Origin of the sequence: Flavobacterium algoritolerans (assembly GCF_030010385.1) — a bacterium.
GTDB lineage: Bacteria > Bacteroidota > Bacteroidia > Flavobacteriales > Flavobacteriaceae > Flavobacterium > Flavobacterium algoritolerans.
Genome location: NZ_JASCRZ010000003.1, coordinates 57,672 through 115,342 on the forward strand (window position 1 = coordinate 57,672; position 57,671 = coordinate 115,342).

Consider the following 57,671-nt stretch of genomic DNA (forward strand, 5'->3'; position numbering starts at 1 on the left):
TTTCCGAAGCCAGTTTTAATCAACTATCTTCTGAAGCTATCATTTTAAATGCTGATTTAATAGAATATATTACCGCACCAAATAATTTATTGATACCCATTCCGCTTGGTTCCTCTTTATCTTTTATACATCATAATGAGATAAATATTTCGAATTTTGATTTTGAAGGAACTAAAACCAGTGGAGAAAAAAGCAAAGAGAGCTTAATAAATACTGCTTTTATGTATTTGAATGCTCCTTACCTTTGGGGAGGAAAAACTCCTTTTGGTATTGATTGCTCGGGTTTTACCCAAATGGTATACAAACTCAACGGATACAAATTATTGCGAGATGCCTCTCAACAATCAACACAAGGAGAAGCATTAAGTTTTATCGAAGAAAGCGAACCTGGAGACTTAGCATTTTTTGATAATGAAGAAGGCAACATTATTCATGTAGGAATTATAATGGCCGATAATTACATCATTCACGCCAGTGGAAAAGTACGAATTGATCGCATAGATCATTTAGGAATATTTAATGCTGAGACAAATAAGCATACTCACAAATTAAGAGTCATCAAAAAAATAGTATAAAAAAAAAGCCTGTCTAAAATTAGACAGGCTTTTTTATTTGAAAAATTATTTTACATTTTAGCTTTTAACGCTTTGTATTCTGCAGTCATTTCTAATGCACTGTAAACACCTAAAAGAGTTTTAGAAACATCTGTATTTTTAGGATCTAGTTCAACCGCTTTTTCAAGATAAGGAATTGTTCCTTTAAAAAGCTCTTCTCTTTTCTTTTTCAATTCATCATAACGCTTCATATCCTTAGTAGACGTTCCAAGCTTGTTCATTTCGTCAATGATCGCTTTCTCATTTTCTAATTTCAAAGCAGCCAAATTAATATACCCATTAATATATTTTGGGTTAATTTCTATAACTCTCTTGTAATATTTTTCAGCATCTGCAACATTTTTAGCATTTGCACTTAATACTCCCAAGTTAAAAATCAAATCAGCATCATTTGGATTTTTTTCCAATACTTCAGCGATTAATTTTTTGTACATATCGAAATCTTTTGTTTCCAAATAAAGATTAGCTTCTGTTAAAGTCAATGAAGTATCTTCAGGGTTTGCTATTCTCGCTTCAGAGATTGCTTTTTTAGCTTCTTCAGTTTTACCTTTTTCAACTAAAATCAAAGCCATGTTTTTATATATCTCACCTCTTTTTGAAGGAATAACTTCAGTTCTTGGCTTTTCATGCGTTCCTAACTTCACCATTCTGTCTCTTTCTTGAAGTGTCGTAAAAAAGTCTTCTTGACTAGTTAATTTGTTAACTGCAAAATAGCTGGTTCCTTTTCCTGAATAATTTAAATTTTTCAAATCATCATACAACTTAAGCGCTGCATCATAATCTTTAGCGTTTACATACGTAGAAGCTGCGTAATATAAATTGATGGTGTCTTTTTTATCTAACAAATAAGCGTCATATAATTTTTTAGCACTATCAGCATGCTTATCCACTTTTGAATCAGCAATTGCACCGTTAATCAATTTGAATTTAATATCAGTAATTGAAGCTGCAGCTTGAGTTGAAAATTTTACTTTCCCAGAAGTTTTCTCAGCAGCAATTAAATCTTGGTATGCTTTTGCTGCAAGCGAAAGATTGGTATTAGTATCAACATTCTTGTTGGCTAAATCTAATAAAGAATTCCCTTTTACAAAGAAAAATTGTGCTTTTTCAGCATCTGGAGCATTCACTACTAAATATTCAGCTTCATTCAAGATCGTTACTGCTTCTTGAGACTTACCAGCTTTCAACGCTTTTTCTGCGGCTTTAATTTGATCTTTTTGAGCAAAAGTAGCTACTGATATCAATAATGCTGATGCTAGTAATACATATTTACTTTTCATAATATTCTATTTTTGTTTAATAATTATTCTTGGTTTTCTAATTTTTATTTATGCTTCGTCATCTTCGTCGTCACCTTCAGCCTCGTCTTCAACTTCTTCTTCTTCAGAATCGTCTTCGTCGTCATCCTCTTCCGTACCTTCGTCTTCAAGAACTTCTAAAACTGGTTTAACTCTTTCAATGGCTTCCGTTTCGATAACATTACCTTCTTCATCTACTACCACTTCAGCCACATCGTCTTTCATAACTTTTGTAACTGCGGCAATCGAATCGTTTCCTTTGATGTTAATCAACTTCACTCCTTGCGTAGCACGTCCCATAACTCTCAAATCTTCAACAGCCATTCTGATAGTCAATCCTGATTTGTTGATAATCATTAAATCATCAGCATCAGTAACGGCGTTTATCGAAATCAGTTTTCCTGTTTTCTCAGTAATATTTAAAGTTTTAACTCCTTTACCACCACGGTTTGTGATTCTATACTCATCTAGGCTTGAACGTTTTCCATAACCATTTTCAGCAACAACTAGAATTTCGCTGTTCATGTCATTTACAGTAACCATGCCAATTACTTCGTCAGTATCATCTTTAAGCGTTATTCCACGAACTCCAGAAGCTGTTCTTCCCATAGGACGGGTTTTTGTTTCTTCGAAACGAACTAATTTACCGGATTTCACAGCCAAAATAATTTGACTTTCTCCGTTAGTTAATTTCGCTTCCAATAATTCATCGCCTTCTTTAATAGTAATTGCAGCAACACCATTAACTCTAGGTTTAGAATATTTCTCTAAAGATGTTTTCTTAACCTGACCTTTTTTGGTTACCATAATAAGGTTATGGCTATTGATATAATCCTTGTCTTTTAAATCTTGAGTACAGATAAACGCTTTTACTTTATCGTCGCTTTCAATATTTACCAAGTTTTGGATTGCTCTACCTTTAGCTGTTTTACTACCTTCCGGTATTTCATAAACACGCATCCAGAAACATTTTCCTTTTTGGGTAAAGAACATCATGTATTGGTGATTTGTTGCCACAAACATGTGCTCTAAGAAATCTTGATCTCTTGTTCCAGCACTTTTTTGTCCAACTCCTCCTCTATTCTGAGTTTTGTATTCCGTAAGATTAGTACGTTTAATGTAACCTGCATGAGAAATTGTAATTACTACATTTTCATCGGCAATTAAATCCTCAATACTTACATCACCACCTGAATATTCAATTACAGAACGACGCTCATCTCCGTATTTATCACGAATTTCCGTTAGTTCCTCTTTAATCAAAGCAATTCTTAAGTTTACATCCGCTAATAAAGCTTTCAAATGCTCGATTAACTTCATGATTTCTTCGTATTCAGTTCTTAATTTATCTTGCTCAAGACCAGTTAATTGTCGCAAACGCATTTCTACAATGGCACGAGATTGAATATCTGATAAATTGAACCTTTCGATTAATTTCTCTCTTGCTTCTTCCGTACTTTTTGAAGCTTTGATTAAAGCAATCACTTCATCAATATTATCCGAAGCGATAATCAGCCCTTCTAATATATGCGCTCTTGCTTCCGCTTTTTTCAATTCAAATTGCGTTCTACGAATCACTACATCATGACGGTGTTCGATAAAATAATGAATCAAATCTTTCAGATTCAACATTTGTGGACGTCCTTTTACAATTGCGATATTGTTTACACTAAAAGAAGATTGTAACTGCGTAAATTTATAAAGTGTATTTAAAACTACGTTTGGTGTCGCATCACGTTTTAAAATATAAACGATACGCATCCCATTTCTATCTGACTCATCACGGATATTCGCAATTCCATCAATTTTTTTATCATTAACCAAATCAGCCGTACGTTTGATCATATCAGCTTTATTGACTTGATAAGGTATTTCGGTAACGATAATACATTCTCTGCCATCCACTTCTTCAAAACCAACTTTAGCACGCATTACAATACGTCCTCTACCGGTTTTGAATGCTTCACGAACGCCTTCATATCCATATATTATACCTCCGGTAGGAAAATCCGGGGCTTTAATATGATTCATCAACTCATCAACTTCAATATCATTATTATCCATGAAAGCCAACGTACCGTTGATTACCTCAGTTAAGTTGTGAGGTGGCATATTAGTAGCCATACCTACTGCGATTCCTGTTGCCCCATTAATTAATAAGGTAGGAACACGAGTTGGCATAACTGTTGGTTCTTCTAATGTATCATCAAAATTTAATTTAAAATCAACTGTTTCTTTATCGATATCTGCCAAAATTTCTTCCGAAATCTTCCGCATTCTAGCCTCCGTATAACGCATAGCTGCAGGACTATCGCCATCTACAGAACCAAAGTTACCTTGGCCATCAATCAATAAATAACGCATACTCCATTCTTGTGCCATACGAACCATCGCATCATAAACAGATGTATCTCCGTGTGGGTGGTATTTTCCAAGAACTTCCCCGACAATTCTTGCTGATTTTTTATGGGCAGATCTGGAGTTAACTCCTAAATCATGCATTCCAAATAATACTCTTCGATGTACTGGTTTCAAGCCATCTCTAACATCTGGAAGCGCTCTTGATACAATTACTGACATCGAATAATCGATGTAAGCTGATTTCATTTCATCTTCTATGTTAATAGGAATTAACTTTTCTCCTTCAGACATAAGTTGTTATATTAAAAAATTATATTAGTTTCAAAACGTGCCAATATACGCCTTTTTGAAATTTTTAGACCTATTTCACACTAGTTATTTCAATGATTTATTAACAAATTTTACTGCCGTTTTAGTTAATAAATTAAGTGAATTTTAACTTTAATATTATTTTTATTTTTGTCTATTAGCTGACACCACTTCTTATAGGAATGGTTTTTGTTTTTCAATTACTAATTCACTAAATTTACGATATCAAATATATATTATGGATGATAATTTTTCACCAAGAGTAAAAGACGTTATTACTTACAGCAAAGAAGAAGCTTTGCGACTAGGTCATGACTTTATAGGAACTGAGCACTTAATGCTGGGTATCTTAAGAGACGGTAACGGAAAAGCAATTCAAATATTGAACAACCTATCTGTTGATTTGGACCACTTACGCAGAAAAGTAGAGATCTTAAGTCCTGCAAGTCCAAGCCTGGAAGTAAATGTTGAAAAGAAAAACTTACACTTGACACGCCAAGCAGAACGCGCATTGAAAACCACTTTTCTTGAAGCAAAAGTTTTTCAAAGCTCGTCTATCAGCACAGCACATTTATTGTTGTGTATTTTAAGAAATGAAAACGATCCAACAACCAAGCTATTGAATAAATTAAAAATTGATTATGACATAGCTAAAGAACAATATCTAAACATGACTCCAAACGAAGAAGATTTTATAGAAAATTTGCCACGAAACGAATCATATAATGACGATTCAGGACAAGATGACAGTCTAAAAGAAGGAACTTTCAACAATCCAGCCAATAAATCAAATAAAAAATCTAAAACACCAGTTTTAGATAATTTTGGAAGGGATTTAACTGAAATGGCCGAAGAAGGAAAACTAGATCCTGTTGTGGGACGTGAAAAAGAAATCGAACGTGTTTCGCAAATTTTGAGCCGTCGTAAAAAGAACAATCCATTGCTTATAGGAGAACCTGGAGTGGGGAAATCAGCTATTGCCGAAGGTTTAGCGTTGCGAATTATTCAGAAAAAAGTATCGCGTACTTTATTCAATAAACGTGTCGTTACTTTAGATTTAGCTAGTCTTGTTGCAGGTACAAAATACCGCGGACAGTTTGAAGAGCGCATGAAAGCAGTGATGAATGAGTTAGAAAAAAATGACGATATCATTCTTTTCATAGATGAAATTCACACTATTGTAGGTGCTGGTGGCGCAACTGGTTCACTGGATGCTTCTAATATGTTCAAACCAGCATTAGCTCGTGGAGAGATTCAATGTATTGGTGCAACAACATTAGACGAATACAGACAATATATAGAAAAAGACGGCGCATTAGAAAGACGTTTTCAAAAGATAATTGTGGAACCTACATCAGTTTCTGAAACAATTACCATTTTGAATAACATCAAAAACAAATACGAAGACCATCATAATGTTACCTACACACAAGAAGCAATCGAGGCGTGTGTAAAACTAACAGATAGATATATGTCTGAACGTTTTTTACCGGACAAAGCCATTGATGCATTAGATGAAGCAGGTTCTAGAGTTCACATTACCAATATTGAAGTTCCAAAACAAATTTTAGACTTGGAACGTCAATTAGAAGATGTACGTGAATTGAAGAATGTTGTAGTTAAAAAACAAAAATACGAAGAGGCTGCTAAACTTCGTGATGACGAAAAACGTATCGAAAAAGACTTAGCTATTGCCCAAGAACAATGGGAAGAAGATGCTAAGAATAACCGAATTGAAGTTACTGAAGACAATGTGGCTGATGTAGTTTCTATGATGAGTGGAATACCTGTTAACCGTATTGCACAGACTGAAAGTAACAAACTAGCTAAACTTCCAGAACTAATTGAAGGTAAGGTAATTGGACAAAGAGAAGCAGTAATGAAAATTGCTCGTTCCATCCAAAGAAATCGTGCCGGATTAAAAGATCCGAATCGTCCAATTGGTTCTTTTATTTTCTTAGGGCAAACTGGCGTAGGTAAAACCCAATTAGCCAAAGTATTGGCTAAAGAATTATTCGATTCTGAAGATGCGTTGATTCGTATTGACATGAGTGAATACATGGAAAAATTTGCAATCTCCCGTTTAGTTGGAGCGCCTCCGGGATATGTAGGATACGAAGAAGGTGGTCAATTGACAGAGAAAGTAAGGAGAAAACCATATTGTGTTGTATTATTGGATGAGATAGAAAAAGCGCATCCTGATGTTTTCAATATGTTATTGCAAGTTTTAGATGATGGTTATTTGACAGACAGTTTAGGTCGAAAAATTGATTTCAAGAACACTATAATTATCATGACTTCCAATGTTGGAGCCAGACAATTAAAAGATTTTGGACAAGGTGTTGGTTTTGGAACTGCTGCCAAAGTGGCTCAGGCTGACGATAATTCAAAAAGCATCATCGAAAATGCATTGAAAAAAACTTTTGCTCCTGAATTCCTTAATAGAATTGACGATGTAATTGTTTTCAATGCTTTAGAAAAACATGATATCGATTTAATTATCGAAATCGAATTGAAAAAATTATTTGCTCGTGTTGCTGAATTAGGATATCAATTGAATCTTTCTGACAGAGCAAAAGCATTTATAGCAGAGAAAGGTTTTGATAAACAATTTGGCGCTAGACCATTAAAAAGAGCCATTCAAAAGTATGTTGAAGATGCCCTTGCAGAAGAAATCATCACTTCGAAAATTACTTCAGGAGATGAGATTTTTATGGATATTGAAGATGGCTCACAAGAGTTAACAGTGCAAATTCATAAAGCTGGGGAACCTACAAATCCTTAAATTTAGCGAACAATTATAGCAAAATAAACCCGTTACGTTTTTATAACATAACGGGTTTATTCTTTACAGTAAACATACTTTTTTTGAAAACAAATATTTACATTTGGTCTTTATAAAAAAGGTTAAACAAAATTAATTTATGTCAGATAACAAAGTTATTTTAGGTAGTGAAGAATGGTGTTCTTTTCCAGAATTAGGAATTCCTACTATTAAAGCCCGAGTAGATTCGGGAGCGAAAACATCCGCTTTACATGCTATAAACATTGCTCCATTTATCAAAAATGAAAGCAACTGGGTAAAATTTGACATCAACCCGATACAAAATAATCTAAAAACGGTGATTCATTGTGAAGCACCATTGATCGATAAACGCATCGTTAAAAGTTCCAGTGGTTTTAGAGAACAACGCTATGTTATTCAAACAAATCTTCAAATAGGGAGTTCAAAATGGCCTATTGAAATGACATTGACCAATAGGGATTCAATGGGATTCCGAATGCTTTTAGGTAGAGAAGCCATGAGCGGAAGAGTTCTTGTTGATCCGGAACAGAAATATCTTTTGGGACAACCTACTTCTGACATCTTAAAAGAATTATATAAAAATTCTGAGAAAGCGAGCTCTGGTTTACGCATAGGACTTTTAGCCAGTAATCCTGAATTGTACAGCAACAAGCGTATTATGGAAGCAGGAGAAATGCGTGGTCACGAAATGCACTTTCTGAATATCAAGGAATGTTACATGAAACTGGATGCAAAAACACCTGAAATTCATTATCGTGGTGGTAAAATATTAAATCAATTTGATGCTATTATACCTAGAATCAGACCAAGCATTACTTTTTACGGTTGCGCTTTGACCAGACAATTTGAAGCCTTAAAAGTATATTGCTTAAATTCATCTAACGCCATTACGCAATCGCGTGACAAATTATATTCTTTGCAATTACTGTTGAATCACGGTGTAGAAATTCCTACTACTGGTTTTGCAAATTCTCCATTGGATACCGATGATTTGATAAAAATGGTCGGAGGCTCTCCTTTAATAGTCAAATTACTAGAGGGAACACAAGGAAAAGGAGTTGTACTGGCGGAAACAAAAAAAGCTGCCGAAAGTGTTATCAATGCTTTCAAAAGCTTAAATGCAAATATATTAGTCCAAGAATTCATCAAAGAAGCCAATGGAAAAGACATTCGTTGTTTTGTAATTGACGGAAAAGTTGTTGCTGCCATTCAGCGTGAAGCGATGCCTGGTGAATTTAGAGCTAACATTCATCTTGGAGGAACTGCATCAATCATAAAAGTAACCGCAGAAGAAAAGAAAATTGCCATAAAAGCAACTAAAGCAATGGACCTGAAAGTGGCAGGTGTTGATATTATTCGTTCTTCAAAAGGGCCTTTATTATTAGAAGTAAATTCATCCCCAGGATTGGAAGGAATTGAAGGCGCTACCAACAAAGACATTGCAGGTGAAATGATAAAAGCAATTGAGAAAAATTTTAAACTGAAATAGTTTTCTGTCTGCAGATAAATTTTGAACTTTTACTTTAAACCAAAAAAATGAACGAATATCTTGATATAATTCTTCGAAGTACAGCCGTTTATTTTTTCATGGTTATTGCCTTGCGTCTTTTTGGCAAGAAAGAATTGTCTCAACTGAACACTGCCGACGTGATATTGATATTGCTCATAAGCAACTCCGTCCAAAATGCTATGGTTGGCAGCAACACCAGCCTTTATGGCGGAATAGCTGCAGCAACTATGTTGTTTACCATCAATTTTATTTTAAAGAAGTTGATGTACAGATACAAGAAGTTTGGCGATTTCATGCAGGAAAAACCCGAAATTCTAATCCATAACGGAAATCTGGATTTTAAAGCATTAAGCAAATTAAATATTTCTTCTGATGAATTAAAAGAAGCCATGCGCGAACATGGTGTCGAATATTTCAAAGATGTAAAACTGGCTATGTTAGAAATTGACGGAAATATTAGCATTATATCCGGTGACAATAATCTTAGGCAAACCCATTATAAACGCAGACGCATTCATAAAAATTTAGGAGGAATAAATTAAACCTAAACAACTCAAAAAATAATTAAAGGAGTTTAAAACAACCAAATTGCACCCATAAAGTCCTGAAACAATTATGCTCGATTCTTTCAAAATATACTTTCAATCTAAAACAAATTTAACGGACGATCAGTTTCTTTCGATTACAGATACGTTGCAATCTAAAAAAGTAGAAAAAGGAACCATTCTGCTCCATCAGGGAGATATTTGTCATCATTCTTTTTTTGTATCCAAAGGATTATTGCGTTCCTATACCATAGACGAAACCGGAAAAGAACATATCATTCAGTTTGCGGCTGAGAATTGGATTATTTCGGACAGAAGCAGTTCTTATTTCCATGAACCTTCTGAATTGTTTATTGATGCCATTGAGGATACTGAAATTGTGTTTATCGATAAAAACTTCATTAATGCCGCTGCAGAAATCAGCGTTTCTTTTCGGGAGCAGGACAATACTGCGTTACACAATCACATTCGACAACTTCAAAAACGAGTGAACTTATTATTGGGAGCAACTGCTGAACAACGCTATTTAGATTTCATAACCATTTACCCAAGTCTTACTTTGCGTATTCCACAATGGATGATTGCTTCCTATTTAGGCATTACGCCTGAAACTTTGAGCAGAGTTCGCAAGGAATTAGCTAAAAGAAATTTTAAGCCGTATTAGTTCTTCTAAAATCATTTCTTATCCTACATCAATGCATCTGATTTTAATCCATAGTAAATTTGTACTATAATTAAAATAAGACATCGCAATGAAAACAAAAAATATTGAATTAGTATTGGCTCCACCTCCACCACACATGGTAGGTGACGGATTTAGAGTACACAATTTTATCCCAAGTGGATATCATTTAGATATGAAAAGAATGAGTCCATTTATCATGATGGATTATAATTCAAAATTTTATTTTCCGCCTACAGACCAACCCAGAGGCGTAAGTGTTCATCCACACAGAGGTTTTGAAACCGTTACGATTGCTTATAAGGGAAAAGTAGCGCATCATGACAGTTCTGGAAACAGTGGCATTATTGGAGAAGGAGATGTACAATGGATGACAGCCGCTTCGGGAATTTTACACAAAGAATACCATGAAGAAGAATTTAGCAAAAATGGTGGTGATTTTCAAATGGTACAACTTTGGGTCAACCTTCCGGCAAAAGACAAAATGTCAACACCAAAATACCAAGGGATTACAAACGACCAAATCAATAAATTGGAACTTCCTGGAAAAGGTGGCGTGATTGAAGTTATAGCTGGTGAATATGAAAATTTGAAAGGTTCAGCTTCTACTTTTACACCTGTACATTTACAGAATGCCAAATTAAATAAAGGAGCAAAAGCATCTTTTCATTTTCCGGCAAATTACAACACCGGTTTATTGGTAATTGAAGGAAGCATAAAAGTGAATGACAGCGAAAATGTTCCTGTGGACCATTTTGTATTATTTGAAAATGAAGGAGAAGAATTTACCATTGAAGCTACTGAAAATGCCATCGTTTTGATTTTAAGCGGTGAACCTATCAATGAACCAATTGCAGCACACGGACCATTTGTAATGAATACCCAAGCCGAAATCATGCAAGCATTCAATGATGTGAATATGGGTAAATTCGGTTATTTAGAAGAATAATTTCCTTATTTTTATATTTTAAAATCCCTAAAAATGTCAAACATAAAACTGATAATAGAAGAACGCCCAAGCAATATTGGTAACTTTATGGTTGGGCGATTACTTCCCTTTCGAGAAAAAAGAATGGTTGGACCACTTGCATTCATCGATCACATGGGACCTACCTGCATGAGCGATTACGAAAATTTAGATGTTCCGCCACATCCACACATTGGACTTTCCACTTTGACGTATTTGTTTGAAGGAAGTATTATGCACAAAGACAGTTTGGGAACTGAAATGGAAATCAAACCTGGGCAAATCAATTGGATGACCGCTGGAAAAGGTATCGTACACTCAGAACGAACACCTGACTATTTGCGTAGTTCAAACAAAATGTTGCACGGACTTCAAATTTGGGTAGCATTGCCGAAGGAATTAGAGGAAATGGAACCTTCGTTTTTTCACGTTCCTGAAAATCAAATTCCAGAATGGAAAACGGATAATATTGCTTTTAAACTTATAGCTGGCGAAGTACTTGGCAAGAAATCACCCGTTCCAGTTTACAGTCCGCTGTATTTATTAGAACTAAAAAGCACTTCGCGTCAAACAGTGACTATAGGCGAGCATTTATTTGGCGAAAGCGCTTTGTACATTCTAGAGGGCAGTATTGAAAGTGAAGGAAATGTTTTTGGTCCAAAGCAAATTTTGATTGCCAAAGACAGTAAACTCTGCACCTTCGATATGGCAGAAAACACCACTATTTATATTTTTGGTGGAGATCCTTTTCCCGAAGAACGAATTATCTATTGGAATTTTGTTGCTTCAACCAAAGAATTGATTGAAAAAGCGAAAGAAAAATGGTTGGCACAAACCTTTGATAAAGTTCCTGGTGAAACTGAATTTGTTCCACTTCCAGAACAAAATAAAAGACAATAATATGGGTAAAATAACAGCAAGTATCGGCACTGAACTTTATAAAACAGAAATACAATCAGAAACTAATTTCATCATTTCTGATGAACCTGAAAGTAGCGGAGGAAAAGATTTAGGCTTTGCGCCAAAAGAATTACTCGCTTCTTCATTAGCAGCTTGTACCTGTATCACTTTGCGTATGTATGCCAATAGAAAAGGTTGGAATTTAACCGATGTAAAAGTTGAAGTCACTTTTAAAAGTGATTCCGTGGAAAATAAATTCAAAATAATTCGTAACATTCAATTATTCGGGGATCTAGACACTGATCAAAAAGCCCGATTAGTAAACATTGCCGATAAATGTCCGATACACAAAATTTTAAGCAACCCAATCGAAATAACAACAGTATTAAATTAGAAACACATGACAATTGAACAAATAAACGAAACAAAAAACGGCTACTTTAGAGCCGTTGATAATGACATCGAAGCCGGAAGAATGACGTATACCTGGGCAGGAACCGATAAATTTATTATTAACCACACCGAAGTAAATCCTGATTTTGCAGGATAAAGTGTAGGTAAAAAAATGGTGATGGAAGCCGTACAATATGCACGGGAAAATAATCTCAAAATTTTACCATTATGTCCTTTCGCGAAAAGCGTATTTGATAAAACGAAGGAAATACAAGATCTACTGTTTTAAAAAATTTAATTTTTAGAGCATAAAAAAACCATTCGTCAACGAATGGTTTTTTTATGATTGTTATTTTAGCATTAAATAAAAATACTAAAGATATAGTAAATGATTGCTGCTAATATTGCTGAAATTGGAATGGTTAAAACCCAAGCCCATAATAAGCTAACAGTCATTCCCCATCGTACTGCAGAAACTCTTTTAGTAAGTCCAACTCCAATGATAGATCCAGTAATAGTATGCGTTGTACTTACAGGCACTTTAAAATGCTCTGTAAAATATAATGTCAATGCTCCGGCAGTTTCTGCGGCAACACCTTCAAAGGAAGTCACTTTTGTAATTTTCGAACCCATTGTTTTCACAATTTTCCATCCTCCACTTAACGTTCCGGCTGCAATAGCAGAATAACAAGCTAAAGGAATCCAAGCCGGCATTTTAAATGCACCTTCATCATTTGGCAACACAACATCTAACCAAGCTGGTAACGATTCTTGAGCTACACCACTAGTGTGAATATAAACTGCAACCGCTGCTGCAATGATACCCATTACTTTTTGGGAGTCATTTCCACCATGTCCTAAACTAAAGGCTGCAGATGACAGTAATTGCATTTTTTTTAGCCATGCCGTAGCTTGGTTTAAATTTAAACTACTGAATATTAAACAGAATGTGCTTATTGACAAGATTATAAAAGCGACTAAAAACCATTTGATATTGTGGGATTCAAACGCAACACTCCAAAAAGGAGAATCGAAACGAGGTTTTTCAATTTGATCGTAATAAATCATTTGGCTTTCTACAAACCAAACTGTCAATATCATTAAAGAAGCGGTAAAAATCTTTGGGTAAATGCTTTTTTTAGAGGCATTAAGAAGCCATATCGACATCAAGTAAGAAATTAAAGCTCCTAACAATGGTGCCAATATAATAAAGGCAACAATGATTAAAACTCCTGAAGGCATACCACCATCTTTTCCTGCTTTATACCAAGAAACCACACCAAAACCTGCATGAGCTATTGCTGCTCCGGCAAAACCACCAATTAGGGTGTGAGAGGAACTGGAAGGAATTCCTTGCCACCAAGTAAATAAATTCCAAATAATAGCCGCTATTACACCAGCAAGTATTACAACTAAGTTGATATCCATGGTATTGGCGGTTTTAGCAACAGTATCTGCTACACCAAAACCAAAAACCCAATACGCCAAAAAGTTAAAGAATGCCGCCCAAACAACTGCTTGAAAAGGAGTTAATACTTTTGTGGCAACAACAGTCGCTATAGCATTCGCAGCATCATGAAAACCGTTGATGTAATCAAATATTAAAGCCAGGACTATAATAACTATAAGTAGAGTAAATTCCATAATTATAATTTCAGAATATAACTGATTGAATTAAGAATGTTTTACAGAAATTGATTCTAAAACACTAGCTACACTTTTACATTTATCAGCAGCCGTTTCTAAAACTGACAATACTTCTTTGTACTTGATAATGTTTTTTGCATCAGTTTCGTTTTCGAATAAATCAAGAACTGCTTTATCATAAACATTATCTGATTTATTTTCTAACTTGTTAATTCTAACGCATGCATCAGTAATATTCTTTATTTTTTTCAAATCTCTTAATTCTCTTACTGCAACATCAATGTTTTGGCAAGCTTCAAGATTGATTTCAGTCAACTTTCTGATAGATTTTGTGATTTTATCTACTTGATACAATCTCATTCTACTTGCTGCACCGTGAAGGTTATCCGCTACGTTATCAATTGAGGTAATCAATGAATGTATGTCTTCTCTATCAAATGGAGTAATAAAATTTCTACTCAACTCTAAATTTGTTTGACGAGTAATATCTTCTCCTTTTTGCTCTAAAGCATCTATTTTTTGAAAAAGAACCTCACGTTCCTTCAAAGGAAGATTTACAGCTTCGTGCAAATTTGTAGCAATTTCAATTAAATTACTAGAAGCTTCCTCAAAAAGAGGAAAGAACTTTTTGTCTTTAGGAACCAAAAATTGGAAAAAATTATTTATGTTCATTTCATTAAAATTTAGTTCGGCAAAATTACTGCATTATTTAACCTTAATGTTAAGTTAATATTAACAAATCATTTTCTATTTGAAAAGTATTTAAAAAAGAAACCGTATTCTCAATGTCATAATGCAAAATTCGGTCTTCTTTAATCAATGGAACTTCCTCTCGATATGCACTTAAAAACATTTCAATAAAATCACTGGATAACAACGGTCGTCTGTATTCAATAGCTTGCGAAGCATTCATTAGTTCGATTGCTAAAATTCGCTCTAAATTATCTAAAACACGTAACGCTTTCGTAGCAGCATTTGCTCCCATACTTACATGATCTTCTTGTCCATTACTCGAAACAATACTATCAATACTGGCAGGAGTTGCCAATTGCTTGTTTTGACTGGCAATACTGGCCGCTGTATATTGTGGAATCATCAAACCGGAATTTAATCCTGGATTATCTACTAAAAATGCAGGAAGGTTACGCAAACCAGAAATCAACTGATAGGATCTTCGTTCTGAAATACTTCCTAATTCAGCCAAGGCAATTGCCATAAAATCTAACGCTAATGCTAATGGTTGTCCATGAAAATTACCTCCAGAAATGATTTGGTCGCTTTCGATAAATATATTTGGATTATCTGTCACCGAATTGATTTCTGTTTTAAAAACTTTCTTTACATAATCAAACGCATCTTTTGATGCACCGTGGACTTGTGGTATACATCTAAAGGAATACGGATCTTGAACATGTGCTTTTACTTGTTCAATAATTTCGCTTCCTTCCAAAAATCCTTTTATACGATTTGCGGTTATAATTTGCCCTTTATGTGGTCTGATAAAATGAATCAATTCATGAAAAGGTTCTATTCTTCCATCAAAAGCTTCCAGTGAAATTGTTCCAATCAAATCTGCCAAATAAGAAAATTTACTGACTTTCATCAAAATATGCGCTCCATAAGCACTCATGAATTGGGTTCCGTTCAATAATGCCAATCCTTCTTTAGATTGCAATACAATTGGTTTCCAATCAAAATGTTTCAAAACTTCACTGGAATGGACTTTTTTCCCTTCAAAATACACATCGCCTTCACCTAATAAAGGTAACGATAAATGCGCCAAAGGAGCTAAATCTCCCGAGGCTCCAAGAGAACCTTGCGTATAAATTACAGGAAGAATATCATTATTATAAAATGCAATCAATCGTTCCACTGTTTGCAATTGAATTCCGGAGTGTCCATAACTCAACGACTGGATTTTAAGCAACAACATCAATTTTACAATTTCAGTTGGCACTTCCTCACCCGTTCCGCAAGAATGTGATTTCACTAAGTTTTCTTGTAGCTTTGATAAGTTCTCATTTGATATTTTTACATTACAAAGCGAGCCAAATCCTGTATTTATACCATAAATAGGATCTGAATGAGAAGCCATTTTTTTATCTAAATATTCCCTGCATTTTTGAATATTAACTTTGGCTTCTTCAGACAATGCCACTAATTTACCATGAGAAATAATTTCTTCTAATGTTTCAAAACTGAGTAATTGTGTACTTATATAATGTGTATTGTCCATTTTTACTTTCTAATTAAAGGGTAAAATTCAATAAATCTATATTAATAAACAACATTTATTGACGATAATTTAAAATTCAAACCTAAAACCAAACTAACCTTAAGTTTTATGCATAAAAAGTTACAAATTAATTGACTTAAAACGTGAGACATAAAGCACTAGATTTAGTATGAGTGCTACAATAAATTTCAAGAATAGTTCCTAAAGCTACTCAAAACGGCTTTATTGCAGGAATTAATTATTTCTATAAAGCTATAAAACCAATTCCAATTCATTTAATTTTTTCGATAAAAATACGAATAGCTTCAACATAGACCTTGAAAACTAAACAATGTTCAATATTCCCTTGAATGAAATTGAAATATTAAAATATTCGCAAAAACGTAATTAAAGGTTTTCATTTTTATAAAAAACTGTACTTTTGAAAAATCAAATGATAAACAACAGAACAACATATCACTCTTCGATTACAACTCAACTTTGGGTTGCTTCTTCTGTTACATTTACTACAACAACTACCCCTTAGGGGTATACATTTTACATATAATCCTATTATTATATTTTTTTTTCTAAAGAAAGAAAGTTCTTGGGTATATAAGAAACATTTGCATTTTTTACATAAAATAAACAAAAATGAAAGTATTAAAATTTGGTGGAACTTCGGTTGCCAATGCACAAAATATAAAACTGGTTTTAGATATCATTATCAATAAAGCTAAAGAAGAAAAATTAATTGTTGTAGTTTCTGCATTTAGCAAAATTACCGATTTGCTTCAACTTGCTTCTCAAAAAGCAGCAGCCGGCGACGAAAGCTTTAAAGAAATCCTTGCCGATTTAGAGAAAAAACATTTAGACGCTTTAAAAGAACTTATTCCTGTAAGCGAGCAAAGCAGCTTGTTAAGTCATATAAAAAGAATCGTCAATCATCTTGAAACTCTGTTGGATGGTTGCTATCTTTTGGGGGAATTATCTCCTAGAACTTCAGATACTATTTTAAGTTTTGGGGAATTATTGTCTTCTTATATTATTGCCGAAGCATTAAAACAAAATCTAAAAAACAGCAGTTATAAAGACAGTCGTGAACTAATAAAAACCGACAATCATTTTGGAAAAGCCACAGTAAACTTTGAAGTTTCAAATCAATTAATTGCTGAATTTTTTGATTCGAATGAAAATCAAGTGGTTGTAATGCCCGGATTTATTGCCGCATCAATGGACGGTATCAATACTACTTTAGGTCGTGGCGGTTCTGATTATACTGCCGCTATTCTCGCCGGAGCATTAAACGCAACTGACTTGGAAATTTGGACAGACGTTAACGGAATGTATACTGCCAATCCAAAAATTGTAAAACAAGCCCAACCTATCGCCTTCATTTCCTATCAGGAAGCGATGGAATTGTCTCATTTTGGTGCCAAAGTTTTATATCCGCCAACTATTCAACCCGTGTTGAGAAAGAATATTCCAATTCTTATCAAAAATACTTTCGAGCCGGAAGCCGAAGGAACTTATATTTCAAATCAGGAAATGGATCATACTAATCCTGTAAAAGGAATTAGCCATATCGATAATATCACTTTGATTACGCTTGAAGGACCAGGAATGATTGGTGTTACCGGTTCTTCCAAAAGACTTTTTGAGGTATTGTCACATGAAAATATCAATGTGATTTTCATTACGCAAGCTTCATCGGAACATTCTATTTGTATCGGAATTCTAAACTCAGATGCTGATGTGGCAGAAGATGCTATCAACCGCGCTTTTGAAGTGGAAATTTTACAAAACAAAATCGATCCTTGTATCGTTGAAAAAAACTTATGCATCATTGCTTTGGTTGGTGAAAACATGAAAAATCATCAAGGTTTAAGCGGTCGAATGTTTAGCACTTTGGGTAAAAACAACGTAAACATCAGAGCGATTGCCCAAGGTGCTTCCGAAAGAAATATTTCGGCAGTAATCAACGAAAGAGATGTGAAAAAAGCATTGAATTCGCTGCATGAAAACTTTTTCGAAGAAAATACCAAACAGTTAAACCTATTTGTAATGGGTGTTGGAAATGTGGGAGAGAAATTCATCGAACAGATTTACCAACAAAATAAATTCCTGAAAGACAATCTGAAAATAAATGTACGCGTTATTGCTTTATCTAATTCCAGAAAAATGCATTTTGACGAGGACGGAATCTCCTTAAAAAATTGGCAATCTGCTTTAGAAAATGGCGAAGAAGCAAATAAAGAAAAGTTTCTTTATACTGTAAAAGAGCTCAATTTACGCAATAGTATTTTTGTTGATATTACTGCAAACGAAAGCGTATCTAAAACGTATGAGCAGTATTTAAAACGCAATATTGCCGTAGTGACTTGTAACAAAATCGCCTGTGCATCAGAGTACGATAATTATAAAAAACTAAAAAAATTATCCCGACAGTTCAATGCTCCGTTTCTATTTGAAACCAATGTTGGAGCTGGATTACCAATCATTGATACCGTAAAAAATCTGATTGCTTCAGGAGACAAAGTGAATAAAATTCAAGCCGTTTTATCGGGAAGTTTGAACTTTATTTTTAATAATTTCAATGAAAATAACACTTTTCATGATGTCGTTAAAGAAGCTGGTGTACAAGGGTTTACAGAACCGGATCCAAAAATTGATTTGAGCGGAATTGACGTTGCCAGAAAGATATTAATTTTGATACGAGAAAGCGGTTATAAAATGGAAATTGACGAGATTGTCAATGAATCTTTCATGCCTGCAGAATGTTTGGACACTACGAATAACGAAGCTTTTTTCAAATCTTTAATAGAACACGCAGCTCATTTTGAAACTATTTATAAAGAAGCGTTGAGCAAAGATTCTCGATTGAAATACGTAGCGCAATTTGAAAACGGGAAAGCAAATGTTGGATTGCGTTTTATCCCGAAAGACCATCCTTTTTATAATCTGGAAGGAAAAGACAATATCGTATTGTTTTTCACGGACCGTTATGTAGACCAACCTTTATTGATAAAAGGAGCCGGTGCCGGAGCTGCAGTTACTGCTTCAGGAATATTTGCTGATGTGATTAGAATTGGAAACGTATAAGAAATAGTTTAAAGTTTTCTTTGTTTAAAGTTTCAAGTTCTACAACTAGCAACAACTTTAAACCTGAAACTTTAAACCTGAAACAAAAAATTATGAATGAAATAAAAATATTTTGCCCCGCCACAATCGCCAATCTTTCCTGTGGATTTGATGTCCTTGGGCTTTGTTTAGAAACTGCGGGGGACGAAATGATTATTCGAAAATCAGATATAAAAGGGATTCGCATCACTAAAATTGTGGGCGCCGACTTGCCTTTGGAAACCGAAAAAAATGTTGCGGGAGTTGCGGCTTTGGCGATGTTGGAAGCCATTGAAACCGAATTCGGATTCGAAATCGAAATCTACAAACACATCAAAGCCGGAAGTGGCATTGGAAGCAGTGCCGCAAGTTCAGCCGGTGCTGTTTTTGGAATCAATGAATTATTGGGACGTCCATTTACACGCAAAGAATTAGTTTTATTTGCCATGCAAGGCGAAAAATTAGCCAGTGGAAATGCTCATGCCGATAACGTTGCTCCTGCCCTTTTAGGTGGATTTACGTTGGTGCGAAGTTCAAATCCGTTGGATATTATCAAAATTGAAAGTCCGTCGGAATTGTACGCTACTGTAGTTCATCCTCAAATTGAGTTGAAAACTTCGGATGCGCGTTCGGTATTGAAACAAACTGTTTCCTTAAAAAGTGCTATTACGCAATGGGGAAATGTTGGCGGATTAGTCGCTGGATTGTACACCAAAGATTATGAGTTAATAGGCCGTTCACTTCACGACGAAATCGTAGAACCGTTGCGAAGTGTTTTGATTCCGGGATTTGATTTAATCAAAAAAACAGCGTACGAAAACGGAGCTTTAGGTTCCGGGATTTCGGGTTCAGGTCCTTCTATTTTTGCTTTAAGCAAAGGGGAAGCAACCGCTAATAAAATCGCCAAAGCCATGAGTGCTGTCTACGACGCCATGAATTTACCTTATGAAATTCACGTTTCTAAAGTAAATGATGAAGGGATAAAAATAATTTAAGAATTATGACTAACGATTTTTGACCCGAGCGTCAGCGAACTGGCGTAGCATTTCAGATGTAACTTATGTTGCGAAAAAAAATCAAAAATCGTTAATCTTCAATCAAAAATCATAATGAAATATTACAGTTTAAACCATAACGCACCCAAAGTTTCTTTTCAAGAAGCCGTAATACAAGGATTAGCAACTGATAAAGGATTGTATTTTCCTGAAAGCATTACGCCATTACCACAAGATTTTTTTGATACAATCGAAAATTTAAGCAACGAAGAAATTGCTTTTCAAGCGATTCAACAATTTGTGGGCGACGAAATTCCCGCAGACACTTTAAAACAAATCATTGCCGAAACCTTATGTTTTGATTTCCCTGTGGTCGAAGTCGAAAAAGGCATTTATTCCCTTGAATTGTTTCATGGTCCAACGATGGCTTTTAAGGACGTAGGCGCGCGATTCATGTCGCGTTGTTTGGGTTACTTCAATAAAGACAACAAAGACAGTAAAAACACGGTTCTTGTAGCAACTTCCGGTGATACTGGTGGCGCTGTGGCCAATGGTTTCCTTGGCGTAACAGGCGTTGAAGTGATTATCCTGTATCCATCCGGAAAAGTGAGCGATATTCAGGAACGACAATTGACCACTTTAGGACAAAATATTAAAGCGCTTGAAGTAGACGGCGTTTTTGATGATTGTCAGGATATGGTCAAAAAAGCTTTTCTTGACGAAAGTTTAAAACATAAAAACCTGACTTCGGCAAATTCGATAAATATTGCGCGCTGGTTGCCACAAATGTTTTATTTCTTCTTTGCGTATAAAGCATTAAAGAAACAAAACAAACCATTAGTTTTCTCTTGTCCAAGCGGGAATTTTGGAAATATTTGCGCGGGTATCATTGCTAAAAAAATGGGATTGCCTGTTGAACATTTTGTAGCGGCTACGAATGTGAACGATACAGTTCCAAGATTTTTAGAAAACGGAGTTTACGATCCAAAACCATCCAAAGCGACGATTTCGAATGCGATGGATGTTGGGAATCCAAGTAATTTTATCCGAATTCAGGAAATGTACCAAAACGATTTAGAGCAATTCAAAAACGATTTTTCTTCATTTACATTCTCTGATGCAGAAACTTTAGAAGCCATGAAAACAATTTACAATACCGACGGTTATATTGCAGAACCTCACGGAGCTGTTGGTTATCTCGGATTGAAAAAAGAATTACAAAACCACCCAAATGCGATTGGTATTTTCTTAGAAACCGCGCATCCAATTAAGTTTCTGGATACGGTTGAACCAACATTAAACGTAAAACTTCCTATTCCTGCACAAATTGAAAGCGTTTTAGGAAAAGAAAAAGTGAGTACAAAAATTAAAACGTACGAGGAATTGAAAGCGTTTTTGGCGTAAAAATTAAATATAATTTTTTAAATACAAACCGACTGAGAAGTGATTTTTAGTCGGTTTTTTTTATGGAAAGAATTCCTAATATTTATTTTAAGATTGGATTAGTTTATTTTGAGCGAAATCTTTAAGTTTGATTGAGTAAAAAGCTTTACTCATGACAATATTGGCTGGACTGAAACGATTATATGGCTGAAATAAACGAGTTGTCTACTATAATATCTAAATGCGAATTAAAAAATGCATTTAATTTTTTAAATAATTTATCTTAAATAAATATGAATGGAGTTTATGAAATTTCTATTGACATTAAATCAAATAAATGTTTTCTAGGTATTTGGGAGAGAAAAGAGAATGTCATAAGAAATTTAGGTCAACCGGATTTAGAATATAAAATTGACTCAGCTGATGACATCTGCGAAGCTATCATAGCAACTAACTATTATCCATGTTGTGATAAATCAATCCTGAAGACTGATTTTCAACTAGAATCAATAAAAGTCAATGCAAAAGTCGGATATTATTTTCCTAGAATTTTCAAACCAACTCATACAGCTTATGAAAATGAATTCCACATATTAGAGTGGACTTCTGACAATCGTGGAATAGCAAAAGAATTACAGGAAGCATTTCGGGATAAGAATAAAACTAGACTTGAACTACCTCATGACAAAGTCCATTTGATAAATTCAGTTGAGCAACTAAAAACTCTAATTGAAATGCTAAATAGAATTTTAAGAACTATTCACCCCTGTACAAAGAATTTGAATTCATTTGGATTCGAAACTCGAAATCTAATATTATTGACTTGTACTGAATTTGAATCGCAAATATCAGGTATATTACGTGAAAACAATATTAAAAGTATAGCGGGAAATTATACGACTAAAGATTACGTAAAACTGAAAGACGAATTGTTCCTCAAATCATACTCAGTAAAATTTACAAAATATCCTGAACTACCTGAGTTTAGACCTTTTCAAGATTGGAGCGAAGAAAAGCCTACCGCTTCTCTTTCCTGGTATGAATGTTACAATAAAATTAAACATGATAATGAATATAACTTTGAGAAAGCTTCTTTAAATACACTTCTAAATTCCATTTCAGCTTGTTTTATTATACTTATTGCACAATATGGTGAAAATGAAGAAATAAAAGAAATTACTTCAAGATTTTGGAAAATTACCAGCACAAATATGTTAGGCATGGTCTATAAATACGAGTATATTTCGCCTCAAAAAAATTTGCAATGGAAAAAAATGAATTTAAATATTTAGAATATTACAGTCAGCAACCAACTGTGCGAAGTCCCCGCTAGCACGAGAGTCCCGCTCGTGACCATTAACAAGAGGAAATAAGATATTATGATTCAATATACACAATTTCTCTCTGTTAGATAGATGAAAATATTTTCCATACCCAGAACGCTCAGACATAAAAAAAAACAAAATAAGCTACTGACCTAAAAGGATGTAGCTTATTTTATACCTTGGCACTACAATAAAAACCAAACAAAAAAAACAATGAACACAACAGAGCAAATACCACCGCAGTTAAAGCAATCAAAGTTCAGTATCAAAAATATTTTTTTTCCAGACTACGAAAACTACGAAGGCGTACGCAGAATCAATATTTATGTGATGCGGCTGTTCTTCGCGTTAATGTTTGTTTTTGTTGCCACAGATTCCTGGACCGTTATTCTTACCCATGAAGGGGAATGGGATCCTACAAGAGCTGTTGCTTGGTGCACTTGGGCAGCTTACTCAACGCTGGCGCTTTTAGGGGTGTTCCATACGTTGCGTATGTTACCCATTATGCTTTTTATGATTTTTTACAAAGGACTTTGGCTTATTGTTGTTGCTTATCCTTTATGGTCGGCCGGGACGCTCAAAGGTTCACCAGCCGAAGGAATGGCGTATATGTTCACCGGAATTATTATCCCAATACTTTTTATGCCTTGGAAATATGTATTCAAAAAATACATTTTATTTGAGACGAAAAAGAAATGATTTATTTCGATAGCGCGGAAATGCTATCCCTGTCCACAACAATGAGGCAGTACAACAAAAAACAGAAAAAGCTACATTCCTAAAAGATGTAGCTTTTTTATATCAGACCGTTTTAATATTTTACATAACGTCTTTTTAAGGTTTCATTTCTGTTTTTTCTGTCCATGTAAAATTAGATTGTCTTTTATTGATTAACCAATGACCGTTTTCTTTAACATACTCATCATGGTAGATTACGCCCATTGTGGTTTTCATTTTTTTATTATTTTCAGTTCCAATTAATACTACTTGACAGTATGAAATCCCCGAAGCCTTATTCCCATTTAAAGTAACAGTTTGCTGTCCGTTTATGTGATACACCACATCAAAAAGATTGAGAAAACCAGCAAATGCTTCGCCTATTTGTTTTCTTCCTATAAAAGTTGTGCCAGTCTGACCATTATTTACAGAAGAAACTTCGGCATTTTCAGTGAAAAGCAATACTTGGTTTTTCACATCTTTTACATCAGCTAAAACTGAAAATGTATCTACTATGTTTTTGAGGGCAATTCTGTCTTCAATTGCTGCAATTTTTTTGTTATCGTTGTTCATTTTTTGTGCGTTTACTGATAAACAAAGAGTCATTAAAGCGAATGCTAAAATAATTTTTTTCATCTTGATTTTGTTTTGATTGTTATACTAATTAATTCTTATTTCTTGAAGTGCAAAGCTACTGGCACTTTATCCAAAAATTATTACCCGTATTACAGAATGACATACCATTATTACAGAATAGATGCAACCATAGCCGACACATCCAATAGTTTTAATAAATTTGTACTAGATAATTAGAACAATATGAAGCTAATAGCCCACATAGCAACAATAAGTGAGTATAATGATAAGATCGATATTGAAACATTACATCCTTTGGTTAGTTTTATTGATTTTTCAAATGTAGAACCTCAGAAAAGAGAAAGAGAATCGGCAGAAGCAGTAAGCTTCGGCTTCTATTCCATTTTTCTAAAAGAGGACACCAATTGCGAAATAAAATATGGACGAAATAGTTATGATTATCAGCAGGGAACTTTAGTGTTTATTGCCCCACATCAAATAGTGAGCATTATAGAAGATGGCGAAAACTATCAGCCAACTGGTTATGCCCTTTTATTTCATCCTGATTTGATAAAAGGAACTTCATTAGGACAACATATTAGAGAATACCAGTTTTTCTCCTATGATGTACACGAAGCCTTGCACCTTTCAAAACAAGAAAAAAAATTGATACAGGAATGTTTCAAGAAAATAGTTTTTGAACTCAAACAATCGATAGACAAGCATAGTAAAAAAATATTGGTATCAAATATTGAATTGTTTCTGGACTATTGCACTCGTTTTTACGACCGCCAATTTATTACTCGTGAGCATGCTAATACTGGTGTTGTAGAAAAATTTGACATATTGTTAAATGATTATTTTCAATCTGAAAACCCGCAAGCAATTGGTATAGCTACGGTGGCATTTTTTGCCAACGAATTGAATTTATCTGCAAACTATTTTGGAGACCTTATCAAAAAAGAAACTGGTAAATCGGCTTTGGAATATATCCATTTAAAAATAATTGAGACAGCTAAAGAGCTGTTGTTTGACACTGGGAAATCGGTAAGCGAAATAGCCTATGAATTAGGTTACAAATATCCTCAACATTTTACACGCTTGTTTAAGCAACAAGTTGGTTATTCACCTAATGAATACCGATTTTTAAATTTAGACATTTCACAGTAATCCTCCGTTATTAAATATGTATTCTCTTTACGTTAAGGAATAATCTACATTATTTATCATTCTGACGAAGGAGTAATCTCAACAAGCATTAGCAACAAACAAAGATTCCGCCTTCGTCAGAATGACAAATAAACTTACATTTATAAAAAGAACGTTACAAGTTATTAAACTTAAACTTCTGTCCGCCAATCGATGCCTCGTACATGAGTCCGCCCTTTTGCATGGTGAACACCATCACGCCATCGGTATATTTTACATTCGCCGAAGCGCCTTCAGTTACGGCTACCGCTGAGGCTTGTGCGGAAAACTCGAATCGGCTTTCTTTAAACCGATTCATTTCGTTTTTTGTTTCAAAAAATATCACCTCCCGATAGGCTTGTCCGCCAGCCTGAAATCCTATGCTCAATTGCGTTAATTTTGCCATTCCTATTCGCTTGTTCTGCTCATAGACCACGCCGTTACCGGCTGCTCCTCCAACACCGATTCCTCCCTTTCCAACATTAGGGAAAATAACATAACCGTAGGCTTTATCAAAAAGTGCTTTCATCAACGGGTCACTTTTAATGAACTCCGCTTTTGCTGTTTTGCTGTCAGCAATAATTTTATTCTTTTTAGCGGTTGATTGCCCCAATACAGGCGCTATGTTTAGTACACAAGCCATCAGTATTACCCAAAAAATATTTAAATTTTTCATAATTGTATGTATTAAATTGTTGTACAGTTTCTTTTCTCAAAGGTAAAAAAAAATTCTTGCTTAATAGTTAAACATACTGATTATCAATATTATATAATTATTTTATTAAAAAAAACGAGTGATTAATCCCTTTTTTCTACCTTTGAAAAACATAAAGCAATAACCCTAGAATAGAAGTATTTTCCATGATTACAAAAGCAACAATAGAAGACGTTTCCTTATTAAATACATTAATTAATTCAGCCTATCGCGGCGAATCTTCTAAAAAAGGATGGACCACTGAAGCGAACATTTTAGAAGGACTCAGAACCACTGAAAAAGAACTAATAGAAACGATTCAAAACCCAAAAAATACGATTCTGAAATTTACAGAGAATGACCAGATTATAGGTTGCGTATTGTTGGTTGAAAAAGAGCAACAATTGTATTTAGGAATGCTGACGGTTTCGCCAGAATTGCAAAATAGTGGCGTTGGAAAAAAATTATTGCAACAAGCTGAAATTCATGCTTCGGCAATGGGACTACCAAAAATTGTAATGACAGTAATAGCTGTTCGGGAAGAATTAATTGCTTGGTACAAACGCAACGGTTATGTGGATACGGGAGCAAGAGAACCATTTCCGGCAAGCGATGTTCATATTCCGATTTCGGAACAGCCATTGGAATTTATTGTCTTGGAGAAAAGTATTGGATAATTTTTTACCAAGATATAGTGCCTAACGGCACAAAAAGAGCTTTCGAGACTTAATTCGCATTGTATAGGAATTAGATATTTATTTAGAACTAGTAATAATCAATCTTAAATCGAAATAAAATGGCAACTAATAGCAAAACACTTGTTGTAAAAGATTTAGAAGAAAAAACAATTCTGGTTTCCAGAACATTCACTGCGCCACTTGAAAAAGTCTGGCGTGCGTATACTGAAAGTGAATTATTGGAACAATGGTGGGCACCAAAACCTTGGAAAGCCGAAACCAAATCGATGGACTTTTCTGTTGGCGGTTATTGGTTGTACGCAATGGTGGGTCCCGAAAATGAAAAACATTGGGGACGAATGGATTATACAGCCATAACACCACATTTAAGTTTTGAAATTAAAGATAGTTTTTGTGACGAAGAGGGAACTGTAAACACTTCGTTGCCGGTTGCTACAGGAACTATTGTTTTTACGACAACAGAATCCGGTACTTTGGTTGAATTCAAAATGTTTTATTCTAATGAAAAAGAGATTGAAACCATGATTGAAATGGGCTTTGAACAAGGTATTACGGCTTGTTTGGAACAATTGGAAGCTTTATTTCAAGAAAATAAAATCTAGCGATTACCAAAGATTCTATCTATTGTCGGGCGGCTCGCGTAAGGGATTGCGGCGGCATCCTTTATTTTTTTTCTTTAAAAAAATAAAGATAGAGCCAAAAGCCCGACCCCAAAGCGTAGTTGTGGGAATGGAAAAGAGAATTTTGTGCTTTGGGGTTACGCCCAAATAAGGTTTCATGGTTTGGAAATTACTATGCTGCTTTTTGTCACTCTATTAAAAAGCAATATATTAGTGCTGTCAAAATTATATCCGAAAAACGGTATTGAAATACCCCAAACCAATCTCTTTTATGAAAAAAACAGTACTATCCTTGCTCTTCGTTGGATTTTTTACCGCTTTGCATGCCCAGCCTTCAAAAACACCCACAACTCCTACCGCGCCAAAAGAAGAAAGTTCAGCCGCAAATCTTACTTTCAATCCGGATTCGCAAGTGGTGACGGAACATACTACAACTATCAAAGGTCAAAAAGTGCCTTACAAAGCCACCACTGGTACGATGCCGGTTTGGGATGAAGACGGAAAAGCTATAGCCGGTTTATTTTATACGTATTACGAACGCTCCGATGTAAAGGATCGTGCCGCACGTCCTTTGGTTATCTCATTTAATGGAGGTCCAGGTTCGGCTTCGGTATGGATGCAGATTGCCTATACGGGTCCAAGTTTAATCAATATTGATGACGAAGGCTATCCGTTACAGCCTTATGGAATCAAGGAAAATCCATATTCGATCTTGGATGTTGCCGATATTGTTTTTGTAAATCCGGTCAATACCGCGTATTCAAGAGCAACGAGCAAAGAAATACCAACTACTAAATTCTTTGGTGTAAATGCCGACATTAAATACCTCGCCGATTGGATAAATGGATTTGTATCCAGAACCAATCGTTGGGCTTCGCCAAAATATTTGATTGGTGAAAGCTACGGTACCACACGCGTTTCGGGATTGGCGCTAGAATTGCAAAACAGCGAGTGGATGTATCTGAACGGTGTTATTCTAGTATCGCCAACTGAATTGGGAATCACTCGCGGAGTAGCTTCTGAAGCCGCACTAAAACTGCCTTATTTTGCTGCTACGGCTTGGTATCACAAAATGCTGCCTTCTGATTTACAGAACAAAGATTTAACCGCCATGTTACCAGAAGTGGAAGACTTCACCATCAATGAGCTGCTACCCGCAATGAGCAAAGGAGGCGCATTAGACGAACAAAAAAGAAAAGAAATGGCCGCTAAAATAGCACGATATTCCGGACTTTCGGAAAAAGTGGTTTTGCAAAATAATTTAGACGTACCGTATGATTATTTCTGGAAAGAATTATTGCGCGATCAAGGTTTTACCGTTGGAAGATTAGATTCCCGCTACAAAGGAATTGACCGTAAAGCGGCTGGTGACGGACCTGATTTTAATGCCGAACTTACTTCGTGGCTCCACTCCTTTACTCCTGCCATCAATATGTACTTGCGTAATAATCTAAACTACAAAACCGATTTTAAATACAATATGTTTGGTTCTGTGAGACCTTGGGATGATTCCAATGATAAAACCGGAGAAAACCTGCGTCAAGCCATGGCACAAAATCCATATTTGCATGTTATGGTTCAGTCTGGGTATTATGACGGAGCCTGCGATTATTTCAACTCCAAATACAACATGTGGCAAATGGACCCAAGCGGAAGGCTAAAAGACAGAATGTCTTGGAAAGGATATAGAAGCGGTCACATGATGTACTTAAGAAAAGTAGATTTGGAAACTGCCAACGAAGATATTAGACAATTTATAAAACAATCCTTGCCTAAAGCCGGAGAATCGGCGAAATATTAGGTTTAGTATTATTTTTATAAAAAAGGCTGTTCAAAATGATTTTGGACAGCCTTTTTTTTGCCTTACTAATACAATAGCTAATATAAAACCTCATATCAAGGTTAATGGGTAAAACAAACCGTATTTTTGCAGCGTGAAGAAATCAGTTTCAATTATTGGAGGAGGACCCGCAGCACTTATACTCGCTGCATTGCTGGATTGCAAGAAATTTACCGTTACCATCTACGAGAAAAATAAAACACTAGGAAGGAAATTTCTGGTAGCGGGAAAAGGAGGATTTAACCTTACCCATTCGGAACCAATAGCTGAATTGATTGCGCGCTATACGCCACCCCATTTTCTGGAAAAAGCACTCCTTGATTTTGACAACGACGATTTTCGGAAATGGATTCATTCTATCGGTATTCCAACCTACATCGGCAGCAGCAAACGCATATATCCTGAAAGTGGCATCAAACCCATAACTGTGCTCAACGCAATACTTGATGTTTTGACTAAACAAGGTGTTGCTATTCAATACCAACATACTTGGAAAGGTTGGACCAGCGACGATGCCATTATTTTCAATACGGATACAGCAATACAATCAGATTATACCATTTTTGCCTTGGGCGGTGGGAGCTGGAAAGTAACCGGTTCAGATGGCACTTGGCTTGACTTGTTCGAAAAGCAAGATATTGCTATTGTTCCTTTTCAATCATCCAATTGTGCGTATCGTGTGAACTGGCCGGAAGATTTTATTTTGGAACATGAAGGCAGTCCGCTTAAAAATATAGCCATAAGCTGTTTGAATAAAAGACAAAAAGGCGAAGCGGTAATCACACGTTTCGGTTTAGAAGGGAATGCGATTTATGCCCTGAGTCCACAGATTAGAAAGGAATTGGAAAGCCAATACAAGGCAACAATTTTTCTGGATATGAAACCAACGTTACGGTATGATGATTTGCTCGAAAAGATTAGAAAATCAACTTTTAAAAAGACGAGCGAAACACTACAAAAAGAAGTTAAATTGAGTGCTGCGCAGATTGGTCTTTTGAAAAAATACCTTTCGAAAGAAACCTACCTAAATCGGGAATTATTAGCACAAAACATTAAAAAACTGAGTATCGAAATCACCGGCTCTGCCCTATTGAACGATGCAATATCCACAACAGGCGGTATTCAACTGAATGCTGTGGATGAAAATTTTCAATTTAAAAACAAGAAAAGTCATTATTGTATTGGCGAAATGCTGGACTGGGATGCACCCACCGGCGGCTATCTTCTTCAGGCTTGCTTTAGTATGGGCATGCATCTTGCACGTCACCTGAATAGCATTTCTTAATTTTTAATGTTCTAATGTTGACTATAAAAAAGTATTTTGTTTGCGAAATGACTTTCCAACAGTTTTTCCTTTTCAAATTTATTTACAATACCATTTCTTCAAACAAGCGTTGCGTTGTTTGTTCCAAATCATCACACAATCCCGGATGCGGTCTTGAGGTTTGAATAGCTGAACTGCGAAGTGCTGTTAACCACCGGAAACGTGATGGAATATCAAATTGTCCTATTGGTCCTCCTGATTTTTCGCCATGCGCCACTTTCTCGAATGCCTGTAAATTTAAATGCAATTGTTCCAAATCTAAATCGGCTGAAAATAGTTGCAATTTGGCTTCGTTCATCGAGCAAAGCACTTTTATAAACTTCGCTTTTTTACAAAAGAGAATAATACCCACATTGAGGAATTCTTCGCGTTCTACCCTTGGCACAACCCGGATTACGGCATACTCATATAAGTGCTTCTCTTGCATTTTGTGCTTCGTTTATAAAAATTTCGGAATGATTCAAACGTATGGATAAAAACTGGAAATAGACTTCTCGAATGGCTTCCGGAGTTTCATCGGTATCTTCCCATTGCAACCAATCCTCCGGAATCAGATTCACAATATTTTGTAATACATCGTCTGTCAATATTTTTTTGAATATCACATCAGTTTCTGGCAACAAGGAAGCCTGAGGCAACAATACATGGTCTTTTATCAATGCAAAAGGGCTTTGTGCATGCTTTTCCCAATTGGTCCACGAATGATGAAAATAAAGACTGGCACCGTGATCGATCAACCACAATTCCTTATGCCAAATCAACATGTTGGTGTTTCTAAACGTTCTGTCGACATTGGTGATAAAAGCATCTAACCAAACAATTTGGGACGCTAATTTTGGATCAACCAAAGTGACAACAGGATCAAAATTTATGGCTCCCGATAAATAATGCAACGCCAAATTAAGTCCTTGACTGCCTTGAAGTAAATCTTGAATTTCTTCATCGCCTTCGGAACGCCCAAAGGCTTCGTCGAGATTTGCGAAAACGAGTTCTGGCATTTTTAGGTTTAAAACACGGGAAATTTCTCCTCCGATTAATTCGGCAATCAAGGCTTTTACACCGTGTCCGGCACCTTTGAATTTCAATACATATTTAAAATCATCATCGGCTTCAGCGAGCGCAGGTAAAGAACCGCCTTCCCGCAAAGGAGTGATGTATCGCGTAACATTTACGGTTCTAAGATGGGGTGTTTTTTCCATAATCGAATTGGATAAAGCAATTTTGCTTGGATACAAACTTACAAATAAGTAGGATAAAATTCATTTGTGAGCGCTATTTACTCCAATTTTTCTAAACTCAAAAAAGCTTTCCCAATATTTGCGTCAAAATTTATAATAACAAACAATATCTTTTATTTTATAATCTGAAAATTAAGCAATAATTTTTATAAGAAATAGTTTATATTTGAATTACTTTATAAATAACCAAATATGAAAAAAACTATTTATCTATTGCTAATTATAGTTTTAGCCTCGTTTACAACTTCAAAAGAGCTAATAACAATTTCGGGAAAAATTACAAATACAGAGAATGGGACAATCAGTATTAAAGGACAATCATTTGAAAAAGAAATCAAATTAAATGCTGATGGTAGTTTTTCGGAGAACATAAGCATAGCTTATGATGGAATTTACACCCTTGAAACTAGCAAAAACAGCCTACCAATCTATTTGTCAAAAGAGACAAAACTAATGCTGATAGCTGATGATAAAGTCTTTAATGCAAGTATAAAATATAAAGGCATACGAAGTGTTGAGAATGAATATATAGCTAAAAAATCAAATATAATCTCTCAAATTTCAGATGAAGAATTGTATAAATTAGATGAAATGGAGTTCCTGAATAAAGTAAATGAAATTAAAACTTCTATTTCAGCCTTGTACAATAAAACTAAATTTACTAATGACTATTTCAAAGAAAAAGAGGTTGCTAATATTAATTATTTAGAGCAAAAACACTTCTTGTTTTATGAAAATTATCATAATTTCTATGCTCACTTAAAAGGATTTCAAGTTTCAGATAAATTTCCAAAATTTGATAAAAAAATAGATTTAGATAATGATGCTGATTTTTTATTTTCCCGTGAGTATCAAAAATTAGCTGTGTTGAAATTCTTTAATAATATAAAATTTGACGGAACTGATATTGATTTTATTATTGCTAAAATCAATGGTATTAAAGCTATTAAAAGTCAAAACCTTAAAAATTTAATAATTCAGAATTCCATTTATGACGTAAATGTTGATTATGCCAATTATGAAAAAATATACCAAGAATATCTTTCAAACACAAATAATCAAAAATTAAAAGAAAGTCTTACTTCAATTTATAATAATATAATAGCGACACAATCGTATAAAGCATCTCCACAATTTGATTACGAAAACCAAAAAGGAGGAAGAACATCTTTAGAAAGTCTAAAAGGAAAATATGTTTACATTGATGTTTGGGCAACGTGGTGTGGTCCTTGTCTTAAGGAAGTACCATCCTTGAAAAAAGTGGAAGAACAATACCAAGGTAAAAATATTCAGTTTGTTAGCATTTCAGTTGATAACATTAAAGACCGACAAAAATGGAGCAATCTGGTAAACACAAAACAATTGGGAGGAATTCAATTATTAGCAGATATGGACTTCAATTCCGAATTTATTAAAGGATATGGTATCAAGGAAATTCCCAGATTCATTCTTATTGATCCAAATGGAAATATTGTAAATTTCGACGCTCCCAGACCCTCAGATATCAAACTGATTGATTTATTAAACAGTTTGCAACTATAATTCCGAAAGCCCTTTAGTAAGGGCTTTTTTTATACTGTAATACTCAAAAAGGCTTTCCCAATATTTGCAATAACATCTGAAGCGATAAAAGATTGATATCCGGTTTCGGGTAATGCAATATCGGCAGTTAATCCGTGAAGATACACTCCAAGAATTGCTGCACTAATGGGTTCGTAAGATTGTGCCAATAAACTGGTAATCATTCCCGTTAAAACATCGCCACTTCCTGCGGTTGCCAAAGCGGCATTTCCAGTAGTATTTTCATAAACAGTTTCTCCATCTATGATTTGGGTTGGTGCGCCTTTCATTACGATTATTACTTGGTGTTGTTTTGAAAAAGAGATTGTGTTATTGATTTTTTCTTCTTCGGAATACCATTTTCCTATCAATCGTTCCAGTTCTTTGGGATGTGGTGTTAGGATGGTTTTGGGCGGCACTAAAGAAAGCCATTCTTTGTTTTGGGATAAAATATTCAACGCATCGGCATCGATTACTAAAGACGTTTTATTCGTTTTTAAAAACTGATGCAATGCCTTTTGAGTTTCTATTTTCTGACCTAAACCGGGACCAATTCCTATAGCTTGTGGTGCAATTTCGAAAGTGATATTAGAAATTTTTTCCTCTTGAATATCTGTAAGAACCATAACTTCGGGAATGGCGGTTTGCAGAATTGTGTAGCCACATTTCGGAATAAAAACGGTGACTAATCCGCAACCGGTTTTCAAACAAGCTTTGGCAGACAAACTTACTGCTCCTATTTTTCCATAACTTCCGCCAATGATTAAAGCATGTCCCTGAATTCCTTTGTGAGTATGCTTACCTGGCTGTTTGTATCGTTTCTGGATTTCTTTTTGGTTGATGTAAATGGGATTCGTCATTGAAATTTGTTTGTTTAAAATTACGAATTTAATAGGAAACAAATTCGTTAATTGAATCGAAATTCCCTAGCCCTGATAGCAGCGGCATCCTTTAATTAAAGCTTCTAGCCTTTTGAAGGCTGGAAGCTTTAATTAAAGATAGAGCGAATAGCAGGAATTAGCTCCTAAAAAAATGACTATAAATCCTACAGCACGAATTATTCCGAAAACGTTTGAAACTTTAAACTTTGCTTCGCTCCGCCTTTGTCACCCGAAATAAAATCAATAAATTAGCGACTTCAAATTTTATATTAAAACACAATGAAAAATACTGCGCTTACGCACATACACGAGAGTTTGGGAGCAAAAATGCTTCCGTTTGCCGGATACAATATGCCTATTTTATATGAAGGTGTGAATGCAGAACATGAAACGGTACGTAATGCCGTGGGTGTTTTTGACGTTTCTCACATGGGCGAATTCTTGCTTACGGGTCCAAATGCATTGGCTTTAATTCAAAAAGTGACTTCGAATGATGCTTCAACTTTGACAATAGGAAGAGCACAATATTCTTGTTTACCGAACAATGACGGTGGAATTGTAGACGATTTGATTGTTTATAAAATGAAAGACGAGCAATATTTATTAGTGGTAAATGCTTCGAATATTGACAAGGATTGGGATTGGATTTCGGCTCATAATGATTTGGGTGTAGAGATGAGAAACCTATCTGATGATTATTCATTATTGGCGATTCAAGGACCAAAAGCGGTTGAAGCGATGCAATCATTATCGTCAAAGGATTTATCTGCGATTCCGTATTACCATTTTGAAGTGGGTGATTTTGCCGGTATCGAAAACGTAATTATTTCGGCCACAGGATATACGGGTTCTGGAGGTTTTGAGATTTATTGTAAAAATTCAGAAGTAGAACAAATTTGGAATAAAGTTTTTGAAGCGGGTGCCCCTTTTGGCATCAAGCCAATTGGTCTTGCGGCTCGTGATACATTGCGATTAGAAATGGGTTTCTGTTTGTACGGAAATGACATCAACGATACGACTTCACCACTGGAAGCTGGTTTGGGATGGATTACGAAGTTCACTAAAGAATTCACGAATTCAGAAAATCTAAAAAAACAAAAAGAAGCCGGAGTTACTAAAAAATTAGTCGCTTTTGAAATGCAAGAACGTGCAGTGCCAAGACATGATTACGAAATTGTGGATGCTTCAGGAAAAGTAATCGGAATTGTAACTTCGGGAACAATGTCTCCATCCATGAACAAAGGAATTGGTTTGGGTTATGTAACTGTTGAAAATAGTGCTTTGGAAAGTGACATTTTTATAAGAATCCGTAAAAATGATGTTCCTGCAAAAGTGGTGAAATTACCTTTTTACAAGAAATAATAATAAATGAAGAAACTTTCACTTGTATTGTTGCTGACTACATTTTCACTTTTGGGTCAAAATGATGCAAAAACTTGTGAAACACTTTCTAAAATAAATGCGTTAATACAACGTGAACATTACCAACCAAAACCGGTAGACGACAGTTTATCGGTTTTTGTTTTTGATAGTTTTTTGGATGTTTTGGACTCTAACCGAAACTTGTTTACCAAGATTGAATATCAAAAACTATGTGAGCATAGACTTCAACTGGACAATTATATCTTACAGAATAATTGTTCTTTTATGAGTGATTTTGTTGCTGTTTATAAATTGGCTTTAGTCCGAAAAAAGAAAATTTTAGAAAAGATACAACAGGAGACTTTTGATTACAATACGAATGACTCCGTTAAATTTTCGAAGAAAAACTTCCCTTTTGATTTGGTTTTAACGGATATCGAAAGAGTTTGGAGAAAGAGAATTAAGTATGATATTCTGGAAGACATTTCTAAATTGAGTTCGAATTTAGATTCACTGACGCAGAATTTTTCAAAGCTCGAAAAAACTTCTAAAGCAAAAATATTTGACACCAACTTATGCAAAGTAAATAGTATTCTTGGAGACACTAACAGATTAGAAAATGACCTTCAAAATAATTTTTTGAATATTTTTTGCACCTATTTTGATCCTCATTCCAATTATTTTTCAATGGATGCTAAATCCAGTTTTATGTCGGGTTTATCAACGAGTAATCTTTCATTGGGATTAAATATTGGATTTAATGAAAAAGAAGAAATTATCATCGAAGAAATTGTCCCCGGTGGTCCAGCGGCCAAAACGGATAAGTTTGAAAAAGACGATGTAATCCTGAAAGTATCTAATACCAAAGGAGATGCATATTCTGTTTCCTGTTCTTCCATAGAAAAAATTGGAGAATTAATTTTTTCTGATTCGAATATAGAAATTGAGTTGACCATTCAGAAAAAAAATGGAACAGTACAATCTGTACGCCTGAGAAAGCAAGTAATGAAAGCCACTGAAAATGCTGTTTTCAGTTATATTGCCGAAGCGGAAACTAAAATTGGGTACATCAATATTCCTAGTTTTTATTCTAATTTCGATGGATATTCTATTCAAGGTTGCGCTGATGATGTTGCCAAAGAAATTGTGAAACTTCAAAAAGACAATGTTGAAGGTTTAGTAATCGATCTTCAAGACAATGGCGGTGGATCAATGGAAGAAGCCATTAAATTAGCCGGAATGTTTTTAGATATTGGTCCAGTATCTGTTTTGGTAAATAATAAAAATAAGCAAACCATTTTAAAAGACGGGAATCGTGGCAGCGCATACAATGGTCCAATTGTGCTATTAATCAACGGAAATTCAGCATCGGCAAGCGAATTTTTTGCGGCCTCAATGCAGGATTATAACCGGGCAATCATCATTGGCAGTACATCGTTAGGCAAGGCTTCCATGCAAACTATTCTACCATTGGACGAAAACAATCAACAGGGTTTTGTAAAACTAACTATTGAAAAATTCTACAGAATTACCGGTGACAGCCACCAGATAAAAGGGATTGTTCCAGATATTGCTGTACCAGTTTTATTTGACAGCATCATTCAGCGAGAAATTAGTTTTAAAACTGCTTTGAAATATGATATGATTACCACAAAAGCAAGATTTAATCCGTTTTCAAAAACCTATTTCCCCAAAATAGTCGAATTAAGTAATTCAAGAGTGAAAAATGCCTCTCGTTTCAATGAAATTAGTTTGGCCAACAAGCAGATAAATGCACTTTATAACAATCCCAAAAAACCGACTCGCTTAGTTTTTAAAGATGTATTCAATGATATTCATGAAATTGATTCGCTTTGGAAAAAAGTCAAAAAAATTGTGGAAAGCGAAAGTAACAGTACCATTTCGAATAATTCCTTTGATTTGGAGCAATTAAAATTTGATGTTTTTCAACAAGATATTAATCGCTATAAAATCAAAGAGGTAAAAAACAATCCTTATTTAGAAGAAGCAATTGCTATAATAAACGATTATAAGAATTTAAATAAATAACCAACCAAAAAAAATGAAACTAACCTTTACTTTGTTCCTCTTTTTAATTATAATTACCTTTTCTAATGCGCAAGAATTCAAAACTCCTGTTGACTATTTGAATTACATTGGCAAAGAAACTGATGCTATTTCTCGAACAACATGGAAATACACTTCGGCAGTTGCACATAGTAAAAATGCCCGAAGAATTGATGTAACGCGTAAAACATTGGTAAAAAGTATCCAAAATGCCACTAAAAAAATAGAAGCTTTAAAAGATGGGTATAAAGGTGATGTTGAATATAAAGACCAACTACTAGCTTATTTATCAATTTCTGAAAAACAAATCAATCAGGAATATGAAAAAATCATAAACATGCAGGAAGTGGCGGAACAATCCTATGATTTTATGGAAGCTTTTATTTTGGCAAGAGACTTGGTCAATACTAAAATCAATGAAGAAGTGGATAAATTGAATGCCAACCAAAAAATATTTGCAACTAAATATGGCATCCAAATTGGAGAAGATAAAAGTGAATTGGGTAAAAAAATGAAAATCTCCAATGAAGTTTTTGAAAATCATACCCAATTATTTCTGATTTTTTTCAAAGTAAATTTCACAGAATCTCTTTTGATGAATGCTATTGCTGAAAACAATTTGAATGCTATTCAACAAAACAGTAATGCATTAGAACAATATTCGAATGAGGGTTTGGATAAACTAAAAACATTTAAAGCCTACAATAATGATTTAATACTGGTAAATGCTACCAAAAAAGTATTGGAATTCAGTAAAAAAGAAGCGTTAGAATTTAGTCCTAAAGTAGTTGCTTTTATGATGCTCAATCAGAAATTTCAAAAGACTAAAAAAATAATGGATAACAAATCAGTCGCTTCCAGATCAAAGGAAGAAGTGGATAATTTCAATAAATTGGTAAACGAGTTGAATAAAGAAGTTGGTAATTATAATGCTAACAATAATAAATTCAATTCAGAGCGTGCAAATACAATCAATTTTTGGAATGTAACCGGTGATACTTTTATTTCAAAGCACGTGCCAATTGATTAATAAAAATTTTTGAAAAAATAACTAATAACTGTATTTTTGCAGTTCAAAATAAAAAATAGAAATGGGAAGAGCGTTTGAGTTTAGAAAAGGTAGAAAAATGAAACGTTGGTCAGCAATGGCCAAAGCATTTACCAGAATTGGTAAAGATATTGTAATGGCCGTAAAGGAAGGCGGACCAAATCCTGAAGCCAATTCAAGATTAAGAGCCGTAATCCAGAATTCAAAGGCAGTAAATATGCCAAAAGAAAATGTAGAACGTGCCATTAAAAAAGCTACTGATAAAGACACCGCCAACTATAAAGAAGTTTTATTTGAAGGATATGCGCCTCATGGAATTGCAATTCTAGTTGAAACAGCTACAGATAATAATAACAGAACTGTTGCTAATGTTAGAAGTTATTTTAACAAATGCAATGGAACTATGGGAACTCAAGGTTCTGTTGAATTTATGTTTGATCACACGTGTAATTTCAGAATTCCGGCAAACGGAATCGACCCTGAAGAATTAGAATTAGAATTAATCGATTTTGGTGCTGAAGAGATTTTTGAAGATGACGATGGTATTTTAATATATGCTCCTTTTGGCAGTTTTGGAACCATTCAAAAAGAATTAGAAAATAGAGGACTTGAAATTCTTTCTTCCGGATTTGAAAGAATCCCTCAAATCACCAAAAAACTTATAGAAGCTGAAGTCGCTGATGTAGAAAAACTAATTGAAAAATTAGAGGAGGATGATGATGTGATGAACGTATATCATACTATGGAAGAGGAATAGATTTTGATACAATTATACTTTAAACTCTAGCTTTGGCTAGAGTTTTTTTGTTTCACAATTTATGAACTAACAATATTACCTCTGTGATTTATCCTTTAAAGTATTCTTTGAGTTATTTATTAAAATCGGCTGAAAACATAGTTTTAAAACAAACCAAATAGTTTCTTGGAATTATATGCTTCCCTAAGAATTTTACCTTTTTCTGAAATTTTCAAGCAATAAATCAGTAATATCTAAATAAGTTTTTAAAAGACATTTGCCTCCAAATTATTTTCTAAATACCGTTTAAATTATTGACTTTATCTAAAAATAGAAGATTTAGCAAACGAGTATTATTTAATATCTTTTATACTGCTACCAAGTTTCTTATATTTGCTGACTTTTGCGAAATGCTACGCCTTAAAAACAAGCGAAACATCAAACCGTTAGGAGCACAATTATTTTTTGTTATGATCTTCTACAAAAATATAGTCCCTGATTGAATGAGTTTAGTTAGCAATCTAAATTTCCAAATACAGAGTATCGTTCTAAAGAACGTTTTAAATTACAACATCTATGACAAACAACATTCTAATTGAAAATCAATATAAAAGAACCAGTTTATTTGAAAAAGAAAATGTGAACTATTTAGTGCGCATTTTAAAAAGATTCAATACCGTACCAAAGATAAATAACATCAATATTATCACTTCAACCAGTGAGCCTACTGTTTTTAAAATTGTACCCAACAAATCAATTATAATTGGTTCCTCATTTTTAGACAAACCCATTTTAGCGTTAGTCTATTTAAGATATGGAATCGAATGGCAGCTATGGTACAAAGCATTGAATGCCGAGAAAAAAGATGTTGTTTTATGTGATATTGCAGCTCTCGAAGTGATTCGAATTTTTTATAATTTATTACCGAAAGATGATAAGGAAAAATTAGAAAATCTTGATTATATTCTAATTAACTTAATTAAAAATGATGCCTCTTTAAATACTGAATCTTCATTAATAAACGACGAGCTTCAATCTTTTCATGGTTTAAAAAATTCAAACACTGAACTCAAAGAATCTTGGAAACCAATTGTCGAAAATCTTGCAAAACCGACAGAATACATGTTGATGTCTGGTGGTGATCTTCGATTGAATATCGATGAGATTCATTTGCTAAACAAATACGGATGCCGTCCATTCCCAAGACCTGATGCATTTACCTTTGCTTCGTCGACGGCGTCAAGTGTTTCTAATTTTGCTTTTGATAAAACAGATAAAGTGAGAAGTATATTGATTAGAAATAGTCTTAAGAAAGGTTTTCAAAATACTACAATCGAGTTTTCTGAATTGCTAAAAAATAATCTTAGACATATCTTTAAATTAAATGAGGAAAGCGAAATAATTTTTTCACCATCAGGTACTGATTCTTCACTCCAAATAGCAGCCATAACACAAATTATTTCTGACAAAGAAATTACACATATTTTGGTGGCCTCTGACGAAACTGGTAGCGGTGTAGCTGCGGCCTTAAAAGGGTGTCATTTTGAAAACACTACAGCTTTAAATTATCCAATTAAAAAAGACACTAAAATTGAAGGTTTTAGAGATGTTGATTTAATACAAATCCCTTTTAGAGATCAAAATGGCGCATTAAAAACGTCTAATCAATTAGATCAGGAAGTATTTGATGCCGTTGTTAAGACCAGAAATGAAGGCAGACATATAGTATTACATACTATGGACCAATCAAAATTAGGATATCAATCTCCCAGCGACGAATTTATTAAAAAACTAAATACACTTGAAGATTTATCAATTCAAATAATTGTAGATGGTTCACAGCTAAGATTAGATCCAAAAGACATACAAAATTATTTAAATAGAGGCTATATTGTCACCATAACGGGGAGTAAATTCTTTACTGGTCCTCCATATTGCGGTGCATTAATTTTACCTAAAAATGTCAATAAATTAATTCAATCTGTAAAAAACACATTACCCAAAGGATTAAACCAATATTATAATCGTTCTGATTGGCCGACTTCCTGGTTTTGTTCCAATGAATTATCTGAAGGCTATAACTATGGTTCCTATATGCGCTGGAATGCTGCGGTGGTTGAAATGGACAGGTATTACAAAACACCTATTTTATATCGAAATATGGGTATTGAGATGTTTTGTAATTTTGTGGACGACTCCATAAAAGAGGCCACTTTTTTACAGCCTATTTACGGGGATGAAACAAAAACTAAGATTTACAGCAGTAAAGAATTTGGAATAAGAAATATTCGTACCATTTTTCCTTTTTTTATTTTTAAAAACAATGAGGTCTTATCTGTTGATAAAGTAAAAAAATTATATACTTTATTAAATTCTGATTTATCTGATCAGTTTGAAGGTTCTTCTTTAGAAATCATTCGACTTGCTGCCCAAAAATGTCATATTGGTCAAGCAGTTAATGTAAAATATACTACAGAAATTGAAAGTGCTATTTTAAGAATTAGTTTAGGCGCAAGAGTTATTTCTGAAAGTTGGGTCAATAGAGATATTAGTCTCTTTTTTAGAAATATAGAATTACAAATGAGTCAGATCACAATCACTATTAAAAAAATTGAATTGATACTTAATAATTCTGAATTATTGGATTAAATAAAAAGTATTCAAATTTAATATTCAATAAAAAAGTCCCATTTACCTCAGCAAATGGGACTTTTTTATTGAATATTAAATTTATTTTATAAATTCTATTTTTTGAACTTCTTCTTCGTTGATGCTGTCAAAGAAACCTTGTTCGTTCATCCAATCATCGCTAAATACTTTACTCATATAACGAGAACCATGATCCGGGAAAATTGCTATTACATTACTACTAGCGTCAAATTCACCTTCTTCTGCATATTGTCTAATCGCTTGCATCACTGCTCCTGAAGTATATCCAACAAATAAACCTTCTTTTCTGGTAATTTCTCGTGCAGCATGAGCGCTTTCCTCATCGGTAACTTTCATGAACTTATCAATAATATCAAAATCAGTTGCAGATGGAATTAAATTTTTTCCTAGACCTTCTATTCTATATGGATAAATTTCCTCATTATCAAATTCTCTAGTTTCATGATATTTTTTCAATACAGACCCAAAAGCATCCACTCCAAGAATTCTAATAGTAGGATTTTGTTCTTTTAAATATTTTGCAGTACCTGAAATAGTTCCGCCTGTTCCACTACAAGCAATTAAGTGTGTAATTGCTCCGCTAGTTTGTTTCCAAATCTCCGGACCGGTAGACTTATAATGCGCATCAACATTCAACTCATTAAAATACTGATTAATATAAATTGAACCTTTCGTTTCTTCATGCAAACGTTTAGCGACGTTATAATAAGAACGTTCATCATCAGCAGAAACATGCGCCGGACAAACATATACTTTAGCACCTAAGCTGCGAAGCATGTCAATTTTATCTTTAGATGATTTAGAACTAACAGCAAGAATACAGTTGTAGCCTTTTATAATACTGACCATTGCTAAACTAAAACCCGTATTACCGGAAGTTGTTTCAATTATGGTATCACCAGGAGATAAAATACCTCTCCTTTCAGCTTCTTCAATTATGTATAATGCTATTCTATCTTTTGAAGAATGTCCCGGATTAAAAGCTTCTACTTTAGCGTAAAAATTTCCTTCTAAATTTTCAGTAACTTTATTTAGCTTAATAAGTGGAGTATTACCTATTAATTCTAAGACATTATTATAAGCAGTTATTTCTTTTTTCATAAAAAAATAGTTAGTCGTGGCAATCTTTCACTAAACACGAATGTTACAAATTTAACAAAAAAATCTAATTAGTTTTTAATTTCTTCTAAATCTAATAGAAAACTATATTCTTTTGCTAATTCCTTTAGGGCTTCAAAACGCCCTGAAGCACCTCCGTGACCGGCATCCATATTTGTATTAAGATATAAAACAGTGTCATTTGTTTTTTGAGTTCGTAGCTTTGCAACCCACTTTGCAGGCTCCCAATATTGCACTTGAGAGTCATGAAGTCCAGTAGAAACAAACATATTAGGATATTTTTGAGCCTTTACATTATCATAAGGTGAATAAGACAACATATAATCGTAATATTTTTTAACATTTGGATTTCCCCATTCGTCATATTCTCCAGTTGTAAGCGGAATAGTATCATCAAGCATCGTGGTAATTACATCCACAAAAGGAACTTGAGCAATCACTCCGTTGTATAATTCAGGTGCCATATTTACTACTGCTCCCATTAATAATCCTCCTGCTGAACCGCCTTCGGCATATAAATGTTTAGGTGACGTATATTTTTCCTGAATTAAAAACTTAGAGCAATCGATAAAATCAGTGAATGTATTTTTCTTTTTCAATAATTTTCCGTCTTCATACCATTGTCTACCTAAATCTTCTCCACCGCGAATGTGTGCTATAGCAAATACAAATCCTCTGTCCAGAATAGACAAGCGTGTCGATGAAAAGTAAGTATCCATTGTAACTCCATAAGAGCCATATGCATAAAGCAATAAAGGATTGTTACCGTCTTTCTTTAATCCTTTTCGGTATACCAAAGAAATAGGCACTTTAGTTCCATCAGTAGCAGTGGCCCAAACACGTTCTTCGATGTAATTATTTTTATCAAATTTGCCTCCAAGAACTTCTTGCTCTTTCTTGATTTCTTTCTCTTTGGTTTTCATGTTGAAATCAATAACCGAAGATGGCGTTGCTAATGATTGATAGCTGTAACGCAAGATATCCGTGTCAAAATCAACATTTGTGGTCGTGTAAGCATTGTACGTTTCACTTCCAAAAGGCAAGTAATACTCTCCTGCTCCACTCCAAGGCATTATTCGAATATGATTCAATCCCTTAGAACGTTCTTCAACAACCAAATAGTTGCTAAAAATCTCGATATCTTCCAGTAAAACCTCTTTTCTATGGGCAATTACATCTTTCCAATTTTCTTTTGCAGTAGCGTTTTCAGGCGTTTTCATCAACTTGAAATTTGTCGCCTTATCATTATTGGTAAGAATATAAAAAGAATCTCCAAAATGAGAAATACTGTACTCTAAACCACGAACTCTTGGTTGAAAAACAACAAATTCTCCATCTGGATTATCAGAATTAAGTATTCTATATTCAGTAGTTAGTGTACTTCCTGAACCTATAACAATATATTTTTTGGACTTTTCTTTACCTACAGAAACATTGAACGTATCGTCTTTTTCATTAAAAACTAATACATCTGCAGCAGCATCTGTGGCTAATTTATGCTTAAAAACTTTATCAGAACGCAAGGTAACTTTGTCTTGTCTGGTATAAAAAATGGTTTTATTATCGTTTGCCCAAACTGAGTTCCCTGTAGCATTTTCGATTTTGTCCGAAAGAATTTCTCCCGTTTCAAGATTTTTTATCTGTATGGTGTAAATTCTTCTTCCAACAATGTCTATTCCAAAACTTGCAAATTTATTGTCCGGACTCACACTCAAACCTCCTAATTGAAAGTACGAATGCCCTTTGGCCAAATCATTGCAGTTGAATAAAATTTCTTCATTGGCAGAAAGACTTCCTTTTTTTCTCGAATAAATGGGATAATCCTGCCCTTTTTCAAAACGGGTAATGTAGTAATAGCCGTTGTATAAATAAGGAACTGACTGATCATCTTCCTTAATTCTTCCTTTCATTTCCTCAAACAATTCTTTTTGAAAATCTTTAGTATGAGCAGTCATTGCATCATAATATGTGTTTTCCTTATTCAGGTAATCAATAACTTCGGGATTTTCTCTGTCATTTAACCAGAAGTAATTATCAATTCTTGTCTCATTATGTTTTTCTAATGATTTAGGAATTATTTTAGCTACTGGAATTGGACTTTTTTTTAACATTTGTTGTGCTTTTGTATTAGTAAATGAAGTTACAAAAATAACACAAAGAGAAGTTATGATGAGTCTATTTTTCATGAATATTTTGTTGAATATGACTATGCAATATACTAATTTTGTGATTCAATTAATTTAAAAAAATTAAAACATGGATTTAATGGGAATGATGGGCAAACTTAAAGAAACCCAACAAAAGATAGAAGACACTAAAAAACGTTTAGACACAGTCCTGATAGATGAGCAAAGTACCGATGGTTTATTGAAAGTGACACTAACTGCCAATCGCTCCATTAAATCAATTACTATTGACGATTCTTTGCTGGAAGACAAAGAACAATTAGAAGATTATATGATTTTGGTACTAAACAAAGCTATCGAAAAAGCTACTAAAGTAAATGAAGCTGAACTTGATGCTGTTGCAAAAATGGATATGCCAATGATTCCAGGAATGGATAATCTTTTTAAATAAAAAAGTTTAAAGTTTAAGGTTTACTGTTTTTTCATCGCTATAAAAACGTTAAACCTTAAACTTTAAACAAATTTTACAAACAGAATTATACTAATTTTTGGAGTGTTTCCAAAACATAAGTATGCATCACTTCTCTATAATCAAGATGCGTTACAATTCTCAATTTTCCATGTCCCATCGAGCTGATTGAAATGTTTTTTTGTTTTAAAACTTCAATTAGATTCTTCTCGTTACAATTTGGTACCAATGAAAAAATCAAAATATTAGTCTCAACTGGCTCTACAGAAGCGACCCAGCTTAACTTTTTCAATACTTCTGCAATTTCTTTAGCTCTACGATGATCTTCAGCAAGGCGTTCTATATTGTTATCCAAAGCATAAATTCCGGCTGCTGCCAAATATCCTACTTGACGCATTCCGCCACCAAATATTTTTCGAACACGCAACGCTCTGTGAATAGTCGCTTTATCAGCCAATAAAACAGAACCAATTGGTGCTCCCAATCCTTTGGATAAACAAACCGAAATAGTATCGAATAATTTTCCAAATGCTTTTGGATCTTGCTTTTTGGCTACCAATGCATTCCAAATTCGGGCGCCATCCATGTGGAATTTCAAATTATTGGCATCGCAAACCTGTTTTATTCTTTGCAAGTCTTCTAGTTCGTAACAAGCGCCTCCACCTTTATTGGTTGTGTTTTCCACACAAACTAAACTCGTTAAAGGACTGTGATAAAATTCAGGGTCATTAATTGCTCCCGCTACTTGTTCGGCAGTTATCATTCCGCGGTTTCCGTCTAATAAACAGCAAGAAACTCCGCTGTTAAAAGAAACTCCACCACCTTCATAATGATAAACGTGCGCGTATTTATCCGCTATTAATTGTTCGCCGGGCTGTGTATGCAATTTTATCGCTGCTTGATTGGCCATTGTTCCTGAAGGGAAGAAAAGTCCTGCCTCCATACCAAACATCGCTGCGACTTTTGCTTCTAATTCAATAACTGTTGGATCTTGTTTGTAAACATCATCACCTACAACTGCTTTGAACATATATTGCAACATTTCGTTGGAAGGCTTTGTGATGGTATCGCTAATTAAATTTATTTCCATATTTTTTTATTATCAGTACGGGCAATTCTCGAATTGTCCCTTCGTAAAATTTTTCTATTTTTGTGCCACAAATTTACATAATACCGTTTGTTAATTCAAACTAGTTCAGTTAAAACTAAACTAAATATATTACACAACGGAATTTTTTGTAAATATTGAAAACAGACCTATCAAATTAATATAATTTTATGACAACTACCGAACAAATTAAAGGTATTGTGGAGCGCCTTGGTGCGTTGAGGAGGTATCTTTGACGTTGATGCCAAGCTAATTGAGATTTCTAATGAAGAAGAGAAAACTTTTGCTCCCGACTTTTGGAACAATGCAAAAGAAGCGGAACTCATTGTAAAAAATCTTAGAAACAAGAAAAAATGGATTGAAGATTACAATAAAGCTGTCGAAATGACGGATGAATTGCAACTCGCCTATGATTTTTACAGAGAAGGAGAACTTACCGGAGAAGAATTAGACGAACATTACAACGCCACTCAAGCTCATATTGAAGCAATCGAATTCAAAAATATGCTTTCGGATGAAGGTGATACGTTGAGTGCTGTTGTGCAAATAACTGCTGGTGCCGGTGGAACCGAAAGTTGTGATTGGGCCGAAATGCAAATGCGTATGTACATGATGTGGGGCGAAAAATACGGCTATAAAATCAAAGAACTGAATTTCCAGAAAGGTGAAGCAGCTGGAATAAAAACCGTAACACTCGAATTTGAAGGCGATTATTCCTTTGGCTATTTGAAAGGCGAAAACGGCGTACATCGATTGGTTCGAATATCACCGTTTGACAGTAATGCCAAGCGTCATACGTCGTTTGCATCCGTTTATGTGTATCCGCTTGTAGATGATAGTATCGAAATTGACATTAATCCTGCCGATATCGAAATTACCACTTCGCGATCCAGTGGTGCGGGAGGACAAAATGTAAATAAAGTAGAAACTAAAGTACAATTGTTTCACAAACCAACCGGAATTCAAATACAATGTTCTGAAACACGATCACAACAAGATAACAGACAACGCGCGATGCAAATGTTACGTTCTCAATTGTACGAAATTGAGTTAAAAAAGAAACAGGCACAACGCGCTGATATTGAAGCCGGGAAAATGAAAATAGAATGGGGTTCACAAATCAGAAATTACGTGATGCAACCCTATAAATTAGTCAAAGATGTTCGAACCGGCCATGAAACCAGCAATGTTGAAGGCGTAATGAATGGAGAAATCGATGAATTCCTTAAAGCATATCTCATGATGATGGGACAAAAAGAAGAGTAAAAATATTCTACTATTAAATTTAATCCTACAGTAAGCTAAAGCTATATTGTAGGATTTTTTTGTTACTTTTGTTCAAAAATCATCACGTTACCATGAAAAAATTACTTGTATTATTCGTTTTGTTATCCTCCATAACTTTTTATGCACAGAAAAAAGTATATTTTACAGAAGATTTCAAAGAATTACCTTCTGCAGATAATGCGATTTATTATACTATTTATGAAGAGAGTCCAGAAGGAACATTGCGAACAACTTACTACCTCAATAATTCTCTTTTTACCAAAGATCATTTTTCAAATTACAAAAGACGAATTTTAAACGGCACATCTGAAAAGTGGTATAAAAATGGCACTAAACAAATGCTGGCAATATATATTAAAGGCAAACAAGAAGGCGTTCAAACTCGATATTTTGAAAACGGTCAAGTAAAACGTACCGAAAATTTTAAAAATGGAGAATTTGTTAATGGAAAATGTTTTGATGAAAACGGAACTGAAATAGCGTTTTTTCCTTACTACGTAAAACCTGAATTCCCAGGAGGAATGAAAGCTTTTTATGATTATGTAGCAAATAATTTTAAATCTCCAAACAGTGGTAGAGGGGAAATAAGAATTGGATTTTATGTTGAATTAGACGGAACTTTAAACCACTTCGAAGTTGTAAAAAGTATCAATAAAGAGATGGATTTGTCAGCTATACGATTATTAGTTAATGGCCCAAGATGGACTCCAGGTAAAATAGATGGTAAAGAAACACGTGTGAAATTTGGTATACCAATTACCGTTCTATAGATTTTTCACGATATTTTTAAGAATTGCTCCTTTAAAATTTAAAGCCATTCTATCAAGGAAACCCCTACTCCAATAGTAGTTTGTAAATTATTATAATCAATCAGCGTTTCACCATATCCATGAGAGATTAGCAAGTATCCCTTAAGATTATCTTTTATGGGATACGACCAGGAAAAGGATGAATTCCCTCTTGTTTTTGAATTAAAATTTAGATTATGGCTGCCAATAAAAGAAAATATATTACCATTTTTGGTATAAATCACATTTATATCACCACGTCCAACATATTCTGAAATATCCGGATTATCATCTTTCTCTGCAGGCAGACAAAACCAAGGCCTAAGATAAATTGTCCAATTTTTACTTTCTAATCCTGCATGAAGAATAACTCTGTTCCAACTTCTTGAAAAAGGTTCGCTCTTCCCGTTAGACTGGTGATTGAAAGCCACTCCTACCATTCGGGCTTTAAAACCCAAAAAATTAAATTTAACAGGAACATTCAAAATAAGTTCCGGCTCGTAATTCACTTCTCTAAAGGGTCTTGAAAGATCATTATTATAGATTTGCCAATGTGATATTTGTGTATAAGCAACCCATAAATCGCCGTGTCCCCAGAAAATTCCCTGCAATACTTTGGTCTTGAAACTCAATTGGAATTTAGCTTCTATATTATTATAATCAACTCCATCAGGAGCAACATAATCAGGATCTACATTTCCTGAAATAGGTTGTTCATTTGGATTATTTGTCCATCGAACCGGCAAAACATACATCGGTTTATAAGGAGTCAACAAAAATGTCCCTCTAACAGAAGTGGTGTCTAATTCCCAGCGTTCAGTCAAATCCCGGAGTTGTGTTTTACTGTTAAATAAAGCCTGAATTTGTGCATTTGCAGAAAAACCAGAAAAGAAAAGTATAAAAACTGAAAATTTTATTTGAAATGATTTCATCAGGTACAAGCATACATTAGACAACAAAATTAATTTTTTAAGACTCCCTTTTGTTGTGAATTTATTTTTATTACTTATATAAATAACACTTTTTTATCTTGTTAAAGAATTTATTAAGATTAGGAATTTTAACCCTAAATTCTTTTATTTGATAATTATTAAACAACCAAATCCAATATATACTTAATGAAATCCTACACAATTCAAGAAATAAATGAGATTCTAAAAGGAGAAATAGTCGGGAATACTTTTCAAAGTATTACTGCGCCTGAACAACTTGAAGCCGCTAATGAATCTGAAATTTCATTTATTGGAAACAAAAAATACGAAAAATTTTGGTCTGCATCCAAGGCTTGTGTAGCGGTTGTCAACGAAGATATATCTATAGAACCCGGAGAAGACAGGGCTTTCATAAAAGTAAAAAATGCTGATTTAGCAATGTCTCAGGTATTGGAACTTTTTGCACCTCCAACACCAATATTTACAATTGACATTCACCCAACAGCAGTAATTGATTCAACTGCAACTATTTGTAATGGTGCCCGAATTGGTGCAGGATGTTATATAGGACCTAAAGTTATAGTTGGAGACAATGCAACTATTTATCCAAATGTGACTATACTTGACGAATGTACAATAGGAAAAAACACCGTGATTTGGTCAGGAACAGTTATTAGAGAACGCTGTCATATTGGGAATGATTGTATTTTGCATCCCAATGCAACAATTGGTGCCGATGGTTTTGGTTTTCGTCCTGATCCACAAAGAGGTTTGGTGAAAATTCCACAAATTGGAAATGTTATTATTGGTAACAGTGTAGAAATTGGTGCTAACTCGTGTGTTGATAGAGGAAAATTCAGTTCAACGGTTTTAGGAGATGGTTGCAAAATTGATAATTTAGTTCAAATAGGTCACAATAGTAAATTGGGCAAATTCTGTATTATGGCTGGAAACAGTGGACTTGCAGGATCAGTAACATTAGGAAATGGTGTAATCATTGGCGGAAGCGCTTCTATAAAAGACCACACCACTATTGGCGATGGTGCCATTGTTGGTGCAGGTTCCGGTGTTACAGGAGATATTCCAGCAGGGAAAACCATGTTAGGATATCCAGCTGTTGAAGCTCGTGATGCATTAAAACAATGGGCAATTTTGAAAAGACTAGTTAATGAGTCAAAAAAATAAACACTTACTTTTTTATTAAATTCATAAAAAAACAGAGATAAACTTCTGTTTTTTTGTTTTAATAGTAAACATATATTCGATTTTCATCAAAATCCAATTAAAATAATAAAATTTATTTAGTTGGATTTTGTATTTTAGCACAAAATTTTTTTAACACTATTTCATCATGGATTTGAACTTCAACAAAAACGAAGACCACAATAAACTTTTACTTTCAGCATTGCGACAAAAATTAAGCGTAGTCAAATTAGGAGGTGGTGAAAAACGTATCCAAAAATTACATGGCGAAGGCAAAATGACAGCACGCGAGCGTATTGATTATTTATTGGATCCAAAAGCAAAATGCATAGAAATTGGGGCGTTTGTTGGTGAAGGAATGTATGCAGAACATGGTGGCTGTCCCTCTGGTGGAGTTGTTGTGAAAATAGGATATATCAAAGGAAAACAATGTATTGTTGTAGCTAATGATGCGACTGTAAAAGCAGGTGCTTGGTTTCCCATAACTGCAAAGAAAAATCTGCGTGCGCAAGAAATTGCAATGGAAAACAGATTGCCAATCATCTATTTAGTGGATAGTGCAGGCGTTTATTTGCCTTTGCAAGATGAGATTTTCCCGGATAAAGAGCATTTTGGTCGCATTTTTAGAAATAATGCTCAAATGAGCAGCATGGGAATTACCCAAATTGCAGCTGTAATGGGAAGTTGTGTTGCTGGTGGTGCTTATTTACCAATTATGAGCGATGAAGCGATGATTGTGGATAAAACAGGAAGTATTTTCTTAGCCGGAAGTTATTTAGTAAAAGCTGCCATTGGCGAAAGCATCGATAACGAAACGTTAGGCGGAGCAACTACACATTGTGAAATTTCGGGCGTTACAGATTACAAAGCAAAGGATGACAAAGACGCATTAGATAAAATAAAAAATATTGTTGACAAAATAGGCGATTTTGATAAAGCTGGTTATAGCCGAATTAAATCAGAAAAACCCGCATTAGACGAAAAAGAAATTTACGGTGTTTTACCAAAAGCCCGAAATGAACAGTACGATATGATGGAAATCATCAATCGTCTGGTTGATAATTCCGAGTTTGAAGCCTATAAAGACGGTTATGGTCAAACCATTATTACCGGTTATGCCAGAATTGACGGTTGGGCAGTTGGAATTGTTGCCAACCAACGAAAAGTAGTAAAAACCAAAAATGGTGAGATGCAGTTTGGAGGCGTAATTTACTCTGATAGCGCTGATAAAGCAACCCGTTTTATCGCTAATTGCAACCAAAAGAAAATTCCTTTGGTATTCGTTCAAGATGTTACCGGTTTTATGGTTGGATCAAAATCTGAACATGGCGGAATTATTAAAGACGGTGCCAAAATGGTGAATGCTGTATCCAATTCAGTTGTACCAAAATTCACGGTTATCGTAGGAAATTCCTATGGAGCCGGAAATTATGCCATGTGTGGAAAAGCGTATGACCCAAGATTAATTTTTGCTTGGCCTAGTGCTGAACTAGCCGTTATGGGCGGAACGCAAGCTGCGAAAGTATTGGCACAAATTGAAGCTTCTTCGCTTAAAGCAAAAGGCGAACTGGTTGACGAAACCAAAGAGAAAGAATTGTTTGATAAAATCAAAGCTAGATATGACGAACAGGTTTCGCCTTATTATGCAGCATCACGATTATGGACTGATGCAATCATCGATCCTTTAGACACCAGAACCTGGATTTCTATGGGTATTGAAGCGGCAAACCACTCGCCTATTGAGAAAAAATTTAACTTAGGAGTAATTCAAGTTTAACCACTCATTTACAGTTACTTAAACTTATATTTTGTATATTTATAACTGCTTTTAGGAACCATATTAATGGTTCCTAAAAGCAGTTATAATGCCCTAAAAAATCTTAACCTAATTCATTTAATTATCTAAAATTAAAAGAAATGAAAAAGATTTTTGTTTTACTAACAACACTTTTATTGTTAGTGGGGCAGTTTATATATGCACAAAATAAAACCGAAAATACTATTTTGTCAAAGGATAAGAAACCTTTTTATCTCGAAACAGGAATCAACGCATCGCTGCCTGTACACATACAAATGTATCGAAGTCATAGACTTGCTCTAGGCATAAATGCCAGAGCTGGAAAAATAATTTCTAGAAAATTAGAACTCGGAATCCGATTTGATTATGATTATAGATTCATTAAAAAAGGCAGTCGAATACTGACTCCCGAAAGCACATTGACAGAAAGAGCTTTACATAGTAATTTTAGTTTATTCAGTATTAAACCAAATGTTCAGTTTAATTTAAATTCAAATTATTTTTTGGGAGTCGAAACCGGTTTAGGATATGCACTTTCTGATGAAGATAGTAAAATTGGATTGGGTTTTGTATCTGAATATGCCAGTGACCAACAATTTGGATTGTGTTCAGGTCTGTATTTTGGAAAATCATTTGACATTGGTTCTAATAAAGACAAAATCAGTTTATCTCTTAATTTCACTCAATTTTTAGCTCTTGGCCATGCAGAAAACAGCCTTGGTTTGCGAATAAATTACCTGTTCCTAAAGTAAATGAAAGTATTTCAAATTATTAAAAATTACTCAATCCTTTTTAAAATTTAACTTCTCTACTCTCGCTATACTTATAAATTAAGACACCATTATTAGTAATTTATTTGCAAAAGCTACCGTACAATTCTTTTGAACGAAGAAAACATTCAAAGTTTAGTTTTCTTTAACAATTATAAATTATTCAATTAAAAATCAGTAACTTAGTACTACATTTTTAAAACTATAGTATTATGAACAGCGTCAAAAATTTAAACAAATGGGCGAATACGCACACTTATTTAACCGTGGATTTGGTACGAATAGCACTTGGAGTATTTTTGTTTATGAAAGGAATCTCTTTTATAACGAATATCCAATATTTAAATGATCTGATATCTCCAATTGACAGAATTGGCGGTGGAATGTTTCTCGTTCATTATATTGCTCCGGCGCACATGGTTGGCGGCATAATGATTGCATTTGGTTTATTGACAAGATGGGCAATAATAGCACAACTTCCTATATTAATAGGTGCTATCGTAGTAAATTTTATGGGAGAAATGCATTCCCAAAATTTACTTTTGGCATTACTGATATTAGGAATTTGTATCTTTTTCTTATTCTACGGAAGTGGGAAAAATTCAGCTGATTATTACTTTAAAATGGAGCAATAATTAAATAAAAAAGCTTCCAAAAGTAACGGAAGCTTTTTTATTAAAACAATTTAAATACTTTCTATAATTTCTTTGCGTTTTATCTTCCCGTTTTCGGTTTCAGAAAATTTAGAAACATAAAAAACTTCTTTTGGTTTTTCATATTTGTCTAAACCATCAAAAATACTGTCGTCCAATATTTGTTGTTCCCCTTCAATAACAATAACTAATTTTTCACCTAAAACAGCATCTTGTTTTCCGGTTACAAAAAATCTTGAGTTAATTTTATCCGATAACTTATCTTCAATTTTTTCAGGAATCAATTTGATTCCACCGCTGTTTATTACATTATCAATACGACCTAAAAAAAGAAATTGATTTTCGCCTACAAGTTCCACTAAATCATTTGTGACAATAGATTCATTAGAAATTTTTAAAGCATCAATCACCAGACAATTTCTATCATCTTGGCTAATTTTAATATTTGGCAAAATTGAAAAAGTCTCCTCTCCTATTTTCTTAGCTGCAATATGAGTGATCGTTTCCGTCATACCGTAGGTTTCATACACTTCTGTTTTCAATTTAGAAAGTCCTTTTTCAAGAGTATTGTTCATTTTTGCACCACCAACAATCATCTTTTTTACATTCTTCAACTCTGATAAAGAGTTTTGAGCTTGTAAAGGAACCATCGCTACAAAATCATATTTGGTATCGTTTTGCAACATAGGATGAGAACTTGGCGCAACAAAATCAACATCAAGACCCAGAATAAAACCCCTCACAAACATCATTTTTCCTGCAATATATTTAGTAGGTAAGCAATGTAATACTTTGTCTCCAGGTTTTAAATCGAAAAAATCACCCGTAGCAATTGCTGAATTGACCATCGCTTGTTTATCGACACGAATCAATTTTGGAGTTCCGGTAGTCCCGGAAGTATTCATTTCTATATACGATTTGTTATCAAACCAATCGAGTACAAAATCTCCCACTGATTTCTCGAATTCGTCTCCTTCTTTTATAAAACTGTACGCTACTCTGCATAAATCATTTCGATTCAGATGAAACCCGTTTAACTTAAAGAGGTTGTGGACATTATGATATGTTATTGTATCAATCATGATAGGTTTATTTTAAATTATTGAACAGTTTTAATGATTAAATATTTCCAGTTAGTTTTTCTTTCCAATTGGTCCAATTGTATTTTTTACTAAAGATAAATAAAAGTATTGGGTAAATAAGAACCACCGGCAGTATAACATCTAATCCGGCTGAAGGTTCCGAAATATCTTTAAAAACAGAATTGGTTTGAAATGCAGACCAATCAGAAGTAACAAGTAAAGCACCTACTAAATTATTGGCAGCATGAAATCCTAAAGCCAGCTCCATTCCTTCATCCATCAATGTAATAATTCCCAGTAAAAGCCCAGTTCCTATATAATATACAAGTACTATATGCCCTATTTTAGCTACTTCAGGATTAAAAATATGCATTCCTCCAAAGATAACCGAAGTCATCAATAAGGGAAACCATTTATTCTTGGCAAGATTAGCAAATCCCTGCATTAAGTATCCTCTAAAAATATATTCTTCAGAACTGGTTTGAATAGGAATTAGCACTACACCAATTACGACTAAAATTGCAAATGGCACTGGTTTAAAATTGATTACAAAATCGTTGGGATTAGAAAAATAGAATAGCAAAGTGGATACAATTGTAAAAACGGACCAAATCATAAAAGAAAATCCAACTCTTTTCCAATCTATTTTAGCTCTTGATGTTGTTACAGAAAGCATCGTTTGTCCATGTAAATTACGAATTACCAACACTATACCTAGCATAATAAAAACGAACGAAATCAGTATTAAAAATAAAGTCAGATTTGAGTCAAAAAAACGCATTACCGATTCATTATCTGTTGGATAAGGTTTTCCATTGAAAATTGTTTCATACAATATCCCTATTAAAAGTGGCAACTGACCCACAAATGAAGCGCAAATTATTATTATTGAACCTAAAATATATTTCCAAAAATGATTCTCTGATTTTATTCCCTGTTCTATAAACATATAATTTTCGTTTTATTTTTATACTTAATTAGTTTAGCAAATGCTATTTTTGTTACATCAATACTAATCCTTGAAATACCCATTTATAATAACCCAATAGTATTAACTATGATACAAATATACCATAATTCACGCTGTGGAAAATCCAGAAATTGCCTCGCATTTATTGAGAACTCAAAAAAAGAGTTTGAAATCATCAATTATTTGACAAACCCACCTTCATTTGAAGAGTTGTCAGCTATTATTCAAAAATTAAACATAAAACCCATTGAATTAGTCCGCCAAAAAGAAAAAATTTGGATAGAAAATTTTAAAGATCAAAAATTGAATGATGAACAAATTATTCAAGCCATGATAACGCATCCAATTCTAATTGAAAGACCAATTGTAATCGATGGAAACTCGGCTATTATAGGACGTGATTTAGAAAAAGTGGCCTCTTTTATTTTATAAAAACCCGGTTGTTTTAATTAACATTTTTTTGTGATTTGTAGTATTAAACCAAATCCTACTTTTGCAATCTAAAGTTTGTAACCAAAGTTTTTAAAAAATGAAAAAAATGAAATCCGTTTTAATTCTTGTTCTCTTTTTTACGACCCTGTTCAGTTTTGCTCAAGCTCCACAAGCTCAACAAGGTCCTGCAGTTCCAAAAATTAAAATAACAGGTAAGGTAATTGAAAAAATAAGTAAACAACCTCTTGAATACGCTACAATTACTTTTTTAATTCCAAACAATCCAAAACCAGTTGCTGGTGGAATTACAAATCCAAATGGGGAATTTGAAATTGAAGTTAAACCGGGTGTTTATGATATAAAAATTGAATTTATATCTTTTAAAATAAACGAAATTAAACAAAAGAACCTTCAAAAAAGTACGAGTTTAGGTTTAATCAGTTTAGATGAGGATGCGAATCAATTGAATGAAGTTGTTATTCGTTCTGAAAAAACAACTGTTGAAATAAAATTAGACAAAAAAGTATACAACGTAGGGAATGACCTTATGGTAAAAGGAGGAACTGTTAGTGATGTTTTAGACAATATCCCTTCTGTTGCTGTTGATGTTGAAGGAAATGTAAGTCTTCGTGGAAATGAAAATGT

The 57,671-nt window shown here is 34.1% G+C and carries 49 protein-coding genes and 1 pseudogene (2 of these 50 cut by a window edge); 34 read left to right on the top strand and 16 right to left on the bottom strand.

Annotated elements, in window-relative coordinates; genetic code table 11:
- Nucleotides 1–575: the 3' portion of a C40 family peptidase gene (locus QLS65_RS08100; RefSeq protein WP_121341925.1), read on the top strand. Its footprint begins 187 nt before the window's first position; the window shows 575 of its 762 coding nt (coding positions 188–762); its start codon lies off the left edge, out of view; the stop codon is at nucleotides 573–575.
- A gap of 50 nt (nucleotides 576–625) precedes the next feature.
- Here QLS65_RS08100 and QLS65_RS08105 read toward each other — a convergent pair whose 3' ends face one another.
- Complete coding sequence (locus QLS65_RS08105) at nucleotides 626–1,894, bottom strand: tetratricopeptide repeat protein (protein WP_099715685.1); 1,269 nt, start codon at nucleotides 1,892–1,894, stop codon at nucleotides 626–628.
- Nucleotides 1,895–1,942: 48 nt separating this feature from the next.
- Complete coding sequence (gene gyrA, locus QLS65_RS08110; protein ID WP_282716571.1) at nucleotides 1,943–4,564, bottom strand: DNA gyrase subunit A; 2,622 nt, start codon at nucleotides 4,562–4,564, stop codon at nucleotides 1,943–1,945.
- A gap of 256 nt (nucleotides 4,565–4,820) precedes the next feature.
- Between gyrA and QLS65_RS08115 the strand changes: the two genes are divergently transcribed.
- From QLS65_RS08115 to QLS65_RS08150, 8 genes and pseudogenes are all read left to right on the top strand, one after another.
- Nucleotides 4,821–7,367, top strand: a complete 2,547-nt coding sequence (locus QLS65_RS08115; RefSeq protein ID WP_099715687.1) for an ATP-dependent Clp protease ATP-binding subunit — start codon at nucleotides 4,821–4,823, stop codon at nucleotides 7,365–7,367.
- A 139-nt stretch (nucleotides 7,368–7,506) separates the two neighbouring features.
- Nucleotides 7,507–8,877 (top strand): 30S ribosomal protein S6--L-glutamate ligase, encoded by a 1,371-nt coding sequence (gene rimK / locus QLS65_RS08120; protein WP_099715688.1) that lies wholly within the window; start codon nucleotides 7,507–7,509, stop codon nucleotides 8,875–8,877.
- 47 nt (nucleotides 8,878–8,924) lie between these two features.
- Nucleotides 8,925–9,440, top strand: a complete 516-nt coding sequence (locus QLS65_RS08125) for a DUF421 domain-containing protein (protein WP_282716574.1) — start codon at nucleotides 8,925–8,927, stop codon at nucleotides 9,438–9,440.
- Between the two features lie 73 nt (nucleotides 9,441–9,513).
- Nucleotides 9,514–10,107, top strand: a complete 594-nt coding sequence (locus QLS65_RS08130; RefSeq protein WP_282716580.1) for a Crp/Fnr family transcriptional regulator — start codon at nucleotides 9,514–9,516, stop codon at nucleotides 10,105–10,107.
- Between the two features lie 88 nt (nucleotides 10,108–10,195).
- Nucleotides 10,196–11,074: a pirin family protein gene (locus tag QLS65_RS08135; protein ID WP_282716585.1), complete on the top strand. Its 879-nt coding sequence runs from the start codon at nucleotides 10,196–10,198 to the stop codon at nucleotides 11,072–11,074.
- 33 nt (nucleotides 11,075–11,107) lie between these two features.
- A complete protein-coding gene (locus tag QLS65_RS08140) occupies nucleotides 11,108–11,992 on the top strand; it encodes a pirin family protein (protein WP_282716587.1) in 885 nt (294 codons plus the stop codon).
- Between the two features lies 1 nt (nucleotide 11,993).
- Nucleotides 11,994–12,386, top strand: a complete 393-nt coding sequence (locus QLS65_RS08145) for an OsmC family protein (RefSeq protein ID WP_282716589.1) — start codon at nucleotides 11,994–11,996, stop codon at nucleotides 12,384–12,386.
- A gap of 6 nt (nucleotides 12,387–12,392) precedes the next feature.
- Nucleotides 12,393–12,674, top strand: a pseudogene (locus tag QLS65_RS08150) (GNAT family N-acetyltransferase).
- Nucleotides 12,675–12,745: 71 nt separating this feature from the next.
- Here QLS65_RS08150 and QLS65_RS08155 read toward each other — a convergent pair.
- The 3 genes from QLS65_RS08155 to hutH are packed head-to-tail and all read right to left on the bottom strand — an operon-like array spanning nucleotide 12,746 to nucleotide 16,268.
- Nucleotides 12,746–14,029: an inorganic phosphate transporter gene (locus QLS65_RS08155; RefSeq protein WP_282712815.1), complete on the bottom strand. Its 1,284-nt coding sequence runs from the start codon at nucleotides 14,027–14,029 to the stop codon at nucleotides 12,746–12,748.
- A gap of 30 nt (nucleotides 14,030–14,059) precedes the next feature.
- The gene (locus tag QLS65_RS08160) at nucleotides 14,060–14,704 is read right to left on the bottom strand and encodes a DUF47 domain-containing protein (protein ID WP_282712816.1); all 645 of its coding nucleotides are present in this window, start codon (nucleotides 14,702–14,704) and stop codon (nucleotides 14,060–14,062) included.
- Between the two features lie 49 nt (nucleotides 14,705–14,753).
- Complete coding sequence (gene hutH / locus QLS65_RS08165; RefSeq protein ID WP_282716591.1) at nucleotides 14,754–16,268, bottom strand: histidine ammonia-lyase; 1,515 nt, start codon at nucleotides 16,266–16,268, stop codon at nucleotides 14,754–14,756.
- A 633-nt stretch (nucleotides 16,269–16,901) separates the two neighbouring features.
- On the opposite strand from hutH, the gene thrA reads away from it, so the two are divergent.
- The 5 genes from thrA to QLS65_RS08190 all read left to right on the top strand — a co-directional run bounded on the left by thrA (nucleotide 16,902) and on the right by QLS65_RS08190 (nucleotide 23,769).
- Nucleotides 16,902–19,349 (top strand): bifunctional aspartate kinase/homoserine dehydrogenase I, encoded by a 2,448-nt coding sequence (gene thrA, locus QLS65_RS08170; RefSeq protein ID WP_282716593.1) that lies wholly within the window; start codon nucleotides 16,902–16,904, stop codon nucleotides 19,347–19,349.
- A 92-nt stretch (nucleotides 19,350–19,441) separates the two neighbouring features.
- Entirely contained in the window at nucleotides 19,442–20,362 is a 921-nt protein-coding gene (locus tag QLS65_RS08175) for a homoserine kinase (protein ID WP_282716594.1), read from the top strand.
- A gap of 114 nt (nucleotides 20,363–20,476) precedes the next feature.
- Entirely contained in the window at nucleotides 20,477–21,766 is a 1,290-nt protein-coding gene (thrC, locus tag QLS65_RS08180) for a threonine synthase (protein ID WP_282716596.1), read from the top strand.
- Between the two features lie 272 nt (nucleotides 21,767–22,038).
- Nucleotides 22,039–23,037, top strand: coding sequence for a hypothetical protein (locus QLS65_RS08185; protein ID WP_282716598.1), 999 nt, complete (start codon nucleotides 22,039–22,041; stop codon nucleotides 23,035–23,037).
- Nucleotides 23,038–23,283: 246 nt separating this feature from the next.
- Nucleotides 23,284–23,769 carry a hypothetical protein gene (locus QLS65_RS08190; protein WP_282716600.1) on the top strand — a complete coding sequence of 162 codons (486 nt, stop codon included), beginning with the start codon at nucleotides 23,284–23,286 and terminating at the stop codon, nucleotides 23,767–23,769.
- A 135-nt stretch (nucleotides 23,770–23,904) separates the two neighbouring features.
- On the opposite strand, the gene QLS65_RS08195 is transcribed toward QLS65_RS08190, so the two are convergent.
- Nucleotides 23,905–24,423, bottom strand: a complete 519-nt coding sequence (locus QLS65_RS08195) for a nuclear transport factor 2 family protein (RefSeq protein WP_282716602.1) — start codon at nucleotides 24,421–24,423, stop codon at nucleotides 23,905–23,907.
- A gap of 183 nt (nucleotides 24,424–24,606) precedes the next feature.
- Here QLS65_RS08195 and QLS65_RS08200 point away from each other — a divergent pair, with 183 nt between their 5' ends.
- On the top strand, nucleotides 24,607–25,533 hold the full coding sequence (locus tag QLS65_RS08200; protein ID WP_282716604.1) for a helix-turn-helix domain-containing protein: 927 nt from the start codon (nucleotides 24,607–24,609) through the stop codon (nucleotides 25,531–25,533).
- Between the two features lie 154 nt (nucleotides 25,534–25,687).
- Here the strand turns inward: QLS65_RS08200 and QLS65_RS08205 are convergent, their stop codons facing one another.
- Nucleotides 25,688–26,194: a lipid-binding SYLF domain-containing protein gene (locus QLS65_RS08205; protein ID WP_233206908.1), complete on the bottom strand. Its 507-nt coding sequence runs from the start codon at nucleotides 26,192–26,194 to the stop codon at nucleotides 25,688–25,690.
- Between the two features lie 218 nt (nucleotides 26,195–26,412).
- On the opposite strand from QLS65_RS08205, the gene QLS65_RS08210 reads away from it, so the two are divergent.
- The 4 genes from QLS65_RS08210 to QLS65_RS08225 all read left to right on the top strand — a co-directional run bounded on the left by QLS65_RS08210 (nucleotide 26,413) and on the right by QLS65_RS08225 (nucleotide 30,688).
- Nucleotides 26,413–26,922, top strand: coding sequence for a GNAT family N-acetyltransferase (locus QLS65_RS08210; RefSeq protein WP_282716607.1), 510 nt, complete (start codon nucleotides 26,413–26,415; stop codon nucleotides 26,920–26,922).
- A gap of 119 nt (nucleotides 26,923–27,041) precedes the next feature.
- Nucleotides 27,042–27,545 (top strand): SRPBCC family protein, encoded by a 504-nt coding sequence (locus QLS65_RS08215; protein WP_282712827.1) that lies wholly within the window; start codon nucleotides 27,042–27,044, stop codon nucleotides 27,543–27,545.
- Between the two features lie 289 nt (nucleotides 27,546–27,834).
- Complete coding sequence (locus tag QLS65_RS08220; protein ID WP_282712828.1) at nucleotides 27,835–29,364, top strand: S10 family peptidase; 1,530 nt, start codon at nucleotides 27,835–27,837, stop codon at nucleotides 29,362–29,364.
- Nucleotides 29,365–29,497: 133 nt separating this feature from the next.
- Nucleotides 29,498–30,688, top strand: coding sequence for a BaiN/RdsA family NAD(P)/FAD-dependent oxidoreductase (locus QLS65_RS08225; protein WP_282716609.1), 1,191 nt, complete (start codon nucleotides 29,498–29,500; stop codon nucleotides 30,686–30,688).
- An 82-nt stretch (nucleotides 30,689–30,770) separates the two neighbouring features.
- On the opposite strand, the gene QLS65_RS08230 is transcribed toward QLS65_RS08225, so the two are convergent.
- Complete coding sequence (locus QLS65_RS08230; RefSeq protein WP_282716614.1) at nucleotides 30,771–31,154, bottom strand: DUF3037 domain-containing protein; 384 nt, start codon at nucleotides 31,152–31,154, stop codon at nucleotides 30,771–30,773.
- Nucleotides 31,132–31,926 (bottom strand): HipA family kinase, encoded by a 795-nt coding sequence (locus tag QLS65_RS08235; protein WP_282716618.1) that lies wholly within the window; start codon nucleotides 31,924–31,926, stop codon nucleotides 31,132–31,134. Before QLS65_RS08235 ends, QLS65_RS08230 begins: the two co-directional genes overlap by 23 nt.
- A 231-nt stretch (nucleotides 31,927–32,157) precedes the next feature.
- Between QLS65_RS08235 and QLS65_RS08240 the strand changes: the two genes are divergently transcribed.
- Entirely contained in the window at nucleotides 32,158–33,507 is a 1,350-nt protein-coding gene (locus QLS65_RS08240; RefSeq protein WP_282716620.1) for a TlpA family protein disulfide reductase, read from the top strand.
- Nucleotides 33,508–33,536: 29 nt separating this feature from the next.
- Here QLS65_RS08240 and QLS65_RS08245 read toward each other — a convergent pair whose 3' ends face one another.
- The gene (locus QLS65_RS08245; protein ID WP_282716622.1) at nucleotides 33,537–34,385 is read right to left on the bottom strand and encodes an NAD(P)H-hydrate dehydratase; all 849 of its coding nucleotides are present in this window, start codon (nucleotides 34,383–34,385) and stop codon (nucleotides 33,537–33,539) included.
- A gap of 300 nt (nucleotides 34,386–34,685) precedes the next feature.
- On the opposite strand from QLS65_RS08245, the gene gcvT reads away from it, so the two are divergent.
- From gcvT to QLS65_RS08270, 5 genes are all read left to right on the top strand, one after another.
- Nucleotides 34,686–35,768 carry a glycine cleavage system aminomethyltransferase GcvT gene (gcvT, locus tag QLS65_RS08250; RefSeq protein WP_282716624.1) on the top strand — a complete coding sequence of 361 codons (1,083 nt, stop codon included), beginning with the start codon at nucleotides 34,686–34,688 and terminating at the stop codon, nucleotides 35,766–35,768.
- Between the two features lie 6 nt (nucleotides 35,769–35,774).
- Nucleotides 35,775–37,817, top strand: a complete 2,043-nt coding sequence (locus tag QLS65_RS08255) for a S41 family peptidase (protein ID WP_282716626.1) — start codon at nucleotides 35,775–35,777, stop codon at nucleotides 37,815–37,817.
- 13 nt (nucleotides 37,818–37,830) lie between these two features.
- Entirely contained in the window at nucleotides 37,831–38,865 is a 1,035-nt protein-coding gene (locus QLS65_RS08260) for an LIC11966 family surface protein (protein WP_282716628.1), read from the top strand.
- A gap of 61 nt (nucleotides 38,866–38,926) precedes the next feature.
- Nucleotides 38,927–39,640 carry a YebC/PmpR family DNA-binding transcriptional regulator gene (locus QLS65_RS08265; protein WP_282716630.1) on the top strand — a complete coding sequence of 238 codons (714 nt, stop codon included), beginning with the start codon at nucleotides 38,927–38,929 and terminating at the stop codon, nucleotides 39,638–39,640.
- A gap of 555 nt (nucleotides 39,641–40,195) precedes the next feature.
- Nucleotides 40,196–42,268, top strand: a complete 2,073-nt coding sequence (locus tag QLS65_RS08270) for a hypothetical protein (protein WP_282716632.1) — start codon at nucleotides 40,196–40,198, stop codon at nucleotides 42,266–42,268.
- Nucleotides 42,269–42,349: 81 nt separating this feature from the next.
- On the opposite strand, the gene capA is transcribed toward QLS65_RS08270, so the two are convergent.
- Nucleotides 42,350–43,390 (bottom strand): cysteate synthase, encoded by a 1,041-nt coding sequence (capA, locus tag QLS65_RS08275; RefSeq protein ID WP_282716634.1) that lies wholly within the window; start codon nucleotides 43,388–43,390, stop codon nucleotides 42,350–42,352.
- A 68-nt stretch (nucleotides 43,391–43,458) separates the two neighbouring features.
- Nucleotides 43,459–45,519: a S9 family peptidase gene (locus QLS65_RS08280; protein WP_428831877.1), complete on the bottom strand. Its 2,061-nt coding sequence runs from the start codon at nucleotides 45,517–45,519 to the stop codon at nucleotides 43,459–43,461.
- A gap of 145 nt (nucleotides 45,520–45,664) precedes the next feature.
- On the opposite strand from QLS65_RS08280, the gene QLS65_RS08285 reads away from it, so the two are divergent.
- Entirely contained in the window at nucleotides 45,665–45,985 is a 321-nt protein-coding gene (locus tag QLS65_RS08285; RefSeq protein ID WP_099715715.1) for a YbaB/EbfC family nucleoid-associated protein, read from the top strand.
- A gap of 85 nt (nucleotides 45,986–46,070) precedes the next feature.
- Here the strand turns inward: QLS65_RS08285 and QLS65_RS08290 are convergent, their stop codons facing one another.
- Nucleotides 46,071–47,093: a threonine aldolase family protein gene (locus QLS65_RS08290; RefSeq protein ID WP_099715716.1), complete on the bottom strand. Its 1,023-nt coding sequence runs from the start codon at nucleotides 47,091–47,093 to the stop codon at nucleotides 46,071–46,073.
- Between the two features lie 188 nt (nucleotides 47,094–47,281).
- Here QLS65_RS08290 and prfB point away from each other — a divergent pair.
- Nucleotides 47,282–48,377, top strand: a protein-coding gene (gene prfB / locus QLS65_RS08295) for a peptide chain release factor 2 (RefSeq protein WP_282716639.1) whose coding sequence is annotated in 2 segments (ribosomal slippage) — nucleotides 47,282–47,344 and nucleotides 47,346–48,377 — 1,095 coding nt in all. Because the reading frame shifts where the segments join, the coding sequence is not laid out codon by codon here.
- 92 nt (nucleotides 48,378–48,469) lie between these two features.
- The gene (locus QLS65_RS08300) at nucleotides 48,470–49,168 is read left to right on the top strand and encodes an energy transducer TonB (RefSeq protein WP_282716654.1); all 699 of its coding nucleotides are present in this window, start codon (nucleotides 48,470–48,472) and stop codon (nucleotides 49,166–49,168) included.
- A gap of 38 nt (nucleotides 49,169–49,206) precedes the next feature.
- Here the strand turns inward: QLS65_RS08300 and QLS65_RS08305 are convergent, their stop codons facing one another.
- Nucleotides 49,207–50,118 carry a phospholipase A gene (locus tag QLS65_RS08305; RefSeq protein WP_282716656.1) on the bottom strand — a complete coding sequence of 304 codons (912 nt, stop codon included), beginning with the start codon at nucleotides 50,116–50,118 and terminating at the stop codon, nucleotides 49,207–49,209.
- Between the two features lie 186 nt (nucleotides 50,119–50,304).
- Here QLS65_RS08305 and lpxD point away from each other — a divergent pair, with 186 nt between their 5' ends.
- From lpxD to QLS65_RS08325, 4 genes are all read left to right on the top strand, one after another.
- Nucleotides 50,305–51,303, top strand: coding sequence for a UDP-3-O-(3-hydroxymyristoyl)glucosamine N-acyltransferase (lpxD, locus tag QLS65_RS08310; RefSeq protein ID WP_282716657.1), 999 nt, complete (start codon nucleotides 50,305–50,307; stop codon nucleotides 51,301–51,303).
- A 166-nt stretch (nucleotides 51,304–51,469) separates the two neighbouring features.
- Nucleotides 51,470–53,098 carry an acyl-CoA carboxylase subunit beta gene (locus QLS65_RS08315; RefSeq protein ID WP_282716659.1) on the top strand — a complete coding sequence of 543 codons (1,629 nt, stop codon included), beginning with the start codon at nucleotides 51,470–51,472 and terminating at the stop codon, nucleotides 53,096–53,098.
- Nucleotides 53,099–53,238: 140 nt separating this feature from the next.
- Nucleotides 53,239–53,871, top strand: a complete 633-nt coding sequence (locus QLS65_RS08320) for a hypothetical protein (protein WP_282716661.1) — start codon at nucleotides 53,239–53,241, stop codon at nucleotides 53,869–53,871.
- 230 nt (nucleotides 53,872–54,101) lie between these two features.
- Nucleotides 54,102–54,524: a DoxX family protein gene (locus QLS65_RS08325; RefSeq protein WP_099715723.1), complete on the top strand. Its 423-nt coding sequence runs from the start codon at nucleotides 54,102–54,104 to the stop codon at nucleotides 54,522–54,524.
- A 50-nt stretch (nucleotides 54,525–54,574) separates the two neighbouring features.
- On the opposite strand, the gene QLS65_RS08330 is transcribed toward QLS65_RS08325, so the two are convergent.
- A complete protein-coding gene (locus QLS65_RS08330) occupies nucleotides 54,575–55,624 on the bottom strand; it encodes an AMP-binding protein (protein WP_428831873.1) in 1,050 nt (349 codons plus the stop codon).
- A 37-nt stretch (nucleotides 55,625–55,661) separates the two neighbouring features.
- The gene (locus QLS65_RS08335) at nucleotides 55,662–56,573 is read right to left on the bottom strand and encodes a CPBP family intramembrane glutamic endopeptidase (protein WP_282716663.1); all 912 of its coding nucleotides are present in this window, start codon (nucleotides 56,571–56,573) and stop codon (nucleotides 55,662–55,664) included.
- A gap of 108 nt (nucleotides 56,574–56,681) precedes the next feature.
- On the opposite strand from QLS65_RS08335, the gene arsC reads away from it, so the two are divergent.
- Together arsC and QLS65_RS08345 are read left to right on the top strand one after the other, a co-directional pair.
- Nucleotides 56,682–57,026 carry an arsenate reductase (glutaredoxin) gene (gene arsC, locus QLS65_RS08340; RefSeq protein ID WP_282716665.1) on the top strand — a complete coding sequence of 115 codons (345 nt, stop codon included), beginning with the start codon at nucleotides 56,682–56,684 and terminating at the stop codon, nucleotides 57,024–57,026.
- Nucleotides 57,027–57,132: 106 nt separating this feature from the next.
- A protein-coding gene (locus QLS65_RS08345) for a TonB-dependent receptor (RefSeq protein ID WP_345959507.1) crosses the window boundary here: on the top strand, nucleotides 57,133–57,671 show its beginning. The gene runs 1,924 nt beyond the window's last position; the window shows 539 of its 2,463 coding nt (coding positions 1–539); it begins with the start codon at nucleotides 57,133–57,135; the stop codon falls past the right edge of the window.

Bases quoted from the DNA above. Each gene is read 5' to 3' on its own strand.
- QLS65_RS08140 (WP_282716587.1), top strand. From the start codon at position 11,108: ATGTCAAACATAAAACTGATAATAGAAGAACGCCCAAGCAATATTGGT.
- QLS65_RS08185 (WP_282716598.1), top strand. From the start codon at position 22,039: ATGAATGGAGTTTATGAAATTTCTATTGACATTAAATCAAATAAATGT.
- QLS65_RS08235 (WP_282716618.1), bottom strand. From the start codon at position 31,926: ATGGAAAAAACACCCCATCTTAGAACCGTAAATGTTACGCGATACATC.
- QLS65_RS08315 (WP_282716659.1), top strand. From the start codon at position 51,470: ATGGATTTGAACTTCAACAAAAACGAAGACCACAATAAACTTTTACTT.
- QLS65_RS08200 (WP_282716604.1), top strand. From the start codon at position 24,607: ATGAAGCTAATAGCCCACATAGCAACAATAAGTGAGTATAATGATAAG.
- QLS65_RS08305 (WP_282716656.1), bottom strand. From the start codon at position 50,118: ATGAAATCATTTCAAATAAAATTTTCAGTTTTTATACTTTTCTTTTCT.
- QLS65_RS08280 (WP_428831877.1), bottom strand. From the start codon at position 45,519: ATGTTAAAAAAAAGTCCAATTCCAGTAGCTAAAATAATTCCTAAATCA.
- capA (WP_282716634.1), bottom strand. From the start codon at position 43,390: ATGAAAAAAGAAATAACTGCTTATAATAATGTCTTAGAATTAATAGGT.
- QLS65_RS08195 (WP_282716602.1), bottom strand. From the start codon at position 24,423: ATGAAAAAAATTATTTTAGCATTCGCTTTAATGACTCTTTGTTTATCA.
- lpxD (WP_282716657.1), top strand. From the start codon at position 50,305: ATGAAATCCTACACAATTCAAGAAATAAATGAGATTCTAAAAGGAGAA.
- QLS65_RS08145 (WP_282716589.1), top strand. From the start codon at position 11,994: ATGGGTAAAATAACAGCAAGTATCGGCACTGAACTTTATAAAACAGAA.
- rimK (WP_099715688.1), top strand. From the start codon at position 7,507: ATGTCAGATAACAAAGTTATTTTAGGTAGTGAAGAATGGTGTTCTTTT.
- QLS65_RS08320 (WP_282716661.1), top strand. From the start codon at position 53,239: ATGAAAAAGATTTTTGTTTTACTAACAACACTTTTATTGTTAGTGGGG.
- QLS65_RS08205 (WP_233206908.1), bottom strand. From the start codon at position 26,194: ATGGCTTGTGTACTAAACATAGCGCCTGTATTGGGGCAATCAACCGCT.
- QLS65_RS08190 (WP_282716600.1), top strand. From the start codon at position 23,284: ATGAACACAACAGAGCAAATACCACCGCAGTTAAAGCAATCAAAGTTC.
- QLS65_RS08290 (WP_099715716.1), bottom strand. From the start codon at position 47,093: ATGGAAATAAATTTAATTAGCGATACCATCACAAAGCCTTCCAACGAA.
- QLS65_RS08115 (WP_099715687.1), top strand. From the start codon at position 4,821: ATGGATGATAATTTTTCACCAAGAGTAAAAGACGTTATTACTTACAGC.
- QLS65_RS08240 (WP_282716620.1), top strand. From the start codon at position 32,158: ATGAAAAAAACTATTTATCTATTGCTAATTATAGTTTTAGCCTCGTTT.
- hutH (WP_282716591.1), bottom strand. From the start codon at position 16,268: ATGGACAATACACATTATATAAGTACACAATTACTCAGTTTTGAAACA.
- QLS65_RS08325 (WP_099715723.1), top strand. From the start codon at position 54,102: ATGAACAGCGTCAAAAATTTAAACAAATGGGCGAATACGCACACTTAT.
- QLS65_RS08245 (WP_282716622.1), bottom strand. From the start codon at position 34,385: ATGACGAATCCCATTTACATCAACCAAAAAGAAATCCAGAAACGATAC.
- QLS65_RS08265 (WP_282716630.1), top strand. From the start codon at position 38,927: ATGGGAAGAGCGTTTGAGTTTAGAAAAGGTAGAAAAATGAAACGTTGG.
- QLS65_RS08285 (WP_099715715.1), top strand. From the start codon at position 45,665: ATGGATTTAATGGGAATGATGGGCAAACTTAAAGAAACCCAACAAAAG.
- QLS65_RS08300 (WP_282716654.1), top strand. From the start codon at position 48,470: ATGAAAAAATTACTTGTATTATTCGTTTTGTTATCCTCCATAACTTTT.
- gcvT (WP_282716624.1), top strand. From the start codon at position 34,686: ATGAAAAATACTGCGCTTACGCACATACACGAGAGTTTGGGAGCAAAA.
- QLS65_RS08330 (WP_428831873.1), bottom strand. From the start codon at position 55,624: ATGATTGATACAATAACATATCATAATGTCCACAACCTCTTTAAGTTA.
- QLS65_RS08135 (WP_282716585.1), top strand. From the start codon at position 10,196: ATGAAAACAAAAAATATTGAATTAGTATTGGCTCCACCTCCACCACAC.
- QLS65_RS08215 (WP_282712827.1), top strand. From the start codon at position 27,042: ATGGCAACTAATAGCAAAACACTTGTTGTAAAAGATTTAGAAGAAAAA.
- thrA (WP_282716593.1), top strand. From the start codon at position 16,902: ATGAAAGTATTAAAATTTGGTGGAACTTCGGTTGCCAATGCACAAAAT.
- QLS65_RS08255 (WP_282716626.1), top strand. From the start codon at position 35,775: ATGAAGAAACTTTCACTTGTATTGTTGCTGACTACATTTTCACTTTTG.
- QLS65_RS08105 (WP_099715685.1), bottom strand. From the start codon at position 1,894: ATGAAAAGTAAATATGTATTACTAGCATCAGCATTATTGATATCAGTA.
- QLS65_RS08335 (WP_282716663.1), bottom strand. From the start codon at position 56,573: ATGTTTATAGAACAGGGAATAAAATCAGAGAATCATTTTTGGAAATAT.
- QLS65_RS08210 (WP_282716607.1), top strand. From the start codon at position 26,413: ATGATTACAAAAGCAACAATAGAAGACGTTTCCTTATTAAATACATTA.
- QLS65_RS08220 (WP_282712828.1), top strand. From the start codon at position 27,835: ATGAAAAAAACAGTACTATCCTTGCTCTTCGTTGGATTTTTTACCGCT.
- QLS65_RS08270 (WP_282716632.1), top strand. From the start codon at position 40,196: ATGACAAACAACATTCTAATTGAAAATCAATATAAAAGAACCAGTTTA.
- QLS65_RS08230 (WP_282716614.1), bottom strand. From the start codon at position 31,154: ATGCAAGAGAAGCACTTATATGAGTATGCCGTAATCCGGGTTGTGCCA.
- QLS65_RS08175 (WP_282716594.1), top strand. From the start codon at position 19,442: ATGAATGAAATAAAAATATTTTGCCCCGCCACAATCGCCAATCTTTCC.
- thrC (WP_282716596.1), top strand. From the start codon at position 20,477: ATGAAATATTACAGTTTAAACCATAACGCACCCAAAGTTTCTTTTCAA.
- QLS65_RS08130 (WP_282716580.1), top strand. From the start codon at position 9,514: ATGCTCGATTCTTTCAAAATATACTTTCAATCTAAAACAAATTTAACG.
- gyrA (WP_282716571.1), bottom strand. From the start codon at position 4,564: ATGTCTGAAGGAGAAAAGTTAATTCCTATTAACATAGAAGATGAAATG.
- QLS65_RS08160 (WP_282712816.1), bottom strand. From the start codon at position 14,704: ATGAACATAAATAATTTTTTCCAATTTTTGGTTCCTAAAGACAAAAAG.
- QLS65_RS08260 (WP_282716628.1), top strand. From the start codon at position 37,831: ATGAAACTAACCTTTACTTTGTTCCTCTTTTTAATTATAATTACCTTT.
- arsC (WP_282716665.1), top strand. From the start codon at position 56,682: ATGATACAAATATACCATAATTCACGCTGTGGAAAATCCAGAAATTGC.
- QLS65_RS08155 (WP_282712815.1), bottom strand. From the start codon at position 14,029: ATGGAATTTACTCTACTTATAGTTATTATAGTCCTGGCTTTAATATTT.
- QLS65_RS08125 (WP_282716574.1), top strand. From the start codon at position 8,925: ATGAACGAATATCTTGATATAATTCTTCGAAGTACAGCCGTTTATTTT.